At 63.9% G+C, this 56,581-nt stretch carries 54 protein-coding genes (2 of these 54 cut by a window edge); 24 read left to right on the top strand and 30 right to left on the bottom strand.

Translation table 11 applies throughout. The features are described 5' to 3' along the window. Both JOD97_RS25690 and JOD97_RS25695 read left to right on the top strand, forming a co-directional pair. Positions 1 to 471: the 3' portion of an ABC transporter ATP-binding protein gene (locus JOD97_RS25690; protein WP_209724883.1), read on the top strand. The gene continues 270 nt to the left of window position 1, outside the view; only the last 471 of its 741 coding nucleotides appear in the window; its start codon lies beyond the left edge, outside the window; the stop codon is at positions 469 to 471. A gap of 35 nt (positions 472 to 506) precedes the next feature. Continuing rightward, a complete protein-coding gene (locus JOD97_RS25695) occupies positions 507 to 2,840 on the top strand; it encodes a CPBP family intramembrane glutamic endopeptidase (RefSeq protein ID WP_229264725.1) in 2,334 nt (777 codons plus the stop codon). Between the two features lie 82 nt (positions 2,841 to 2,922). Here JOD97_RS25695 and JOD97_RS25700 read toward each other — a convergent pair whose 3' ends face one another. Both JOD97_RS25700 and garD read right to left on the bottom strand, forming a co-directional pair. After that, positions 2,923 to 3,732, bottom strand: a complete 810-nt coding sequence (locus JOD97_RS25700; RefSeq protein WP_209724886.1) for an NAD(P)-dependent oxidoreductase — start codon at positions 3,730 to 3,732, stop codon at positions 2,923 to 2,925. Positions 3,733 to 3,790: 58 nt separating this feature from the next. Continuing rightward, entirely contained in the window at positions 3,791 to 5,353 is a 1,563-nt protein-coding gene (gene garD, locus JOD97_RS25705) for a galactarate dehydratase (protein ID WP_209724888.1), read from the bottom strand. A gap of 322 nt (positions 5,354 to 5,675) precedes the next feature. On the opposite strand from garD, the gene JOD97_RS25710 reads away from it, so the two are divergent. The 6 genes from JOD97_RS25710 to JOD97_RS25735 all read left to right on the top strand — a co-directional run bounded on the left by JOD97_RS25710 (position 5,676) and on the right by JOD97_RS25735 (position 15,030). Further along, positions 5,676 to 6,374, top strand: coding sequence for a FadR/GntR family transcriptional regulator (locus tag JOD97_RS25710; RefSeq protein ID WP_209724890.1), 699 nt, complete (start codon positions 5,676 to 5,678; stop codon positions 6,372 to 6,374). 225 nt (positions 6,375 to 6,599) lie between these two features. Then, the gene (locus JOD97_RS25715; protein ID WP_209724892.1) at positions 6,600 to 9,329 is read left to right on the top strand and encodes a TonB-dependent siderophore receptor; all 2,730 of its coding nucleotides are present in this window, start codon (positions 6,600 to 6,602) and stop codon (positions 9,327 to 9,329) included. An 86-nt stretch (positions 9,330 to 9,415) separates the two neighbouring features. After that, positions 9,416 to 10,216 (top strand): rhamnogalacturonan acetylesterase, encoded by an 801-nt coding sequence (locus tag JOD97_RS25720; protein WP_209724894.1) that lies wholly within the window; start codon positions 9,416 to 9,418, stop codon positions 10,214 to 10,216. Then, positions 10,213 to 11,637, top strand: a complete 1,425-nt coding sequence (locus JOD97_RS25725; RefSeq protein ID WP_209724896.1) for a pectinesterase family protein — start codon at positions 10,213 to 10,215, stop codon at positions 11,635 to 11,637. The genes JOD97_RS25720 and JOD97_RS25725 overlap by 4 nt, the downstream gene beginning before the upstream one ends. A 10-nt stretch (positions 11,638 to 11,647) precedes the next feature. Continuing rightward, the gene (locus JOD97_RS25730; RefSeq protein ID WP_209724898.1) at positions 11,648 to 13,486 is read left to right on the top strand and encodes a glycoside hydrolase family 28 protein; all 1,839 of its coding nucleotides are present in this window, start codon (positions 11,648 to 11,650) and stop codon (positions 13,484 to 13,486) included. A gap of 8 nt (positions 13,487 to 13,494) precedes the next feature. Further along, complete coding sequence (locus JOD97_RS25735; protein WP_209724900.1) at positions 13,495 to 15,030, top strand: pectinesterase family protein; 1,536 nt, start codon at positions 13,495 to 13,497, stop codon at positions 15,028 to 15,030. Between the two features lie 238 nt (positions 15,031 to 15,268). Here the strand turns inward: JOD97_RS25735 and JOD97_RS25740 are convergent, their stop codons facing one another. The 10 genes from JOD97_RS25740 to JOD97_RS25785 all read right to left on the bottom strand — a co-directional run bounded on the left by JOD97_RS25740 (position 15,269) and on the right by JOD97_RS25785 (position 25,460). After that, the gene (locus JOD97_RS25740) at positions 15,269 to 16,147 is read right to left on the bottom strand and encodes an SMP-30/gluconolactonase/LRE family protein (protein WP_209724902.1); all 879 of its coding nucleotides are present in this window, start codon (positions 16,145 to 16,147) and stop codon (positions 15,269 to 15,271) included. Further along, on the bottom strand, positions 16,135 to 17,709 hold the full coding sequence (locus JOD97_RS25745; protein WP_209724904.1) for an aldehyde dehydrogenase (NADP(+)): 1,575 nt from the start codon (positions 17,707 to 17,709) through the stop codon (positions 16,135 to 16,137). Before JOD97_RS25745 ends, JOD97_RS25740 begins: the two co-directional genes overlap by 13 nt. Positions 17,710 to 17,789: 80 nt before the next feature. Then, positions 17,790 to 18,701, bottom strand: a complete 912-nt coding sequence (kdgD, locus tag JOD97_RS25750; protein WP_209724906.1) for a 5-dehydro-4-deoxyglucarate dehydratase — start codon at positions 18,699 to 18,701, stop codon at positions 17,790 to 17,792. Between the two features lie 198 nt (positions 18,702 to 18,899). Then, positions 18,900 to 19,664 (bottom strand): FadR/GntR family transcriptional regulator, encoded by a 765-nt coding sequence (locus tag JOD97_RS25755; RefSeq protein ID WP_209724908.1) that lies wholly within the window; start codon positions 19,662 to 19,664, stop codon positions 18,900 to 18,902. Between the two features lie 293 nt (positions 19,665 to 19,957). Beyond that, on the bottom strand, positions 19,958 to 20,776 hold the full coding sequence (locus JOD97_RS25760) for an HDOD domain-containing protein (protein WP_209724910.1): 819 nt from the start codon (positions 20,774 to 20,776) through the stop codon (positions 19,958 to 19,960). 15 nt (positions 20,777 to 20,791) lie between these two features. Then, positions 20,792 to 22,213 carry an MFS transporter gene (locus tag JOD97_RS25765; RefSeq protein ID WP_209724912.1) on the bottom strand — a complete coding sequence of 474 codons (1,422 nt, stop codon included), beginning with the start codon at positions 22,211 to 22,213 and terminating at the stop codon, positions 20,792 to 20,794. Positions 22,214 to 22,374: 161 nt separating this feature from the next. Next, on the bottom strand, positions 22,375 to 22,956 hold the full coding sequence (locus JOD97_RS25770) for a TerD family protein (RefSeq protein ID WP_209724914.1): 582 nt from the start codon (positions 22,954 to 22,956) through the stop codon (positions 22,375 to 22,377). A gap of 38 nt (positions 22,957 to 22,994) precedes the next feature. Next, complete coding sequence (locus JOD97_RS25775) at positions 22,995 to 23,693, bottom strand: TIGR00266 family protein (RefSeq protein ID WP_209724916.1); 699 nt, start codon at positions 23,691 to 23,693, stop codon at positions 22,995 to 22,997. 31 nt (positions 23,694 to 23,724) lie between these two features. After that, the gene (locus tag JOD97_RS25780) at positions 23,725 to 24,300 is read right to left on the bottom strand and encodes a TerD family protein (protein WP_209724918.1); all 576 of its coding nucleotides are present in this window, start codon (positions 24,298 to 24,300) and stop codon (positions 23,725 to 23,727) included. A 107-nt stretch (positions 24,301 to 24,407) separates the two neighbouring features. After that, the gene (locus JOD97_RS25785) at positions 24,408 to 25,460 is read right to left on the bottom strand and encodes a DUF475 domain-containing protein (protein ID WP_209724919.1); all 1,053 of its coding nucleotides are present in this window, start codon (positions 25,458 to 25,460) and stop codon (positions 24,408 to 24,410) included. Positions 25,461 to 25,570: 110 nt separating this feature from the next. On the opposite strand from JOD97_RS25785, the gene nhaR reads away from it, so the two are divergent. The 4 genes from nhaR to JOD97_RS25805 all read left to right on the top strand — a co-directional run bounded on the left by nhaR (position 25,571) and on the right by JOD97_RS25805 (position 27,974). After that, positions 25,571 to 26,482, top strand: coding sequence for a transcriptional activator NhaR (nhaR, locus tag JOD97_RS25790; protein ID WP_209724921.1), 912 nt, complete (start codon positions 25,571 to 25,573; stop codon positions 26,480 to 26,482). A gap of 56 nt (positions 26,483 to 26,538) precedes the next feature. Next, on the top strand, positions 26,539 to 26,922 hold the full coding sequence (locus JOD97_RS25795) for a GFA family protein (RefSeq protein WP_209724923.1): 384 nt from the start codon (positions 26,539 to 26,541) through the stop codon (positions 26,920 to 26,922). Further along, positions 26,915 to 27,415 carry a hypothetical protein gene (locus JOD97_RS25800; RefSeq protein ID WP_209724925.1) on the top strand — a complete coding sequence of 167 codons (501 nt, stop codon included), beginning with the start codon at positions 26,915 to 26,917 and terminating at the stop codon, positions 27,413 to 27,415. The genes JOD97_RS25795 and JOD97_RS25800 overlap by 8 nt, the downstream gene beginning before the upstream one ends. Positions 27,416 to 27,488: 73 nt before the next feature. Then, positions 27,489 to 27,974 (top strand): GNAT family N-acetyltransferase, encoded by a 486-nt coding sequence (locus JOD97_RS25805; RefSeq protein WP_373999941.1) that lies wholly within the window; start codon positions 27,489 to 27,491, stop codon positions 27,972 to 27,974. On the opposite strand, the gene JOD97_RS25810 is transcribed toward JOD97_RS25805, so the two are convergent. Both JOD97_RS25810 and JOD97_RS25815 read right to left on the bottom strand, forming a co-directional pair. Next, positions 27,940 to 28,416: a GNAT family N-acetyltransferase gene (locus tag JOD97_RS25810; RefSeq protein WP_209724927.1), complete on the bottom strand. Its 477-nt coding sequence runs from the start codon at positions 28,414 to 28,416 to the stop codon at positions 27,940 to 27,942. The two genes, JOD97_RS25805 and JOD97_RS25810, sit on opposite strands and share 35 nt — an antisense overlap. After that, complete coding sequence (locus JOD97_RS25815; protein WP_209724929.1) at positions 28,409 to 28,633, bottom strand: hypothetical protein; 225 nt, start codon at positions 28,631 to 28,633, stop codon at positions 28,409 to 28,411. Before JOD97_RS25815 ends, JOD97_RS25810 begins: the two co-directional genes overlap by 8 nt. A 441-nt stretch (positions 28,634 to 29,074) precedes the next feature. Between JOD97_RS25815 and JOD97_RS25820 the strand changes: the two genes are divergently transcribed. The 7 genes from JOD97_RS25820 (at position 29,075) to JOD97_RS25850 (ending at position 40,599) form a co-directional block, all read left to right on the top strand. Beyond that, complete coding sequence (locus JOD97_RS25820) at positions 29,075 to 30,832, top strand: M28 family metallopeptidase (RefSeq protein ID WP_229264726.1); 1,758 nt, start codon at positions 29,075 to 29,077, stop codon at positions 30,830 to 30,832. A 159-nt stretch (positions 30,833 to 30,991) separates the two neighbouring features. Continuing rightward, positions 30,992 to 31,909, top strand: coding sequence for a phytanoyl-CoA dioxygenase family protein (locus tag JOD97_RS25825; RefSeq protein WP_209724931.1), 918 nt, complete (start codon positions 30,992 to 30,994; stop codon positions 31,907 to 31,909). A 42-nt stretch (positions 31,910 to 31,951) separates the two neighbouring features. Further along, positions 31,952 to 37,093: a non-ribosomal peptide synthetase gene (locus JOD97_RS25830; protein ID WP_209724933.1), complete on the top strand. Its 5,142-nt coding sequence runs from the start codon at positions 31,952 to 31,954 to the stop codon at positions 37,091 to 37,093. Between the two features lie 91 nt (positions 37,094 to 37,184). Continuing rightward, positions 37,185 to 38,174 carry a radical SAM protein gene (locus JOD97_RS25835; protein WP_209724935.1) on the top strand — a complete coding sequence of 330 codons (990 nt, stop codon included), beginning with the start codon at positions 37,185 to 37,187 and terminating at the stop codon, positions 38,172 to 38,174. 12 nt (positions 38,175 to 38,186) lie between these two features. Next, positions 38,187 to 39,806 (top strand): MBL fold metallo-hydrolase, encoded by a 1,620-nt coding sequence (locus JOD97_RS25840; protein WP_209724937.1) that lies wholly within the window; start codon positions 38,187 to 38,189, stop codon positions 39,804 to 39,806. A 33-nt stretch (positions 39,807 to 39,839) separates the two neighbouring features. Beyond that, the gene (locus JOD97_RS25845) at positions 39,840 to 40,076 is read left to right on the top strand and encodes an MbtH family NRPS accessory protein (RefSeq protein ID WP_209724957.1); all 237 of its coding nucleotides are present in this window, start codon (positions 39,840 to 39,842) and stop codon (positions 40,074 to 40,076) included. 7 nt (positions 40,077 to 40,083) lie between these two features. Continuing rightward, complete coding sequence (locus JOD97_RS25850) at positions 40,084 to 40,599, top strand: GNAT family N-acetyltransferase (protein ID WP_209724959.1); 516 nt, start codon at positions 40,084 to 40,086, stop codon at positions 40,597 to 40,599. A 37-nt stretch (positions 40,600 to 40,636) separates the two neighbouring features. Here the strand turns inward: JOD97_RS25850 and JOD97_RS25855 are convergent, their stop codons facing one another. Then, a complete protein-coding gene (locus JOD97_RS25855) occupies positions 40,637 to 41,095 on the bottom strand; it encodes a hypothetical protein (protein ID WP_209724962.1) in 459 nt (152 codons plus the stop codon). Between the two features lie 283 nt (positions 41,096 to 41,378). Here JOD97_RS25855 and JOD97_RS25860 point away from each other — a divergent pair, with 283 nt between their 5' ends. Next, positions 41,379 to 42,716 (top strand): hemolysin family protein, encoded by a 1,338-nt coding sequence (locus JOD97_RS25860; protein WP_209724964.1) that lies wholly within the window; start codon positions 41,379 to 41,381, stop codon positions 42,714 to 42,716. Here JOD97_RS25860 and JOD97_RS25865 read toward each other — a convergent pair. Both JOD97_RS25865 and JOD97_RS25870 read right to left on the bottom strand, forming a co-directional pair. After that, on the bottom strand, positions 42,713 to 42,997 hold the full coding sequence (locus JOD97_RS25865; protein WP_209724966.1) for a hypothetical protein: 285 nt from the start codon (positions 42,995 to 42,997) through the stop codon (positions 42,713 to 42,715). The two genes, JOD97_RS25860 and JOD97_RS25865, sit on opposite strands and share 4 nt — an antisense overlap. Before the next feature lie 10 nt (positions 42,998 to 43,007). Then, complete coding sequence (locus JOD97_RS25870) at positions 43,008 to 43,217, bottom strand: hypothetical protein (protein ID WP_209724968.1); 210 nt, start codon at positions 43,215 to 43,217, stop codon at positions 43,008 to 43,010. A 188-nt stretch (positions 43,218 to 43,405) separates the two neighbouring features. On the opposite strand from JOD97_RS25870, the gene JOD97_RS25875 reads away from it, so the two are divergent. After that, entirely contained in the window at positions 43,406 to 43,804 is a 399-nt protein-coding gene (locus tag JOD97_RS25875; RefSeq protein WP_209724970.1) for a GFA family protein, read from the top strand. 12 nt (positions 43,805 to 43,816) lie between these two features. Here the strand turns inward: JOD97_RS25875 and JOD97_RS25880 are convergent, their stop codons facing one another. Genes JOD97_RS25880 through JOD97_RS25905 form a run of 6 tightly spaced genes read right to left on the bottom strand, consistent with a single transcriptional unit; the run spans position 43,817 to position 48,875 of the window. After that, positions 43,817 to 44,857 carry an AI-2E family transporter gene (locus JOD97_RS25880; protein ID WP_209724972.1) on the bottom strand — a complete coding sequence of 347 codons (1,041 nt, stop codon included), beginning with the start codon at positions 44,855 to 44,857 and terminating at the stop codon, positions 43,817 to 43,819. Positions 44,858 to 44,868: 11 nt separating this feature from the next. Next, the gene (locus tag JOD97_RS25885) at positions 44,869 to 45,459 is read right to left on the bottom strand and encodes an SCO family protein (RefSeq protein WP_209724974.1); all 591 of its coding nucleotides are present in this window, start codon (positions 45,457 to 45,459) and stop codon (positions 44,869 to 44,871) included. Beyond that, a complete protein-coding gene (gene cyoE / locus JOD97_RS25890; protein WP_209724976.1) occupies positions 45,456 to 46,349 on the bottom strand; it encodes a heme o synthase in 894 nt (297 codons plus the stop codon). Before cyoE ends, JOD97_RS25885 begins: the two co-directional genes overlap by 4 nt. Before the next feature lie 9 nt (positions 46,350 to 46,358). Beyond that, entirely contained in the window at positions 46,359 to 47,522 is a 1,164-nt protein-coding gene (locus JOD97_RS25895) for a heme A synthase (protein WP_229264727.1), read from the bottom strand. Between the two features lie 5 nt (positions 47,523 to 47,527). Next, positions 47,528 to 48,112: a cytochrome C oxidase subunit I gene (locus JOD97_RS25900; protein WP_229264745.1), complete on the bottom strand. Its 585-nt coding sequence runs from the start codon at positions 48,110 to 48,112 to the stop codon at positions 47,528 to 47,530. A 28-nt stretch (positions 48,113 to 48,140) separates the two neighbouring features. Further along, complete coding sequence (locus tag JOD97_RS25905) at positions 48,141 to 48,875, bottom strand: SURF1 family protein (RefSeq protein WP_209724979.1); 735 nt, start codon at positions 48,873 to 48,875, stop codon at positions 48,141 to 48,143. Positions 48,876 to 48,914: 39 nt separating this feature from the next. On the opposite strand from JOD97_RS25905, the gene JOD97_RS25910 reads away from it, so the two are divergent. Next, the gene (locus JOD97_RS25910) at positions 48,915 to 49,118 is read left to right on the top strand and encodes a twin transmembrane helix small protein (protein WP_090316716.1); all 204 of its coding nucleotides are present in this window, start codon (positions 48,915 to 48,917) and stop codon (positions 49,116 to 49,118) included. A gap of 206 nt (positions 49,119 to 49,324) precedes the next feature. Here the strand turns inward: JOD97_RS25910 and JOD97_RS25915 are convergent, their stop codons facing one another. The 7 genes from JOD97_RS25915 to JOD97_RS25945 form a co-directional block, all read right to left on the bottom strand. After that, a complete protein-coding gene (locus JOD97_RS25915; protein ID WP_373999943.1) occupies positions 49,325 to 50,203 on the bottom strand; it encodes a cytochrome c oxidase subunit 3 in 879 nt (292 codons plus the stop codon). Between the two features lie 32 nt (positions 50,204 to 50,235). After that, positions 50,236 to 50,436, bottom strand: coding sequence for a DUF2970 domain-containing protein (locus JOD97_RS25920; RefSeq protein ID WP_209724983.1), 201 nt, complete (start codon positions 50,434 to 50,436; stop codon positions 50,236 to 50,238). Then, the gene (locus JOD97_RS25925) at positions 50,423 to 51,004 is read right to left on the bottom strand and encodes a cytochrome c oxidase assembly protein (protein ID WP_209724985.1); all 582 of its coding nucleotides are present in this window, start codon (positions 51,002 to 51,004) and stop codon (positions 50,423 to 50,425) included. Before JOD97_RS25925 ends, JOD97_RS25920 begins: the two co-directional genes overlap by 14 nt. Before the next feature lie 15 nt (positions 51,005 to 51,019). Then, positions 51,020 to 51,127: a cytochrome oxidase small assembly protein gene (locus JOD97_RS25930; protein ID WP_209724987.1), complete on the bottom strand. Its 108-nt coding sequence runs from the start codon at positions 51,125 to 51,127 to the stop codon at positions 51,020 to 51,022. 2 nt (positions 51,128 to 51,129) lie between these two features. Continuing rightward, on the bottom strand, positions 51,130 to 52,716 hold the full coding sequence (gene ctaD, locus JOD97_RS25935; RefSeq protein WP_209724989.1) for a cytochrome c oxidase subunit I: 1,587 nt from the start codon (positions 52,714 to 52,716) through the stop codon (positions 51,130 to 51,132). A 15-nt stretch (positions 52,717 to 52,731) separates the two neighbouring features. Next, the gene (gene coxB, locus JOD97_RS25940; protein ID WP_209724991.1) at positions 52,732 to 53,946 is read right to left on the bottom strand and encodes a cytochrome c oxidase subunit II; all 1,215 of its coding nucleotides are present in this window, start codon (positions 53,944 to 53,946) and stop codon (positions 52,732 to 52,734) included. Between the two features lie 430 nt (positions 53,947 to 54,376). Then, positions 54,377 to 55,303, bottom strand: coding sequence for a methyltransferase domain-containing protein (locus tag JOD97_RS25945; RefSeq protein ID WP_209724993.1), 927 nt, complete (start codon positions 55,301 to 55,303; stop codon positions 54,377 to 54,379). 94 nt (positions 55,304 to 55,397) lie between these two features. Here JOD97_RS25945 and JOD97_RS25950 point away from each other — a divergent pair, with 94 nt between their 5' ends. Together JOD97_RS25950 and trmL are read left to right on the top strand one after the other, a co-directional pair. Beyond that, complete coding sequence (locus JOD97_RS25950) at positions 55,398 to 56,234, top strand: ComF family protein (protein ID WP_209724995.1); 837 nt, start codon at positions 55,398 to 55,400, stop codon at positions 56,232 to 56,234. Between the two features lie 20 nt (positions 56,235 to 56,254). Further along, positions 56,255 to 56,581, top strand: the 5' portion of a protein-coding gene (gene trmL, locus JOD97_RS25955) for a tRNA (uridine(34)/cytosine(34)/5-carboxymethylaminomethyluridine(34)-2'-O)-methyltransferase TrmL (protein WP_209724997.1). The gene runs 144 nt beyond the window's last position; 327 of the gene's 471 nt are visible here — the first part of the coding sequence; its start codon is at positions 56,255 to 56,257; its stop codon lies beyond the right edge, outside the window.

The raw sequence follows: 56,581 nt of genomic DNA on the forward strand, positions 1-56,581 counted from the left end.
GGACGCGAGATCCTGCAATTCGTCGGCGAGATGCACGGCTACTCGCGCGCCGAGGCGGCCGAACGGGGCGCGCGCCTGATCGACGAATTCGGCCTGCGGGAAGCCGGCGAGGACTACGCCGTCAACTACTCGCTGGGCATGAAGAAGCGCCTCGGCCTGGCCTGCGCGCTGATCCACGAGCCGGCGGTGCTGATCCTCGACGAACCGATCAACGGCCTCGATCCGCGTGCGTCGCGCGAAGTGCAGGAGCGCCTGCTGGCGGCGGCCGCGCAAGGCGTCACCATCTTCGTCTCCACCCACCTGCTGGACATGGCCGAGAAGCTGTGCGACCGGGTCGGCATCATCCATCGCGGCGAGCTGGCCGCCACCGGCACGCTTGACGAGATCCGCGCCAAGGCCGCCACCAGCGGCTCGCTCGAAGACGTGTTCCTGAAGATCACCGACGAAGCCGGCGCCGAGATTCCGCAATGATGCCCCAGGCGACACCGGCGCGCGCAATGTGGCTGATGGCGAAAATGCGCCTGACGCGCCAGGCCAACCAGATCATGGCCAACGGCCTGTTCAAACGCTTCAAAAAGAAGAAGCCGCGCGACGGCATCGCCGTCAAGCGCGGCAACAGCTGGATCATGACGCTGCTGGTCGCGACGGTGTTCGCATTCTCGTTCGGCAGCCTGGCGCGCACGGTGATCGTCAACCTGCAGTGCGGGCTGGTCGAAACCAGCACGTGCCGGAACGACGACCAGCACGGCGAGCGGCAAGTGAACCTCGAGCGGGCGGCGGTCGAACTGCACGCGGCGCCATTCGATCCGGCGCTGCTCAACGGGCTGACGATGGAGTTGAGTATCCTCTTCGTGCTGGCCGTGCTGCTGCCGCTGGGCGGCAAGGAACTGGCGCAACCCGACTGGGACCTGGAATGGCTGGTGACAATGCCGGTCAAGCGCTCGACCCTGATGTGGGGCAGGCTGCTGGAGCGCAGCGCCAGCAACATCAGCGGCATGTTCGCGCTGGTCGCGCCGCTCGCGATGGTCGCCTGGTATTCGGGCTTGCGCTGGATGGCGCCGCCGGTCGCGCTGCTGGCGGCGGCATTGCTGCTGCCGCTGGCGGCGCTGCTGCAGACGCTCGCCGACACCGGTCTGCGCATGTGGCTCCCGGCGTCGCAGCTGCGCAATCTGCAGGCGGTCATCTCGCTGTTCAACATGCCGCTGATGTACCTGGTCATGGCGCTCGGCATGCCGGCGGCCGACAGCTTCCCGATGGCGTGGGCGCGCGCCTTCCCGTCCTGGGCGCTGTGGGCGCCGCCGGGATTGGTGCTACAGGCGATACAGGCGCAAAGCCTGGCGCAGTTCGCGCCTGTCGCCGCGCTGCTGCTGGCGCAAATCGCCGCGCTGCTGTGGGGCGGCGTGGCGTTGATGCGCTACCAGCTGCGCAATGGCGTGGTCGGTTCCAGTTCGCGCGAAAGCACGCGCGGCAAGGATAGCGGCAAACACGATCGCAAAGACAGCAAGGCGGTGCCCTTCGCGCTGTTCGACAGGCTGCTGTCCACGCTGCAGCGGCGCGAATTGCGGCTGCTGGGGCGCGACCGCAACTTCCTGGTGCAAACGCTGCTGCTACCGGTCGTCATCGTCGGCAGCCAGCTGCTGTTCAACGGTAAGCTCGGCAGCATCGGCGAACTGGGCGCGCATCACACGGTGGCCGCCGCCGCGGCCTTCGGCATCGGCTCGTATGTGCTGATGCTGTCGGCCTTCCAGAACCTGAACACCGAAGGCCACGCTCTGTGGCTGCTGTACACCGTCCCGCGTTCGATCGAGAGCATCCTGCGCGAAAAGGCCAAGCTTTGGGGCACGCTGGCGCTGATCTATCCGTTGATGGTGCTGGCCTTCACCGCGATGCACACGGCGGTGCTGGACTGGCGGCTGCTGGTGCTGACGCTGACGGTGATCGCCGGCATTCCAATCTTCTCGATGATCGCCGTCTCGCTTGGCGTCTTCGCGTTCGACTCGACGGCGGTAGAGATGCGCACCGGCATACGGCCGACCTACGCCTACCTGTACCTGATGCTGGCGGGCTTTTACACCTGGTCGATCTACAACGAGCTATGGTCGCAGAAAGTGGTGGTCATGGTGTTGATCGCCGCGCTGGCGTTCGCGCTGTGGCAGAAGGCGCGCGACGCCCTGCCCTACCTGCTCGATCCCGCCGCCGCGCCGGCGCCGCGCGTATCGGCGTCGGACGGCTTGATGGCCGCCACGGCCTTCTTCATCCTGCAGACCGTCCTGGTGCTGATCCTCGCCGACGACATCAAGGCGCCCGGCCTGCACGTCATCACACTCGCCTTCGGCATCTCCGGCCTGGTGGTGTATGGCCTGATGCGTTTGATTTACTGGCGCAGCAAGACCACCAACGTGCCGGTGATACTGCGCGGCGTGCGGCTGGGGCCATCGCTGCGTGACGCCGCCATCGGCATCGCCGTCGCCTGCGTCGCCGGTTTCGGCTACCTGTACGCGGTCAAGCACTCCCCACTCGGGGCGCAGCTGCCGCCAGTGGCCACGGGGGAGCATGCGCGCCTGTGGCTGTTCGCGCTGGCGGTGCTGGCAGCGCCGCTGTGCGAAGAGTTCATCTTCCGTGGTTTGATCTTCGGCGGCCTGCGTCGTTCGATGCCGGCGTGGCAGGCGATCGCGGTCAGCGCCGCCATCTTCGCGGTGGTGCATCCGGCGCTGTCGATGCCGGCGGTATTCGTGGTGGGGGTGTGCACCGCGTGGATCTATGAGCGCAACAAGACGCTGCTGGCGCCGATGCTGGTGCACGCGGTGTACAATGCCGCGATCCTCTCCACGCAAGTATAAGAAACTACGAGAAACTACGAGAAACTACGGAAACACGTAGGGCGGATTAGGCGAAGCCGTAATCCGCCATCTACGCGCCGCCTCAGTCCTTGTAGCGCGGACCGACGGCGGCAAACCCGCCGCCCTGGTAGATCGTCGCCAGATCATCGGCCGGCGGATAAACGCCGGTGTCCGGGAACTTGTCTGCGAACTGCACCGAACTATCCTTCGGCACATAGCCCAGATGTGCGGCCTTGCTGTTGTCCCACCAGCTGGCCGGGTTGGCCGAAGCGCCGAACAAAATCGTATGGCCCACGCGCGGCGTGAACAGCGAGCAGCGCAGCGCCTCTTCCAGATCGTCGTAGCTCAACCAGGTCACCAGCATGCGCGGATTGGCCGGCTCCGGGAACGACGAACCGATACGCAGACAAACGGTTTCGAGGCCGGTGCGGTCGTAGTAGTAGCGCGACAGCGACTCGCCGAAGCACTTGCTCACGCCGTAGAAGCTGTCCGGGCGGGTCGGGCTGTCGGCGTCGATGTAGTCGGTCCACTTGTAGTAACCGATGGTGTGGTTGGAGCTGGCGAAGATGATCCGCCTGGTGCCGTGCTTGTGCGCCGCCTCGTACAGGTTGTAGGTGCCGAGGATGTTGGCCTGCATGATGTTTTCAAACGTGTTCTCGGTCGAGATGCCGCCGAAGTGCAGCACCGCCTCCACGCCCTCGAGCAGCTTCATGACCGCGGCCTTGTCGGCCAGGTCGCACTGGATGATCTCCTCGCCCTCGCGCGCCTCGCCCATGTCGGCGATATCGGACAACACCACCACGTCGGCCCAGGGCTTGATGCGGTCGCGCAGAACTTTACCCAGGCCGCCGGCGGCGCCGGTCAGCAGCAATCGTTTGAATGGCTTACTCATTATTATTTGTCTCTCGTTCGGTTTTTATTGAAGGATGATGGTAGCGCTGATCCGGATATCAGGTCACTGGCGCCGGGTTGAACAGCACCAGCGCGTTATGCAGCTTCCACTTCTCGGCCCAGGTCTCGCGGCCGCTGGCCACGTCCAGCACCAGCTGGAACATCTCCCAGCCGACATCGGCGATGGTAGCCTCGCCGCTGGCGATGCGGCCGGCGTTGATGTCCATCAGATCGTGCCAGCGGTTGGCCAGGTCGTTGCGGGTGGCGACCTTGATCACCGGGACTTCGGCCAGGCCGTACGGCGTGCCGCGGCCGGTGGTGAAGATGTGGACGTTCATGCCGGCGGCCAGCTGCAAGGTGCCGCAAATGAAATCGCTGGCCGGCGTGGCCGCGTAGATCAAGCCTTTTTGCGTCAGCTTCTCGCCCGGCGACAGCACGCCGGAAATGGCGCTGCTGCCGGATTTGACGATCGAGCCCATGGCCTTCTCGACGATGTTCGACAAGCCGCCCTTCTTGTTGCCGGGCGTGGTGTTGGCGCTGCGGTCGACGCCACCGCGTTGCAGGTAATTGTCGTACCAGGCCATCTCGCGGATCATGGCGTCGGCCACTTCCGGCGTCGCCGCGCGCGAGGTCAACTGGTCGATGCCGTCGCGCACTTCGGTCGTCTCGGAGAACATCACGGTGGCGCCGGCGCGCACCAGCAGATCGGTGGCGAAACCGACGGCCGGATTGGCCGTCACGCCGGAGAAGGCGTCGCTGCCGCCGCACTGCACGCCGACCACCAGCTCGGAGGCCGGCACGGTTTCGCGCTGGCGCTTGTTCAGGTTGACCAGGTTGGCCTCGGCCTGTTTCATGATCGAGGCGATCATCGACATGAAGCCGACATGCTGCGCGTCCTGCAGGCACACCAGCGACGGCTCGGCGCCGCCGCCGTTCTGGATCGGGATCGAACCCTTGGGGAACAGGCGGGTCGGCTGCAGCTTCTCGCAACCGAGGCTGACCACCATCGCCTGTCCGCCGAAGTTCGGGTTGAGCGTGATGTTGCGCAGCGTGCGGATCGGGATCATCGCGCCCGGCGCGTCGATCGCCACGCCGCAGCCGTAGGTGTGCTCCAGCCCCACCACGTCGTCGACGTTGGGATACTTCGGCAGCAGTTCTTCCTTGATGCGCTTGACCGCGAATTCGACCACGCCCGATACGCATTGCACGGTGGTGGTGATGGCCAGGATGTTGCGCGTGCCGACGCTGCCGTCCGGATTGCGGAAGCCCTGGAAGGTATAGCCTTCGAGCGGTTCGGCCGGCGGCTGCAGGCGGGTGGAGATCGGCAGGTTGACCAGCTCGCGCGCGTCCGGCATGCGCACATTCTGCTCGTTGAGCCAACTGCCGGCCGGCAGATCGTCGGCGGCGAAGCCGATGGTGACGTTGTAGCGGATCACCGCCTCGCCCTTGGCGACATCGCGCAGCGCGACCTTGTGGCCTTGCGGGACCGCTTCCAACAGGGTCAGGCCGTCGGCGAACACGGCGCCGGCGGGCAGGCCGCCATCGTTGACAACGATGGCGACGTTGTCGTTGTCGTGCATGAGGATGTAGCGCGGCGTCGCTGCGCTAGTCGGTGGCATCATTCTGGCTTCCTTTCCGGGCGTCTTAACCCGGCTAACGTTGTTTTTTGGCATCTTGAATTGGTCAGGCCACTTTGACTATTGGCCGGCCAGCGTTCTGTTTGTATCCGGGGCGCCACAACCCTACAGCCCTGATTCTACCGTGTTTTTTGAGCTTCTTCATCGGGAAAACACGGTTGGAAAGCGGTTACCTGGCGAATTTAGTATGACAGCTATAAATAAATTTGGCTAGTCCACGTTGCCCTTTTGGTCAGACCACCTTAGAATGGCCTGACCAGATGGCCATATCAAAAACGCCACGACCATAACACGACGAGACAAAAAGATGCTGAAGAGAACTTTAGCTGCCAATGACGGCACCACTCCGGAGACGCGCTTGTACCGCCTCGTGGCCGACCGCATCCAGGAGCTGATCCGCAACGAACACATCTCCCCCGGCGAGCGCCTGCCGTCCGAGCGCGATCTGGCCACCAAGCTCAGTGTCAGCCGCGCCTCGCTGCGCGAAGCGTTGATCGCGCTGGAGCTGGGCGGCGTGATCGAAGTGCGCGGCGGCTCCGGCGTCTACGTCAGCGAGCGGCCCACGCCGGCCGACCTGCCCGAAGCCGGCCCCGGTCCGTTCGAAGTGCTGTCCGCGCGCCGCCTGATCGAATCGGAGATCGCCGCCATCGCCGCGCGCGTGGCCACCGACAGCGCCATCGACGCCATCCTCAAGGCGGTGGTCGAGATGGAACAGAACCACTCCAACTATTCAAGCAACGAGCAGGCCGACCGCAACTTCCACATCGCCATCGCGCGCGCCACCGGCAACAGCGCGCTGGTGGGATCGCTGGACTACCTGTGGGACCAGCGCGGCCGCCTGTGGCACAAGCTCAAGGAGCACTTCCAGACCGAGGAACTGCGCCAGGAGACGCTCAAGGACCACCGCCGCATCCTGGAGGCGATCGCCGCCCACGATCCGGCGGCCGCGCGCAAGGCGATGCGCGCGCACCTGGAACGCGTGACCCGCACCTTCTCGCGCGGTTGACGGCATAAGGAATTGCGGTACCCGAAGTAGCAGTAGACGCACGCAGGAGCGGCCATGACGCCGCCCGCTAAAAAAGTAATCAAGTTATTGACCGTTTGCGACCCCGGACTGTGCCCGCACAGCGACCCTCGTCTCAACGGCACGGAGTACGCGAGGTGCTCCACTCACGCTCATGCTGTCGCGGCAGGACGTATAACTTTATTCAAAAAGACGAAGGAGACTAGAATGATCAAGCCCGAGCACCCGGTCCAAAACCGATCCGCACAACCACGGCTGCTGTTGTCGGCCATTACCCTGGCCGTGCTGACGCTCGCCAACCAGACCGCCGCGCAGGCACAGGAAGCGGAAGCGCCGATGCAGCGCGTCGAAGTGACCGGTTCGAGCATCAAGCGCCTGGCCACCGAAGCGTCGCTGCCGGTCAGCACCGTCAAGGCCGAGGACCTGGTCAAGAAGGGCATGACCACCCTGGCCGACCTGATGATGGCGCTGCCGCAATCGGCGTCGCTGGCGCCGTCCAACGCCGGCTCGGGCACCAATATCAATCTGCGCGGCCTGGGCGTGAACCGCACGCTGGTGCTGTTGAACGGCCGCCGCCTGGCCAACGAGGCGATCGCCGACGGCTACGCCAATCTGGATGTGATTCCGATGAGCGCGATCGCGCGCGTCGAGATCCTGCGCGACGGCGCCTCGTCGATCTACGGCTCCGACGCCATCGGCGGCGTGGTCAACTTCATCACCCGCACCTCGTACGAAGGCCTGGAAGCGACGCTGCAGCACGTCGAAGTGGCCCGCCGCGGCGGTGGCGAGGAGGAGCGCGGCACCCTCACCTGGGGCAAGGGCAACCTGGAACGCGACGGCTGGAGCCTGTGGGGCACGGTCGACGCGCACAAGCGCTCGGCGCTGGCCTCGCGCGACCGCGCCGGTCTGAGCTCGCCGGAACTGCTGACCAGCATCGGCCGCTCGCCGACGCTGGCCACCGGCGGCAACGCCACGCCGGCCAATTTCACCACCGCCACCAACCGCACCGCGCGCAACCCGTACGCCGCCACCGGCTGCGTGGCGCCATACTCGATCCCCGGCCGCGCCAACACCTGCGTGCTGGACGCCAACGAATACGGTAACGCGCTGTACGAAAACCAGCAGGTCACCTTCTACGCCCGCGCCGCCAAAAAGCTGGGCGAAGACCACGTGATCTCGATCGACTACTCGCGCGGCGAGGAGCACATCATCGGCACCCGCAATCCGACCAACGCGCTGGCGGTCAACGGCGTCCAGCCGCAGCTGCCGTCGACCAGCAAATGGTATCCGGGGAACAGCGGCGGCGTGCCGGCCATGTCCGGCCTGAACGGCGCCACCCTGATCCCCACCTGGGCCGTCGCCGACTACGGCGCCGCCGCCACCAAGGACGTGCAGCTGAACCAGCGCGTCGCCGTGGCGCTCGAAGGCACGCTGGCGGGCTGGGACTACAAGACCGGCCTGGTGGTCGGCATCTCCAACCGCGACAACTACTACGACAACGGCTACTTCACCGGCCAAGGCCTGCTCGATGGCCTGCGCAACGGCCAGCTCAATCCATTCGGCCTGCAGGACGCCGCCGGCCGCGCCTACCTGCAAAGCGTCAACGTCGACGGCCAGAAAAACCGCGAATCGAAGAGCACCTACACCGGCATCGACGTCACCGCCAGCCGTCCGCTGATGGACCTGGGCGGCGGCTCGCTGGCACTGGCGGTCGGCGCCGACTTCCACCGCGACACCACCGAGGACACGCGCCTCGACATCGTGCGCCAGGTTACCTACGCCAACGCCAGCCCGTCGCATGGCGAAGGTGGCCGCAACGTCGCCGCGCTGTTCGCCGAGCTGGATATGCCGTTCACCAAAAAGCTGAACGTCAACGTCGCCGTGCGCGACGACCATTTCAGCGACTTCGGCAACACCATCAATCCCAAGGTGAGCTTCCGCTACGAGGCGACCAAGCAGTTGATGTTCCGCGGCTCGGCCAACACCGGCTTCCGCGCGCCCACCTTGTTCGACCGCTACGGCTACCGCCTGCCCGGCGCCACCGGCCTGACCTCGGCGAAATGGGACGATCCGGTACTGTGCCCGAGCGACCGCCCTGGCGTGGCCGGCACCGGCAAGCCGCTGCCTGGCTATGTGGAGTCGACCGTCTGTAACACCACGCTGCCGAAGCAGACCGGCAGCAACGCCAACGTGCAGCCGGAAAAATCGAAGGGCTTCACCTTCGGTACCGTGTTCGAGCCGACCCGCACCTCGATGGTCTCGATCGACTACTGGAACATCAAGATGACCGACATGCTGGCGAACTTGCCGGAGCAGGTCTACTTCCTCGATCCGGTCAAGTACGCGTCGTACTTCGTGCGCAACGCCGACGGCACCATCAACTACATCCAGAACACCATCATGAATCTGGGTGGGCAGAAGGCGGCCGGTATCGACATCTCGGCGTCGTATGCCTTCCCGCGCAGCTCCTTTGGCGACTTCAAGGTGTCGATCGACGGTACGTATTTGACCCAGTTCGACAACCAGCTCGACAACGGCAGCCCTTACGTGTCGAACGTCGGCCGCTTCGGTATCGCGTCCAACGGCACCACCAGCAACTTCCCGATCATCACCTACCGCTGGAAGCACGTCGCCACGCTGAACTGGGCGCTGGGTAACTGGAACAGCACGCTGACCCAGAACTACAACTCGAAGTACGAAGATCAGAACCTGGTGGCGCAGCAGTACTGGCGCGACATCAACTCGTACAAGAACTGGCAGTGGACGACGACCTACACCGGCTTCAAAAACATGTCGATCACCGCCGGCATCACCAACCTGTTCGACGCCAAGCCGCCGGTCACCAACAGCAGCCTGTATAGCTCCGGCTATCTGAGCAGCGCCGCCAGCCCGATCGGCCGCGCCTTCAACGTCCGCGCCACCTACAAGTTCTACTAATAGAACGTGACGATGTCGATAGACGCTTGATCAACGGCGCCGGACCGCAGCAATGCGGCCGGCGCCTTTTTTTATCCGAGACGCCCATGAAATCCACGATCAGCTTTTTCATCGCCGCCGCATTGTCGATAAGCGCCCATGCCGCCGAGACCACATCGCCGCCGCCGGCCAAGCCGGTGCGCGTCATCCTCGTCGGCGACTCCACGATGGCCAGCAACAGCGGCTATGGCGACGCCTTCTGCGCCCGCGTCCAACGTTCGAACACCTGTATCAACCTGGCCCGCGGTGGCCGCAGCTCCGGCAGCTTCCGCGCCGAGGGCCGCTGGGACGAGGTCGAGGGACTGTTGAAAGGTTCGGCCGCCTACCGCGCCACCTATGTGCTGATCCAGTTCGGCCACAACGACCAGCCGGGAAAACCCGGCCGCTCGACCGACCTCAAAACCGAATTCCCGGTCAACATGACCCGCTACGCGCAGGAAGTGAAGGCGCTCGGCGGCGTCCCGGTGCTGGTCACGCCGCTGACCCGGCGCAGCTTCAAGGACAAGGTCCTGGAAAACAACCTGCAGCCGTGGGCCGACGTGATCCGCGCCACCGCCGCCGCCCAGCGCGTGCCGCTGCTGGACCTGAACGCCGACAGCTACGCCGCCGTGCAGGCGATGGGCGAGGACGAAGCCGACACGCTGGCGATGGCGCCGCGCCCTGAAAAGAGCACCGAGGCGGCAACGGCGGCCGGCAAGGTGGAAGTGGCCGGCGCGGCCAAATCGGCCTTCGACCGCACCCACGTTGGTGCCAAGGGCGCCGCCTACTTCTCGAACATGGTGGTGGAGGAGATGAAACGTGCCGTGCCGGAAAGCGCCGGCATGTTCAAACGGGAGGGCGAGCAATGAGGCTGGCGCCATCGGCCTTCGCCGCGACGCTGGCGATGGTTGTCGTCGGCCTTGGCATGGCGCAGGCCCAGGGCAATTCCGGCACCCGCCCGCAGCTCAGCGCCGCACAGGCCAGGCAATACGCGTACGGCGAGGTGCTCAAGTACGTCGGCGACGCCGGCAGGGAAGCCGTCGATCCGTGGGACCCGCTCACCGATCCGCTGGCCAAAGGCGCCGCGTTCACGCCCGACTATATCGTCGACCAGGGCGCGAAAGCGGACGGCGTCAAGACATTCAACACCGTGCAGCAAGCCGTCAACCGCGCGGTGCGCGACAGCCCGGCGCATCCGGCGAAGCGGCTGTATATGCTGGTCAAGCCCGGCACCTACCAGGGACTGGTCTACGTGCCCGCCGCCACCGCGCCGCTGACGATGTACGGCGACGGCAAGGACGCAGCGGCCACGCGGATCACCGCCAAGCTCGATGCGTCGGTGACCGGCGCCGCTTACGCCGCCCGCCACGGCGCGCAGTTCGCCCAGGCCGCGCCGGACGCGCAGGCGATGTACGCCACCATCAAGGACCGCGACGTGATCGGCACCTTCGGCACCGCCACCGTCTGGGTGCGCAACAACGGCTTCCAGGCGCGTAACATCACGTTTGAAAACGGCTATAACAAGGACACCGGCAACGCCCGCGCCGAGTCGCTCCCGAATATCAACAACGTGCACCACCAGGCGTTGGCGTTGCAGGTCGACGGCGCCGACAAGGCGCAGTTCGAGAACATCCGCCTGATCGGTTTCCAGGACACGCTGTACCTCAAGTCGCCGCGTATCGGCGCCACCTCGCGTAGCTTCTTCAATAAGTCCTACATCGAAGGCGACGTCGATTTCATCTTCGGCGACAGCACCGCCTACTTCCACCAGACCGAGATCAAATCGATCGGCGACCGTGGCCTGTCGTACGTCGCCGCGCCGGACACGCATTGGAAGACGCGTTACGGCTTCGTCTTCGACAACTGCCGCTTCACGCACGACGGCTCCGCCAACGCGCGGCAAGGCACCTTTTACCTGCTGCGCCAGTGGTTCCACAGCGCCCGCTGCACGCCGTACGCCGCGGTGCCGGTCGACGGCTACGCCTGCCTGCTGGGCGACGCCAACGGCTACCAGGCGCCCACCGGCACCATCGCCCGCGTTTCGCTGGAGGCGGTCGGCAAGATGGTGGTGCTCAATTCGCGCATCGGCGCCCATATCAACCGCAATCGCCCCTGGGCCGACTGGAACAAGAAAGGCGGCCTGCCCTACCGCCCGGTCCAATACAGCTCGGACGACTACTGGAACAATTTGATCAAGGCCGGCATCGACCCGGTCAAGGATCTCGGCTACGCCGCCAAACCTACTCCCGCCGATATCTTCATCGGTGAGTTCAACAATCAGGACGAATAAGGAACATAGCATGTCTATCAATACCCAGCGCCGCAGTCTGATGAAAGCCCTGCCGGCCGCCGGCCTGTCGCTCGGCCTCCCCGCCAGCGCCGCCACCGCGCCCGATCCGTGGCTGCAGGCGCAAGCCATCATCGACCACGTCTCCAAGCCGCTGAAGTTCCGCAAGCAGGATTTCGATGTCACCGCGTACGGCGCCAAGACCTGCAAGCTGTCGAAGGTCAAGGCCTGGATCTCGTTCGAGGAACAGGACACGATCGACACGCCGGCCGCCGGCTCGCCCGACTGCTACCCCGCGTTCCGCGACGCCATCAAGGCCTGCAGCGACGCCGGCGGCGGCCGCGTCGTCATCCCGGCCGGCGACTGGTATTGCGCCGGCCCGATCGTGCTGCTGTCGAACGTGAACGTCCACCTGAGCGCCAACGCCCACGTCTACTTCAGCCACAACCCGGCCGACTACGCCAAGTACGGCGACATCGATTGCGGCAAGCATGGCAAGCTGTCGATCTCGCGCTGGCAGAGCAACGACTGCCTGAACTACTCGTCGATGATCTACGCCTACAACCAGCACAACATCGCGCTCACCGGCGACGACTGGACCAGCACCCTGGACGGCCAGGGCGGCGTGCCGTTCAACGACGACGGCGACTGCTGGTGGACCTGGAAGGGCAAGCAGAAGACCATCAACTCCATCGGCCAGGGCACCACGCCTAATTTCAAGGCCGGCAAAATGTCGGAGAACACCGAGAACCCGCTCAACGCCGTATCGCTGGCGACCGTCGCGCCGAACCTGACCGAGGCCGAGCGCCTGCTGATCCAGGGCGAAGGCCAGCGCTGGCGCGCGGACGCCCAGTATCTGCCGGCGTTGTCGGAGGCGGGCGTGCCGCTGTCGAAGCGCGTGTTCGGCATCGGCCATTATCTGCGCGCGCCGATGATCCAGCTGATCGGCTGCACCAACGTGCTGCTGCAGGGCTATCACGTGATGCGCACGCCGTTCTGGATGCACCACCCGGTCCACTGCCGCAATCTCGTCATCCGCAAGGTGCACTGCGAAAGCCATGGCCCGAACAGCGACGGTTTCGATCCGGAGGCCTGCGACCACGTGCTGGTCGACGGCTGCACCTTCGACACCGGCGACGACTGCATCGCCATCAAGGCCGGCAAGGATCTGGATACGCAATTCGGCCCGTCGCAAAACATCGTGATCCAGAACTGCGTCATGCACAGCGGCCACGGTGGAGTGACCCTGGGCAGCGAAATGGCCGGCGGCATCCAGAACGTGTTCGCACAAAAGCTGGTGTTCGAAAACGCCAACTGGAAAACCAACCCGCTCAACACCGCGATCCGCATGAAAACCAATATGAACCGCGGCGGTTATCTGCGCAATTTCTACGTGCGCGACTGCACGGTGCCGAACGGCGTGCAGCTGTCGCCGTCGTTCTACGCGTCCCTGCCCGGATCGCCGATACAGTCGAAGACGGTGGCCACGGCGGCCGGCGCCATCGTCACCTTCGACTGCGACTACACGCCGATCAGCGACAATGTCCGTACCCGCCCGCCGGTGGTCTCGAACATCAATATCTCGAACATCAAGGTCGGCAACGTCACCAAGGACGGCAAGACGGCGTCGTGCTTCCAGGCGATCGTCATCCTCGGCCCGGTGGCGTCGGACTATAACGGCCCGGGACCGGTGCCGCCGGTGGTGCCGGTGACGGACGTGACGATCACCGACTGTGATTTCGGCATGCCGGTCAACACGGCGCAGCCCTGGTTCCTGTACAACGTCAAGGGGCTGCAGCTGAAGAACGTCAGCATCGGCGGCAAGGTGCACAACACCACGCTCAACGCCTGATGATGGCCATGGCGATCGGCCGGCGTACTTTGCCAAGGAGGTTGCCGACGCTGCTGGCGGCCGTCACGATGCTGGCCGCCGGGGTGCCCGCCCTGGCGGAGGAAGTGGCGCCGGCGGTGTCGCCCGCCAGCGGCGCGCGCGATGTCAATCCGGATACCCATCTGGTGCTGCGCTTTGCGCAGCCGCCGGTGGCCGGCAAGTCCGGCCAAATCCGCATTTACGATGCGCACGACGACCGGCTGGTCGATAAGCTGGACATGGCCATTCCCGCCGGGCCGACCGAGCGCGCCAAGCTGCCGGCCGCGCCGTATCTGGTGACGCCCTACCCTTATCCGGAAGGGCCGCGCCGCACCAACGCCAACACCAAGGCCGGCACGCCATCGGCCGGTGCCGAACCGGCGCCGGCCGGCTACCAGCTCACCATCATCGGCGGCTTTACCGATGGCTTTCACTTTCATCCCTTGATCGTGCGCGGAAATACGGCGACGGTCTACCCGCACCACAATCTGCTCGAATACGGGAAGCGCTATTACGTCCAGATCGACGCGGGTGTGATCGAAGGCTTCGCTGGCATTCGTGGAAAGACCGCGTGGCGGTTCGCCACCAAGGCGCGGCCGCCGGCCGCGAACGTCGAACGCGTAACCGTCAACGCCGACGGCACTGGCGATTTCAATACCGTGCAGGGCGCGCTTGATTTCGTTCCCGATCATCCGGCGCGGCGCACCACGGTCTTCGTACGCGCCGGCGACTACGAGGAGATCGTCTATTTCCGCAACAAGTCGAACCTGACCATCGAAGGCGAGCATCGCGACAAGGTGCGGGTCCACTACGCCAACAACGAGGTATTCAATCCGCATCCGGCCAATATCAGCACCAACGAGGCGCCCGGCACCTTTCCGTCGCGCCGCGCGGCTTTCGCCGCCGATAACGTCAAGGGTGTGCATCTGAAGAACATGACGCTGCAGACCACTTTGGAGGGGCAAGCGGAAGGCCTGCTGATCACCGGCGAGGAAAACGTCGTCAGCGATGTCACCGTCATCGGCTCCGGGGATGCCTTGCAGGTCAACGGCAGCACCTATCTTGAGGGTGTGAAGGTTGTCGGCCACGGCGATACCATACTCGGGCGCGGACCGGCGTTTTTCCGGCGCTGCGAGATCGAATCGCGCGGACCGTTCATGTGGGTACGCAATACGTCCGCCAACCATGGGAATGTGTTCGTCGATTGCCGCTTCAGCGCCATCGGCGACGGGCAGCCGCACCTCGCGCGCTCGCCGGTCAACAAGGGGAAGAGCTATCCGCATGCGGAGGCGGTGCTGATCAATGCCACGTTGAGCGGCGTCAGTCCCCAGGGATGGGGCGAGATAGGCGGCGACGCGTCGAATGTGCGCTTCTGGGAGTACAACAGCCGCCATGCCGACGGCACGCAGGTCGATGTGAGCAAGCGGCATCCGGCGTCGCGCCAGTTGACGATGGAGAGCGACGCGGAGTTGATCAAGAAGTACGGCACGCCGTCTTGGGTGTTGGGCGGCTGGGCGCCGCGTTGAGCCGTCGACGGAGCCTGGCGGATTACGCTACGCTAATCCGCCCAACGTGGATCACCGCGATGCATCCTTGCCGATGCCCTCGAACCTACGAAAAAACGCGGATACACGTAGGGCGGATTAGGCGGAACGCCGTAATCCGCCACGGAGCCGCCGACAACGCTCGAGCTCGTGTAGAAATGGTGGACCTGACCCCGGATGAAAAAAGGGCGGACACCCCCGGCGTCCGCCCTTTCATCCTTCATCCAACGAACGGCGTTTCCGCCAGCCCCTTGACGCCGGGCCGCAGCAGCAGCACCGCCCCGCCCCACTCCGCGTCCTCCGGCTTGCCGGACGGGATGGACGTGACGATCATCGTGTCCAGGTCCTTGCCGCCGAAGGAGCACATCGACGGCTTTTTCATCGGCACCTCGAGTCGCCGATCGAGCTTGCCGTCCGGCGTGAAGCGCAGCAGGCAGCCGCCGTCGTTGCCGGCGACCCAGTAGCAGCCGTCGGCATCGACCGCCGCGCCATCGGGACGTCCGACCTCTTTCGTCAAATCGGCGAACACGCGCTGGTTCGACGGCACGCCGTCGGCGATGTCGTAGTCGAACGCCCACACCAGGCGCCGCAGCGGATGCGAATCCGACAGGTACATGGTGCGGCCGTCCGCCGAGAAGGCCGTGCCGTTCTGCGTCAGCAGCCCCTCCACCAGCGGCGCCGAGATGCCGCGCGCCGTGTCGTAGCTGAACAACTTGCCGACCTGACGATTGGCCGACATGTCCATGAACATGGTGCCGGCGACAAAACGGCCCTGGCGATCGCAGCGCCCGTCGTTGAAGCGCATACCCTCTCCCAGCCCGACCGCCGGCGTGGCCAGCTTGCGCGCCACGGCCGCCGGACCGTCGCCCAGATCGAGATTGAACACGCCCGTCTCCATGCCGGCGATCAGGCCACCACCGGCCCTGGTCGCGACACAGCCGGCCATTTCATCGAGCGTCCAGAAACGCGTGGCGCCGGACGACAGGTCCAGACGCCAGACGCGCTTGGCGGGGATGTCGGTCCAGTAGAAGGCCGATTCCGCCGCGCTCCACGTTGGGCTTTCGCCCACCGCGCATCGGATGTCGCTTACGCGTTCCATGCCAGGTCGCCGTTGACGACACGCGGCAGCTTCTGCGGGTTTTCGTCGGTCAGCGATTCAGGCAGCAGGTACGATGGCACGTCCTGGTAGCAAACAGGGCGCAGGAAGCGGTCGATGGCCGAGGCGCCGACCGACGTCGAACGGCTGTCCGAGGTCGATGGGAACGGGCCGCCGTGCACCATCGCGTGCGACACTTCCACGCCGGTACCAAAGCCGTTGAACAGGATGCGACCCACTTTGCGTTCCAGCACAGGCATCAGGCGCGCGGCCAGTTGGCGGTCGTCGGCGGTGGCGTGGACGGCGGCGGTCAATTGACCTTCGACGTGTTCGGCCACGGCCAGCAACTCGGCTTCGTCATTGGCGACCACCAGCAGCGAGGTCGGTCCGAAGATCTCGCCTTCCAGCGCAGGGTTGCTCAGGAAGGTCTTGGCGTCGACCTGGTACAGGAACGCTTGCGCGGCGCACGGTGCTTCGGTGGTCTGGCCGGCGGCCAGCTGCGAAACACCGTCGATGCCGGCCAGGCCCTTGACGCCGTTGACGTAGGCCTTGTGGATGCCCGGGGTCAGCATGGTGGCGGCGGGCTTGGCGCCCAGCGAGCCGGCGGCGGCGGCGACGAACGCTTGCAGCTTGTCGCTTTTCAGGCCGATCAGCAGGCCGGGGTTGGTGCAGAACTGGCCGGCGCCCATCGTCAGCGAGTCGGCGAAGGCTTGTGGCAGTTTGGCGTTGTCCAATGCGCCCGGCAGCAGGAACACCGGATTGATCGAGCTCATTTCGGCGTACACAGGGATCGGTTCCTTGCGTTCGGCCGCCGTTTTCATCAGGGCGATGCCGCCGGCGCGCGAGCCGGTGAAGCCGACCGCCTTGATGGCCGGGTGGCTGACCAGGGCCTGGCCGATGGTCTGGCCGGAGCCGATCAGCATCGAGAACACGCCTTCAGGCATGCCGCATTCCTCGGCGGCCTTGGCGACGGCCTTGCCGACCAGTTCCGAGGTGCCCAGGTGGGCCGAGTGGGCCTTGACGATGACCGGGCAGCCGGCCGCCAGTGCCGACGCGGTGTCGCCGCCGGCCACCGAGAACGCCAGCGGGAAGTTCGAGGCGCCGAACACGGCGACCGGGCCCAGGCCGATTTTACGCAGACGCAGATCGCTGCGCGGCGGGGTGCGTTCCGGCAGCGCGCTGTCCAGCGTCGCCGACTGGAAGCGGCCGTCGCGCACGACTTTGGCGAACAGGCGCAGTTGATTGCAGGTGCGACCGCGCTCGCCTTCCAGGCGCGCTTGCGGCAGGCCGGTTTCCTGCATCGCGCGCTCGATCAGGGTCGGACCCAGGTCCATGATGCGGTCGGCGATGGTTTCGAGGAACTTGGCGCGCGCTTCCAGGCCGGTGGCGCGGTAGACGTCGAAGGCCGCATCGGCCAGTTCGCAGGCGCGCGCCAGGTCGGCGGCGCCGGCCAGGCCGAACGCCGGTTCGATTTCCACGTTGCGCGATGGGTCGACCGCCTTCATCGTGCCCTCTTTACCCACCACGGCGCTGCGGCCAATGATCATTTCGCCAGCTACTTGCATATCGACTCCTTAGATGTGTGAAAAGCGCGGACCAGCCGCGCTTTATGTTGTATGACGTTCTATGACGCTAGCTTACCGGATTATTGCGCGCCTTGCTTGCGAATCAGCTTGTCGAGCATGTCGCATTCCTCGGCGGTCAGGTCGGTCAGCGGTGCGCGCACCGGACCGCCGTCGTGGCCCACCAGGCGCGCGCCGGCCTTGACGATGCTGACCGCGTAGCCGGCCTTGCGGTTGCGGATCTCCAGGTACGGCAGGAAGAACTCGTCCAGCATGCGGTTTTGTTCGGCATGATTGTCCGACGCCACCGCGTGGTAGAAGTCCATCGCCAGCTTCGGCATGAAGTTGAACACCGCCGACGAGTATACCGGAGTGCCGAGCGCCTTGTAGGCCGCCGCGTACACTTCGGCCGTTGGCAGGCCGCCCAGGTAGCTGAAGCGGTCGCCCATCTTGCGCCAGATCGAGACCATCAGCTCGATGTCGCCGACGCCGTCCTTGAAGCCGATCAGGTTCGGGCAGCGGTCGGCCAGCTTGGCCAGCGAATCCGGCGTCAGGCGGCAATTGGCGCGGTTGTACACCACCACGCCCAGGTTGGTGGCCTTGCAGACCTCGGCCACGTGTTCGATCAGGCCGTCCTGCGACGCTTCGGTCAGGTAGTGCGGCAGCAGCAGCAGGCCCTGGGCGCCAACGCGCTCGGCTTCCTTGGCGTAGGCGGCGGCGACGCGGGTCGGACCGCCGACACCGGCCAGGATCGGCACTTGGCCGGCGCAGGTGTCGACGGCGGTCTTGATGATGTCGGTGTATTCGTTCGGCGTCAGCGAGAAGAACTCGCCCGTGCCGCCGGCGGCGAACAGCGCGCTCGCGCCGTACGGCGACAGCCATTCCAGGCGCTCGATGTAGCTCGATTTGCGGAAGTTGCCTTCGGCGTCAAAGTCGGTGATCGGGAACGACAGCAGGCCAGAGGAAAGGATTTTTTTCAGGTCATTCGGTTGCATAAGGTCTCCAATAATCGACGTCTAATCTGTGAAGGGGAAGTTCGACGGGCTTCCCGTCGCGTGTTGTATGACATCGTACAACCATATTCGGACGGGAGCAAGCGATTTAGCGAAAACTCGCCGATCGCCGCCCCTGGCGTTGCGGATTGGCTCCCGTCGTGGCGCCCGCGTCGACCGCGGCGGCGCCGCGCCCGCGTCTCAGCCATTGTTGGCGGCGATATCCTCTTGCGCGCGGCGCAGGCGTTCGCGGCTGTTGCTCAGGTGGGTGCGCATGGCGGCGCGCGCCGCCTCGGCGTCCTTGCGCAGGATGGCGTTGTAAATATCATCATGTTCGCGGTTGACGCGTTCCTGGTAGACGACCGGGTCGTCGTGCGCCAGCCGCGCCGAATCGACCCGCGTGCGCGGAATGATGGTGTTGCCCAGGTCGCTGAGGATATCGACGAAATAGCGGTTGCCGGTGGCCTGGGCGATCAGCAGGTGGAACTTGACGTCCGATTCCACCGAGCCGGGGCGGGCCTGCGACTCCTGGATGCGCTTGAGCACCACGCCCATTTCCCGCACCTGCTCCTCGCTGCGGCGGCTGGCCGCCAGCCACGCGGCCTCGGTTTCCAGGCTGATGCGCAGTTCGAGGATGGCCAGCACGTCGCCCAGCGTGCGGATGGTGTCGGACGAGATGCGCAGGTTGGCCGGCTGCGGCTCCAGCACGAAGGTGCCGATGCCGTGGCGCGTCTGCACCAGGCCGGCCGCCTGTAGGTGGGAGATGGCCTCGCGCACCACGGTGCGGCTGACGCCGTGCATTTCCATGATCACCGATTCGGTCGGCAGTTTCTCGCCCGGTTTCAGGGTGCCGGCCTGGATGCTGTTGGTGAAGCTCTCCACCACGCCCTGGGCGAGGTTGCGGTGCTTCTTCTTGGGCAAGGGGGCCGGCGGGACGGGCGACGGGACTGCTGCGGTTTGACTCATGGCTTCGGGCTTGTTGTATGACGACTATTTGGCATTATCGCCGATGACGCGTCGAACGATGTGCATATTGCCAGATTTTCGATGAAAATGATTGCGCGGACATCGTTTTCGCCACATAGGTGGCATCGGCTTGGCGTGGAGCCAGCGGCGGCTCATACATGGCGGATTACGGCGTTCCGCCTAATCCGCCCTACGTGGAAGCGTGGCCGTTCAAGGGCCGACCACCACTGTTCCACGTAGGGCGGATTAGCGAAGCGTAATCCGCCATCGACGAGCCGCCAACCACGCCCGCGTCAAACCAGCAACGCCGCGCTCATCGACGCGGCCTCCTCCGCCGATTCGACCAGCATCTGCTCCAACGCCGCGTTGTCGTCGACGAAACCGTCCAAACCGGCCTGCTCCTGCGCCGGCGCGAACGGCGACGCCACCGGCGCCAGCCGCTTGGCGATCAGCAGCGTGTCGCGCAAGCCCAGCGGCGGCGGCGTCAAGGTCGCCCCGCGCAGCGACACGATGGCCAGGCTCACCGGCTCCGGTATCATCATTTTCCGCATCATTTCGCGGGCGATGATCTCGTGCGCCGCGCCCATCCAGTCGTCCGGATCGTCCAGCAGGCCGGGAATCTCGTCGGCGCGCGACAGCAAATAAAAGCCCCCCGCCTCGTGCACGATGCCGGCGAACATCGCCGTATCGGCGTCGGTGGCGGTCAGCTTGCGGGCGATCACATGGGACAGCGCGGCCACGTGCGCCGTGTGGCTCCACAGCTGCTCGGCCTTGGCGCGCAGCCCGGGGTCGCGGATGCGGCTGCCGAACTGGCGCACCACCATCGCCGCCGCCATCGAATACAAATGCCGGTAGCCCACCCGCGCCACCGCCGAGCGCACGCTGGTGACGGGCACGCCGCCGCGGTTGAACACCGCCGAATTGGCCAGCGCCACCGTACGCGCCGCCAGCAGCGGCTCGCCGAGCACCTTGCGGATCACGTCGTCGGTGTCGCAATCGGGATCGGCCAGCGTCAACTGCAGCCGCAACGCGGCGTTGACGCTGGTGGGAAAGACCAACTCGCCGCGTGCAGCCTGCGTCACAATCTGCGAGATGTCTTTTAGTTTTTCCATAGCAAGATTATAGCGTCAAAGACCATTCCGCTTTGTAACAACTTGTGCGCCGGCGCCCGGCTTGAGAAACATCGCGTCCAGCATGGCCAGCAAACCGACCAGCGCCACCAGCAGGAACGCCAGCCGGTACTCGATGGCCGGCCAGTCGGCGATGCCCAGCCGCTGCGCGCTCCAGTGCCCCAGCCGCACGCCGCTGGCCCCCATCGCGATGCCCAGGCCGACCGACACCTGGAACGCGGTGCTGAACAAGGTGTTGGCCGCCGCCATGCGCGGCTGCGGCACGTCGGCGAAGGCCAGCGTGTTGAGGGCGCTGAACTGCATCGAGCGCGTCAGTCCGCCGACGAACAGCACCGCCGCGATCAGCCACACCGGCGTGGCCGGCGTCAGCAGCGCGCACGCCGCCAGCGAGGCGACGTTGGCCAGGCCGTTGACCAGCAACACCGGCTTGAAGCCGAAGCGCCGCAGGATGGGCGTGGTGGCCGGCTTCATCATCAGGTTGCCGGCGAAAACAGCGATCACCAGCAGGCCCGAGTGGAAGGCGTCCAGCCCGAACCCCAGCTGGAACATCAGCGGCAGCAGGAACGGCACGGCGCCGATCGCCATGCGGAACAACGAGCCGCCAATGATGGTGACGGTGAAGGTAGGGATCGCGAACGCGCCCAGGTCGATCAGCGGATGGGCGGCGCGGCGCAGGTGCCACACCATCGCGGCCAGCAGGACGGCGCCGGCGGCCATGCAGCCGAGCGCCTGGCCCCAGTCCGGATCGCGGGCGCCGACCAACTCGGCGCCCCAGGTCAACAGCAGCACCGCGCCCGCGCTCAGCACGAAGCCCGGCCAGTCGAACGGGCGGCGCGTCTGCGCCGGTTGCGCGGGGATCAGCCACAACGCCAGCGCCAGCGCGATCACGCCCAGCGGCAGATTCAGGTAAAAAATCCAGCGCCACGACAGGTAGCTGGCGATGAAGCCGCCCACCGGCGGCCCCAGCACCGGCGCCACCAGCGCCGGCCAGGTCAGCGTGGCGATCACGCCGATCAATTGTTCCTTGGGCGTGTTCTTGAGCACCAGCAGGCGCCCGACCGGCACCATCATCGCCCCGCCCACGCCCTGCAGCACGCGCAGCCAGACGAATTCGGTCAGGCCGCCGGCCATGCCGCACAGCACCGAGGCGAGCGTGAAAATCGTCAACGCCGCCGCGAACACGCGGCGGGCGCCGAAGCGCTCGGCCACCCAGCCGCTGGCGGGAATGAACACGCCCAAGGTCAGCAGATAGGCGCTGACGCCGATGTTGAGCGCCAGCGGCGCCACGCCGAACGACTTGGCGATGTCCGGCAGCGCCGTGGTGATGATGGTGCCGTCCAGGTTCTCCATGAAGAAGGCGCCCGCGACGAGCAGCGCGATCCATTTACTGGCGGCCGCCGGGGCCGCGTCGCCGCTCATGCGCCGGCCGTGCTGGTGTGGTGTGTGGTGCGCATGCTGTGTGCCCGGGGTTGTTTGTGCAAGTTTCGCGAATTATACCCAGCGGGCCGCCAGCGTTCCGCGCACAAAAAAAAGCGCGGCACCGCCGGTACGGTGCCGCGCTTCAACTGCGGGTAAAACTGTTACAGGTGTGCGGCGATCTGCGGCAGCAGGTCGTCGAAGGTACGGCCGTTGCCGTTTTCGCCGATCGCGTGCATCTTCCACTCGCCGTTGTGGCGGTACACCTTGGCCATGATCTGCGCCGAGTGCGGGCCCTGCACCGACAGGTTGAAACGCGCCACTTCCTTGCCGCTGGACGCGTCCAGCAGGCGGCAATACGCGTTCTCGACCTGGGCGAAGGTCTGGCCGGTGAAGCTGTTGACCGTGAACACCAGGCTCTTGATGTTGGCCGGCACGGCGTTCAGGTCGACGTTGATCTGCTCGTCGTCGCCGTCGCCGGCGCCGGTGCGGTTGTCGCCGGTGTGGACGATGCTGCCGTCCTTGCTCTTCAGCTGGCGGAACCAGATCACGTCGACCGGGCGCTGGCCCTCATCGAACATGACCACCGACGCGTCGAGGTCGACCGCCTCGGTCTTGGCGCCGAAGCCGAGGAAACCCTTGCTCTTGATCGCATCCCAGCCCAGGCCCATCGTGACCTTGCCGAGTGCGCCGCCGCTTTCTTTTTCCAGAGAAATCTTCTGGCCCTTGCTCAAATTGACTGACATAGTGTGCTCCTAATTGGTTTAATGGACAGCTTAAAGTGTTACTGCGACCCTGGGCGCTGGGCCCAAGCCCGGAACGCCGCGCCGTTGCGCGAGCACACCAGGATCTTTCCGGCTCCGGAAAAGCGCAGCACCATGCCTTCGCCGCTGGTCTGGCTGTTGACGAGATTGCTCAAAAAGCCGCTGTTGCCGCCGGTGGTGACGGAGATTTCATAGCGCAGCCGGTTATCCCACGCCACCACGTGCGAGTTATCGATGATCACATCGTTGCCGGGCGTCACGTCCAACGTCGACATCGAACCGAAGCCCGACACCGCCACCTGGCCGGTGCCGCTGGTCTCGGTGATGAAGAAGCCGCCGCTCTGGGCGAACAACGCATTGCCCAGGCTTTGCGTGCGCACCTTCAGTTCCACGCTGGAGGTGGCGGCGACAAAGGCGCCGTCGCTGAGCATGTACTGGTACTGGCCGACGTCGAGCACTTGCATCGCGCCGGGCAGCGTCGGCGCCAGCAGGCAATCGCCGCCGCCGCGCACCGCCTCGATGTGCTGCTGGAAGAAGGACTCGCCGTTGGCGAAGCGGCGCATGATGGCCGCGCCGATGCCGCCGGTCACCTTGCCCTTCAATTCGAGCGCCGCTTCCATCATCACCATCGCATCCGATTCGCAGTAGATCTTCTCTCCCTGCGCCAGCGAAACGTGCAGAAACGGGTCGACATCACCGGTGATCGAAAATTTTGGCATGACTGAGTCCTTTCTTTCCAGTTAAAGTGAATTAAACGCCGACGCCGAACGACGCGGCCAGAGGGCCCAGGCCGCCCTTGAAGCCCTGGCCGACGGCCTTGAACTTCCAATCGGAACCGTTACGATACACCTCGCCGAACACCATCGCCGATTCGGTCGAACCGTCTTCCGACAGGTCGTAGCGGGCGATCTCGGCGTTGCCGGTGGCGTTGACGCAGCGGATGTACGCCTTCTGCACCATGCCGAAGTTCTGCTTGCGGGCGTCGCCCTCGTGGATCGTCACGCACACGGCGATGCGCTCGACGTCGGCCGGCACCTTGGTCAGGTCGATGGTGACGGTTTCGTCGTCGCCGTCGCCGGCGCCGGTGCGGTTGTCGCCCGAGTGGGTGACGGCGCCGTCGGACGACTTCAGGTTGTTGTAGAAGATGAAGTCGTTGTCGGCGCGCACCTTGCCGTCGACCTTCAACAGGAAGGCCGAGCCGTCCAGGTCGAAGGCGCTGCCATCGGTGCTGCGAGCGTCCCAGCCGAGGCCGACGACGATTTGCGACAGGCCCGGGGCTTCCTTGCTCAGATTAACGTTACCGCCTTTTTGCAGACTGATTGCCATAATGTGATACTCCTTAAAGAAACCGGACTTGGGTACTGCATGCGGCGGGTCGTGTCCGTGATTAACGACCCGCCGTGTTCTTTACTGCTTGAATTACTGCCTGAACGTTACGCGGCGATCGCTTCGGTCGCCGCGTGCTTGCGGCGGTGGCGCACCGACGACCAGACCGAGGCGGCGATGAAGGCCACACCAATCAGACCGGTGAAGATCTCCGGCACGTGGTACTTCATACTTGCCAGCATGATCGCGGCCAGGATACCGATGGCGTAGTGCGCGCCGTGCTCCAGGTAGACGAACTCGTCGAGCGTGCCCTTCTTCACCAGATACACCGTCATCGAACGGACGAACATCGCGCCGATGGCCAGGCCCAGCATGATGATCACGACGTCGGTGGTGATGGCGAACGCGCCGATCACGCCGTCGAAGCTGAACGAAGCATCGAGCACTTCCAGGTACAGGAAACCACCGATACCGCCCTTCTTGACCAGGTCGCCGACATCGCTGCCGCCGGCTTCTTCCTTCTCCAGCAAGCCGCTGATGGCGTCGACGCCGACGTACACCAGGATGCCCCACAGGCCGGAGATGAGCACGATCAGTTTCTGCGCCTCGGTCACCAAGCCCATCGAGGCCATCAGCACGCCCAGCGAAATCATCACCGAGATCGACGAGACCTTGCCCAGCGAACCGAGCTTCTTCTCGAAGTTGCCCAGCCAGTGCACTTCCTTGTCCTCGTCCAGCAGGAAGTTCAGGAACACCAGCAGCAGGAACATGCCGCCGAAGGCCGCCACTTCCGCGTGGTGGTTAGTCAGGTGCATCGAATACGTCTTCGGATCGTTCAGCGCCAAGGTCCACACGTCCATGATGCCGATGTCGGCCGCGACCGCCACGATGACCAGCGGGAACAGCAAACGCATACCGAACACGGCGATGATGATGCCGAGGCCGAGGAACAGCTTTTGCCAAAACTCATCCCAGTTCTTCAGCACGGAGGCGTTGACCACCGCGTTATCGAACGACAGCGACACTTCCATCGCCGCCAGGATCAGCGCGACGCCGAACGCGGACAGCGCGCCGGGCCAGCCGTTGTGCGAGTACCCCCACCAGCCGGCCGCCGCAAGGCAGACGATGCTGACCAGGAAGGAAATTCTAAAGTGCTTCATTGATGTTTTCCCCAGTTATAAGTTGATGTAGCGCAGTGTATAGGCGCGCAGCCAATTTAAAAATAGAAGATAATTGAAGTATTACTTCGTAAAAACGGAAGATAGGCCCAATGAAGACCAGCGGACTGAATTTTCGGCACCTGTATTTTTTCTGGATGGTGGCCAAGGAAGGCGGCGTCACGCGCGCCGCCGAGCGGCTCGGGCTGGCGGTGCAAACGATCAGCATGCAGCTGGCGTCGCTGGAACAATCGATCGGCAAGCAATTGCTCGAGCCGCAGGGACGGCGCCTGGTGCCGACCGAGGCGGGCCGGCTCGCGCTGAGCTACTGCGACCAGATCTTCCTGCTGGGCGAGCAATTGCAGGACGCGCTAGACGAGGCCGAGGCGGGCAAGATGCGACTGACGGTGGGCATCTCCGACTCGCTGCCCAAGCTGATCGCGTTCCGCCTGCTGCAGGCCACCCAGGAGCTCGACAAGCAGGTGCGGCTGGTGTGCATGGAGGCCGAGTTCGAGGACCTGCTGGCCGACTTGGCGCTGGGCAAGCTCGATGTCGTATTGACCGACCGCACGGTGCGCGCCGGCGGCAGCCTCAAGGTGTACAGCCACCTGCTGGGCGAAAGCGACATGAAGCTGTTCGGCGTGCCGCGCCTGGCCGACAAGTACCGGCCCGGCTTTCCGGCCAGCCTGAACCACGCGCCGCTGCTCGTACCCACGCGCAACAACGCGCTGCGCGGTCGCATCGACGCCTGGCTGGTGGAGCACGAGGTGCGGCCGGAGATCGTCGGCGAATTCGAGGACAACGCCATGCTCAACACGTTCGGGCGCAACGGCATGGGCTTGTTCTTCGCCACGTCGGCGCTGGCGCAGGACATCAAGGATCAGTTCGGCGCGGTGCTGGTGGGCGACGCGCCGGAACTGCGCGAGCACTTCTACGCCATCTCCAGCGCCCGCAAGATCAAGCATCCGGCGGTCGAGGCGATCCTGTCGGCGGTGCACAGCGGACCGTTCGCGGTGGCAAGCTGACAGACCTTATCGAATCGGTTACAGTTTACCGATCACTAGACTGATGGGAGCGGGCGATGTTGAAAGGCACTTGTTTATGCGGCGGCGTCGCCTACCGGGCCGAGGGGCCGGTGTCCCACGCCAGCCACTGCTACTGCACCATGTGCCAGAAGCAGCACGGCGCGGCGTCCGGCACCTACGCCAACGTCGGCATGGCCGGCTTCGCCTTCGAGCGCGGCGCCGACCTGGTGACCGAATACGCCTCGTCCGACCACGGCCGGCGCGGCTTTTGCCGGGTGTGCGGCTCGACCTTGTTCTGGCGCAGCACGCAAAGCCCGGACCGCATCGCCCTCACGCTGGGCACGATGGAGCCCGAATACGACGGCCCGGTGCAGCGCGAACTGCACACCGACACCAAGCCGCGCTGGCTGCCGACCAGGCAGGCCGACGCCGGTGATTAGCCGGAAAAAGCTACGCCACGTCGCCGCTGGCCTGCTCGCCTCATTCATCAGCCGCAACAACGACCTGGCGGGCTACTGGGCGCCCGGCCTGCTGTACCGCGAGTGCGGGGCCGACCTGTGCGTGCGATTGAACTTGCTTGCACCGGGCCCGGCCCCCTCGCCCCGCATCGCCACGGCCGCCGCCCGCCAGTACGGCGAATTCCTGCAACGCGCGCTGAGCAGGCACGGCCTGCACCTGGAACAGCTCGCACACGCCGAGATCGCGCTGCGTTTCGACGCGGACATCGCGCTGAACGATGTCGGACGCGGATGGATAGGCGAGCCCTTCGTTTGCACCGTCACGCTCACGGCGCAGGACGGCCGGGCGGCCCGTGCGCAAGGCATCAGACGCTGCGCGCGCTATGATCCCGGCAGGTTCACGGGGCGGGCGCACAGCGGCGGCCCGGCATTTGAACCGCTGCTGAACGGAGCCATTGGAGGGGACGACGACTGACCCCGCCATGGCTGATAGTCCCGCGCGGGTTTGCTAAAATGGCACTTTCCACTTTCGTCTGCCGGGAACTTCTGTGCTCACTGCAATTCATCATCCCGCCACCGGCGTTTCTGACCTGGCACCGCTCCGGCAAGCGCGCGCCGACGACATTCCGGCGATGTCGGCTATTCGCCTTGCCGTCAAGGAAAACGTTCTATCCGATCCGAGCCGTGTCACCGAGCAAATGTATCGGGACTATCTGGACCTGTTGGGACGCGGCTGGGTGGTCGAGGTCGACGGCAAGGTGGTGGGATTTTCCTACGCCGATAAGACTGACGCGTCGATCTGGGCGCTGTTTGTGGCGCAGGACTACGAAGGCAGGGGAATCGCGAAGCGCTTGTTGAATGCGGCGGTGGACTGGCTGTTCGCCCTGGGCCACGAAAGCGTTCATCTGAGCACCTCCAAAGATACGCGGGCCGACAAATTCTATACCAGCCAAGGATGGACCCGCAGCGTGTTGAACGACCGCGATGCGGGATTTCGCCTTACACGGAAGGCGACAACATTTGAAGGTAGCTGACGTCAGTGCCGTTATAGTGCCGGGTCGACCGACCGGCAACGGTGAATCCGCTTCGCTGATAAAACTGTCGCGCATTGAGATTGGACTCCGCCACATGCAGCGACAATCCTCGCGGCGCGCGCGCCAGCGCAGCGTTGAGCAAGGCGTGGCCCACGCCTCGTCCGCGCGCCTCGCCGTGCACGAATAACGCCCGCAACTGCCCGTCGAACATGGCGGCGAATCCCACCACCCTGTCATCTTCATAGACGATGACATCGGATTCGCGAAACGCCGCCAGGATGACGGCGTCCTCTTCCAGCGGAATAATTTCAATGACTTGGGCTTCGTATGCCAGCTCGTCGCGCTTGGCATTGGCGTAAATTCGGCCGACTTCGGCAAGATCCGCCTCATTAAACTGCCTGACGCGCATTGGCAACGGCCCGCCGGCATCCAACTCAGACAACGTTTGCCCGCCTTTTTCGCAGCCGCGCCATGTAAACCACCGCGCATCCGATCATCGGAAGCAGCGCGAAGAGCGCACCGACGCCGATAAAAAGCCAGCCGGCGGCGGCACCGCCGAATACGCAGAACACAAATAAAAACAGCATCTCCGGACTGCCAAGAAAAAGCAGGCCCCAGTTGTCACAATGGGCTGCGGACTTCTCAGAAACTCTCTTCATGGGACTCTCGCAGGTTGGTCGTCAAACTGAACATCAATACTTCGCATGCTGGCGTCGAGATCGGCATTCAACGATGAAAAAAACTAGCTAGCGCTTCCCATCATATCTTGTTTAGATTTCTATGGGCCAATATGTCTTTTTCCTCAGCCGTTATATTTGGTTAGAATTTCCAATAATCAATGCACGATCAAATTACATGGTTCTATTTTGATAGAATCTGGACTTTTAAACAGTGGATGGCTCGCCGCAGTTATATTTGGAGAGAATTCCAGGTTGAATATCTTCCAATAAGCAAGTTATGAAATTTTTAATTATTAATTGACAGCGTATTTTTTTCGCAATATTCTTGAGCTGTTTCAAATACGCTGCTTTCGAAGTGAGGTTGCCACTGGCGGTAATGCCTGTTACCCACAATACCCCCCCAAGTAAAAGGATCTGGATATGTTTCAGAAGCCATACAGAGATCGTCAAAAAGAGATTTCCATTATCTCGATTCCAGGTCTCGGCTGTAACAAGCCCGGAACATATCTCATGAAACTTGTCTTCATCTGGCCCTTAATAGGATGTTTTGCCGCGGCAGGGGCTGCGCAGCCGTCGGCGCCTTGGTTGTCGCCATTGTTTGCCCCGGCCCGCCTCTCACAGGACGTGCGCATTCTGGCCTCCGACGAATTCGAGGGGCGGGCTCCGTACACCGCTGCGGAAACCAAAACCGTCGATTACCTCGTTACGCAAATGCGCCGCGCAGGGCTGCAGCCTGGCGGTGACATCGATAACGGAAAACGCAGCTGGATTCAGCCCGTTCGGCTCGTTCGTAGCGAACACGTCAGCCCGCCCTCGGCGTCCATAACGATCGGTGGCGTGCAGCAAACTCTTAGTCAAGGGCAAGAGGTCGTTATCCGTGCCACGTTAAACGGCTCCAGCTCGGTCGACATCGATTCGGCGCCAGTGGTATTCATTGGCTATGGGGTCAGCGCGCCGGAGCGCAACTGGGACGATTTCAAAGGCGTGGACCTGCACGGTAAAGTCGCATTGGTGTTGATAAACGATCCAGACTTCGAAACCGGCGAAGGCGATTTCGGCGGCCGCGAGATGACTTATTATGGCCGCTGGACATATAAGTTCGAGGAAGCTCTCCGGCGTGGTGCTAGCGCCGTATTCATCATCCACGAGACGGCACCAGCTTCTTATGGATGGGAACTGGTGCGGAACACGGACACTCTTCCTTTATTCGACATCGAGCGCGACGACCCGGCATCGATCCATCCGCAGCTGGAAGGATGGATGCATAGAGATTCCGCAGTGACGCTGTTTGAGCGGGCTGGGCTTGACTTCGAGGTGCTCAAGCAGGTGGCCCGGACCAGGGAATTCCATCCAGTTGAGCTTGCGGACGCTCGATTCTCGACTAGCTATCAAGTCAATCTCTCCACCGTCACATCAAAAAATGTGGTGGGTAGGATAAACGGCCGCGTGCACCCCGAAGAGAGCGTTGTTTATGTCGCGCACTGGGATCATTTGGGTATCGGCAGCGATGACGCGCAAGGCGATCATGTCTTCAATGGCGCCTTCGATAACGCAACCGGCGTGGCCGGGCTACTTGAGCTCGGGCGCCGTTTTGCAAACGGCCCTTCTCCGCAGCGTTCGCTGATATTTTTAGCGGTCACATCCGAGGAAAAAGGATTGCTGGGTTCAGAATATTATGTTTCCAACCCCAGCCAGCCGCTATCAAAAACAGCAGGCGTTATTAATATCGATATTCTCGACCCCCATGGTCCGGCACGAAACTTTACTTCGGCAGGCAATCCAAAGCTGGATCTGCTCGACGATTTAAAAGTTACTGCAAAACATTGGGGCCTTTACTTCGCGCCCGATAAAAATTTGGCAGCGGGCCGGTTTTTCCGCTCTGATCATTTCTCGTTTGCTAAACGCGGAGTTCCAGCAGTGTGGTTCCAGTCGGGGAACGACTGGTACCACGGTGGCGCCACGGCAGGCGATGCCGAAATGGCCGATTTCTATGCGAATAGATACCATCAACGCGGGGACGAATGGTCGCCGGCTTGGTCATTCACCGGCATGGCCCGTGATGTTTCGATCCTCTATCAATTCGGCCTCGACCTGGCGAACTCGCGGCGATGGCCCAACTGGGGCGCGGACTCGGAGTTTCGCGCGGTCCGCGACCAAACGGCCGCAGAGCGCCCCTGACCAGGCATCTTTCTCCACCAATACCTATTGAAGTCTGCGATGTGACAACTTCGCTGTTGGCACGCGCACGGCCGGGGATACGCACGCCGATGGGCGTCGCATACCGCCTGATTCCGATGAAAACGCCATGGTTGTAATAATCTGAAAGGAGCCCTCGAAGTGACGCAATTGACTATTGACGAGCGCCAAAGTGCCCTCGGCGCGTATGAACGCGATGGATACACCGTTTTTCGAAATGTGATCGACGCCGAACTTATCGAGGAGGCGCAGGCGCACGTCGCGTGGCTGGGGAAGCGCTACCCCAACCTGCGACCGGAGCACTATCACCACCCGCTGGTGCGGGACGACGCGTTCTGGGTACGCCTGATAGCCGATTCCCGCTTGCTCGACATCGCGGAGCTGTTCGTCGGTCCGGACATTTCATGTTTTACCTCGCACTACGTTTGCAAGCCGCCGCTCGACGGCCATGCGGTGCTATGGCACCAGGATGGCGCGTATTGGGACCTGCGGCCGATGCGTGCTGTGACGCTTTGGCTGGCCATCGATCACAGCAACCCTGACAACGGCTGCGTCAGGATGCTGCCCGGGACGCATCGCGAAGCTATTCTGCCCCTTGAGGCGCGTCTCGAAAAGCCGAACATGCTCGCCTCGTCGCTGAACTTCGAGCGGTTCAAGGACATCACCCCGATCGACGTGGTGCTCAATCCGGGAGACGTGTCCGTCCATCATCCGCACATCGTACATGGCTCCGAGCCCAATCGATCGGCACACCGCCGCTGCGGCCTCGACATCGGCTACATGCCGGCCAGCGTCGGCATCCATAACGAAGCCCTTTACCAGACCCCGATCCTGGTGCGGGGAGACGCGCCGCGCGATCGTCAATACCAGCCGTGGCCCGAGGTTCGGCTTGGCGAGACGATCCATTTCCGCGGAGATGCGCAATGGAACAGGACGGCGGCCGAGAAGAATGCCCGATTCCAGCATCTGCAAAATTCAGAAGACGATCCCCTGACGGTCACTTCACGCATGATGGAGCGGCTGAATTCGGGAACGGTCAAGCCCGGCGCCAAGGTATAGGCGGGACCCGGGCAATCAACGCACCTATAGAGGTAACTGAATATGTCAGCACAGATCGAAGCCTCCAACACCGACCACCTCTGCGTTCATGAGTTGTTTGAGTTGCACGCCGCCAGGGCTCCGGAAGCAGATGCGGTAATCGAGGAAGCGCAGCACTGGAGTTACAAAGTGGTCAACGAGCGGGCCAACCGGCTTGCCCGCCACCTGCGCCAGCAGGGCGTCGGCCCCGACGTGCGGGTCGGTATTCTCATGTATCGCAGTGTCGACCTGGTGGTCGCCATCCTGGCCACCTGGAAGGCCGGCGGCGCCTATGTGCCGCTCGATCCGGGCTTGCCCGCCCAACGCCTGCGCACGATGCTGGAAACGTCGGTTCCGCCCGTGATATTGACACACGCCCCCGTGGTGGCCGAGGGCTTGCCCACGCCGGCGCGCGGCTTTCTTGACGAGCGCAAGACGGCGCTGATCGACATCGATGCCGGCGCCACCGCGTGGGCGGACGCGTCGCAGGACAATTTGCCGCGCGCCGAGAGCGGACTGATCGATCAGCATCTGGCCTATGTGATTTATACCTCCGGTTCCACCGGCCGGCCCAAGGGCGTGATGGTCGAACACCGCGGCCTGGTCAATCTGGTGCGCAATCAACTCCAAGGGTTCCGTATCGATCCGCAAAGCCGGGTTCTGCAGTTCGCGCCGTTCGGATTCGATGCGAGCGTGTCGGAACTCGGTATGGCGCTGGGTGGAGGCGCCGCGCTTTGTATCGCGCACCACGAGACCGTGCTGGTCGGCGTTTCACTGATCGAGGCGATCCGGCGCTTCGGGGTTACCCATCTGACCGCGCCCCCTTCGGTGTTGGGCGAGCTGCCGCGCGAAACACGATTCGATTCCCTGGTGACGCTGTCGCTGGCGGGCGAGGCGCCGGGCGACGCACTGGTGCGCCACTGGGCCAAACACCACCGGCTGTTGAATGGTTACGGACCGACCGAAGCCACGGTCTGTTCGTCCGTCCATGAGTACACCGTCGAGGGCGAACGCGCTGCGACCATCGGGCGCCCGCTGCAAAACACCCACATTTATATTCTCGACGAGCACGGACAGCCGGTGCCGACCGGGGGCACGGGCGAGATCCATATCGGTGGCAGGGGCGTGGCGCGCGGGTACGAGAACCGCCCGGACCTTACCGCGGAGCGCTTCGTGCCGAATCCGTTCACCTGCCTGCGCGGCGCGCGCATGTACAAGACCGGCGACCTGGCCCGTTATCAGGCCGACGGCAGCATCGAGTACATTGGACGCAACGATCGCCAGATCAAGTTGCGCGGCTTCCGCATTGAACTCGCGGAGATCGAAGCGGCCCTGCTGGAACATCCGAGGGTGCTGCAGGCCGCCGTGCTGGTGCGCCAACTGCGGCAAGGCGAGCAAGGACTGGTCGCGTACGTGGTCGAACACCGCGCAGGCGACGCGGTCGACCAGGACGGCACCTCGCTGGCGAAGCAACTGCGCCGGGATCTGGCCGAGGTTTTGCCCGATTACATGGTGCCGACGGCATACGTACAGCTCGAACGCATGCCGGTGAACGCGAACGGCAAGATCGACCGCGCCGGGCTGCCGGACCAGCTGCCGGCGAACGCTGCCTCGCACCGATACGAAACGCCCCAAGGCGCGGCCGAAGCCACGTTGGCGCAGATATGGGGGGACGTGCTCGGCATCGCGGACGTGGGGCGGCACGACAATTTCTTCGAGCTTGGTGGGAACTCGCTGCTGGCGGTAAGAGTCATCTATCGCATGCTGCAACATGGCTTGCACACGGACGTGAGAGGAATATATTTGCGGCCGACGATTGCCGCGCTCGCCCCGGCCATCGGTCATATGGCGGACGCGGTCCATGTTCCCGAGAATCGGATCGACCCGCGGGCGGACCGCATCACGCCGGAGATGTTGACGCTCGTCACGCTGACCGCCGCCGAGATCGAACGGCTAGTCTCCAGCGTCGCCGGCGGCGCCCGCAACGTCCAGGACATCTATCCGCTGGCGCCGCTGCAGCAGGGGCTGCTGTACCAGCATCGCATCTCCACCGCCGGTGATTCCTATCGTCTGTGGACCATGTACCGCTTTCAGAGCCGGGCGCAGGTGGCGTCTTACGTGGCGGCGCTGCAAGCCGTCGTCGACCGCCACGACATACTGCGCACAGCGGTGATGTGGGAACAGGTGCGGGAACCTGTGCAAGTGGTCTGGCGCAGCGCGCCCTTGTCGGTCGTCGAGCTCGAAATCGGCGCCGCCGGCGGTTCGGTGGCACAAGCGTTGGTGGAGCGCTTCAACCGCGGCGAGTTTCCCCTCAGCTTGCAGCATGCGCCACTGGTGCGTTTGATCGTCGCAGCGGAGCCCCTCACCGGCAGCGTTATCGTCATGGAGATCAGCCATCACATGATTATGGATCACGTCAGCCAGGGCCTGGTCCAGAACGAGTTGCGCGCGCGCTTGTTGAATCTTGACGAGCCGGCGCCTGCCGTGCCGTTCCGCGACTTCATCGTGCGCGCGCGGCATGGCGCTGCACGCGTCGAGCAGGAAGCCTTTTTCACCGCGCTACTCGGCGCCGTCAAAGAGCCGACGGCGCCTTTCGACATCTTGAACGTCCGTGACGATGGCGCCGCGATCGCGGAAGCGGAGCAAGAAATTGAGCCGCATTTCGCGGCAAGGCTGCGGCGCGCGGCGCAGGGAGCCGGCGTTAGCCCCGCAGCCCTGCACCACTTGGCCTGGGGATTGGTGCTGTCGCGGTTGACCGGTCGTGGCGAAGTGGTGTTCGGCACCGTGCTCGCGGGGCGTTCGCACGGCGGGGCCAAGGCCCAGCGGGTGATCGGCCTGTGCGCAAATACCTTGCCCATCCGTCTCACCGTGGATGGTCGATCCTGCCGCGACGCGGTCGGCTCCACGCACCAATTGCTGACCGAACTGATGGCGCATGAACAAGCGTCGCTGGCGCTGGCGCAGCGCTGCAGCGGCGTGGCGGCGCCGGCCCCTCTATTCACGACGATCCTCAACTATCGCTATAGAGAACCCGAGTTGGCCGGCCTTGGCGTGGCGCGGCAGCATGCCGTCACCGACGTTCTGCCTGGGGCGCAATGGCTCGGCGCTGTCGAGCGCACCAATTTTCCGTTCGCGGTCTCCGTCGACGACTGGGGCAGCCAGTTGCGGCTGAAAGTCCAGGTGGACGACCGGGTGGACCCGGCGAGAATGTGTACCTGGATGGCGGCGGCGCTGCAACGCCTGGTCGAAGCGCTCGAGACGGGTTCCGACACGTCCCTGCGGGGCGTGGACGTTATGCCCGAGGCGGAACGGCAGCTCTTGCTGACGACGTGGAACAAAACCAGCTCCCAGTTTGAGCGGGATGTCTGCCTCCACGAGCTGTTTGAGGCCAGCGCGGCCCGCAGCCCCGAGGCCCAGGCGCTGGTGCACAATGGCGAATCGCTTAGCTTCGGGCGGCTCAACGAACGCGCCAACCAACTTGCGGGCCACCTGCGCGAGCAGGGCGTCGGGCCGGAACGCCGAGTGGCCTTGTGTATGGAACGCGGCTTCGACATGGTGGTTGGCATGCTTGCCATCCTCAAGGCCGGCGGCTGCTACGTTCCGCTGGATCCGGCTTATCCGGCCGACCGCCTGGAATACATGTTGCGCGACGCCGAGCCCGCCGTGGTCATTACGCACCAGAAGGTACAAGACCGTGTCAGCACGCGCTTGTACAAAGTCGCCAAAGAACGCGCGTTGCCGCTGATCGATCTGGACACCGACAAAGCGCTCTGGGCTGACCGCGCCGGCGGGAATCATGCGCGCGGCACGACCGGCCTCGACGCCACGCACCTCGCCTACGTGATCTACACCTCGGGTTCGACCGGAGCGCCGAAGGGCATCGAGGTGGAACACCGCGGCGCGGCCCACTTCGTCCAGTGGGGCATGACCGAATTCGGCCCGGAGGACTTGCGGCAGACGCTCTTCTCCACCTCGGTCAACTTCGATCCGTCCGTGCTGGAGTGCTTCTCGGCGCTGGCGACAGGCGGCACCGCGATTATCGTCGGCGATGTGCTGTCGGGCGCCGGCGCCGGGCAGAAAGCCACGCTGCTCAATGCGGTGCCGTCGGCCATGCGGGCGCTGTTCGACGCCGGCGGCATTCCCGCGACGACCCGTACGGTCGTGCTTGGCGGCGAGGCTTTGCATCCGCCGCTGGTGGAGCGCGTCTTCCGAGAGAGCAATGCGGAACGGGTCTTCAATGCCTACGGGCCGACCGAGACGGGCTATTCCACCTATGCCGTGACGAAACGCGGCGAGGCGTTCACCGGGCATATCGGCCGGCCGCTCGGCCACACCCGACTCTATATTCTTGATGGCAATGGCAACCCGACGCCGATCGGCATCCCCGGAGAAATTTTCATCGGCGGGCACGGCGTGGCGCGAGGCTATCATCAGCGGCCGGCGTTGACCGCCGAGCGATTCGTGCCGGATATCTTCTCCGCCGAAGCCGGCGCCCGGATGTATAAAACCGGCGACTTGGCGCGCTATCGCGACGATGGCACGATCGAGTTCATCGGCCGCAGCGACTTCCAGGTCAAGCACCGCGGGTTCCGCATCGAGCTCGGCGAGATCGAGGCGAAGATACTCGAGCACCCGGCGATCGATCAGGCGGTAGTGCTCTTGCGCGAGGACCAGCCCGGCGACAACCGGCTCGTCGCCTACGTGGTAGGCAAGGCTGGCGCGGCGGCGGCGGACGGCGCATGGCCGGCCGATGTGCTGCGGTCGCACCTGTCCCACTTCCTGACCAACCACATGGTTCCGGCCGTGTACGTGGCGCTCGACAGCATGCCGACCACGCCGAACGGCAAACTCGACCGCGCCGCCCTGCCGCAGCCCGACGCCTTCGCGCGCAACCTGGAAACCTACGAGGCGCCCGTCGGCGGCACTGAGGCGCAGATCGCCGGTATCTGGATGGATTTGCTCAGCGTCGGCCGGGTCGGACGGCGTGACAACTTCTTCGAGCTCGGCGGCCACTCGCTGCTTGCCATGGTGGTCGCCGCAAGGCTGCGCAGCGGCATGGGGGTGGAAATCCCGCTCAGCGATCTGCTGGCGCACCCGGTCCTTTGCGACCTGGCGGCGGAGGTGGGAAGGGTCGCCCGATCTTTGCAGACGGCAAACGTTGCTTGATTTCAGCGCGCCGCGTCGCTTAAAAAAGTGCCCCCTCCTCCTGTTTTGGTGAGCGGGGCGGTTCTACAGACTGCCTCTCGAGAGAACACTTATGAAGACAATTATCTGGGATACCTCCTACTTTTGCCCGCTGCAGTGTGTGTATTGCTATTCCTCGTCAGGACCACATCGCCCGCAAACCGAAGCCGAGCAGACCCTCGCCGTCGCGCGGGCGATTGCCCGCGAACGCCCCGGTGCGGTGATGATCAGCGGCGGCGAGCCCACCTTCGCCAAAGGGATCCTCGAGGCAGGCAAGTTGCTGAAGGACGCTGGCATCGTCGCCTCGATATTCACCTCGGGCTGGGCGATGAACCCGACCCGGATCCGCTCGCTGTGCGAGGTGTTCGATCGGGTGCACGTCAGCATCGACGCCAGCGACCCGGAGGTCAATGACCGGGTGCGCAACCGGAAGGGCGCGCACGCCAACGCGATGGAAACGTTGCGTTTGCTCGGCGAGGAGCAGTCGCACAACAAGCGGCTGCGCTTCGGGGTCGAATGCACGGTGATCCGCGACAACCTCGATGGCATCGCCAGCTTTGTACGCGCCATGTCCACGGTACCGGGTCTGAGCTTCATCAACATCGTGGCCGCCGTCCCGAGCGGTCGCGGGGCGGACGCGCTACGGTGTGAAACGCAGTTGCTTAGCAGCGAGGAAGTGCGGCAACTATCGCAGTCGGTCAAAGGCGTGCAGAAGGAGGTTCCCCCCACGGTGATCCTGACGTTGAACGATACGGATTTCCTGCAAAGCGATGGCGAATCTTGTGTTCAGCTTGATCCAAAGGGCAATCTGCGCGCCATCAAGATTTGTGACAAGACCGTCGGCAATCTTATCGACGAGCCGCTCGATGTGCTCATCGCCCGCGCTCTGGAGTGGCGACAGAATTCAGGACTGGCGAAACAGTTGACGCAGGCGTCCAACTTCGTGGCTTGGGGCGACGTCGTGCGTCGGATCGATCAAGAGGCCGCGGCAATCGGCGGCGCGGCCATACCGGGCCATCACGGCGGCGATGCTGGACAGCCGCGGCTGCACGACTCTCACTAAGGACAAGCCAATATGGGATATTATCTGCACGATGATGTGAAGATCGAGCCGCTGGTCGGCCGTTGGTATGCGCATCCTTTTCTGATCGCGCCGGCCTCCGCCGCGTTCATGACCCGGCATCACATCCAGATCATGGAGTCGTTTGTGCAGCATCCGGAGTTGCACGCCGCCGCACTTCAGCAACCGTCCATGCGCGGCGGTCCATTTCTCGAAAGCTCCAACGGCGCGGATGATGTGGGCGAGATCCGCCGCCTGCTGGAATTCACGCGGCTGAGCCGCGCTGAATTGCTGCGCCTGGCCGCTGAAATCGACGACTTGCAGGGGATGTTGCGCGCAACCACCGGAGCTAGCCTGGACGGCACCTATCCCAAACTCGGGGCGGGCCTGGGCGGACGGGTGGAGCTTGCCTACGAGACGTCGGGCTTGCGCGGGCGCGCGCGGCTGATCGAGGCGTTGCTGTATGCGGCCTTTCCGCCGGAAACGCATCAGGAGTTCGCGCTGGCCAGGGTGGATTCCGACGCGCGCCCGTACGTGCTGAGCACTCCCCGCCTGGCCAGCGAGGGAGACCTGATCCTTCGTATGCCATTTGGCTCATCAGAAAGCGCGGCGCTGCTCGCCTCCCGCCAGCGGCCGTTGTCGGACGAGGATCTGGAGCGCTTTTTCCACATGCAGGGAACCGGCTCAAGCTGGACACGGGCGCAGATCAACGATCTGTTCCGCGCCAGTCCCGACCTGCCCAGCCGGCCCGCGGCGGACGATGGCCCGCGCATCGACTACTTCGGCCATGCCTGCGTGCTGATCCGCACCGGCCGGGCGAGCGTGCTGATCGATCCACTGGTCGGCTATAACGTCGCCGAGGGACCGGCGCGGAGCACTTGGCGCGATTTGCCGGCGCAGATCGATTGCGCACTGATCACGCACGCCCATCACGATCATTACGTGATCGAAACTTTGCTGCAGATCCGCGAGCGGACCAAGACGCTGGTTGTGCCGCGCAGCACCCCGGGAGCCATCCACGATCCCTCCCTCGAACTGGTATCCAGGCATCTGGGCTTCGGCGATGTGCTGGCGCCCAACCCGTTCGACGCGCTGGAGTTCGACGGGGTAAAGATCCAGACACTGCCGTTCCTGGGCGAACACGGCGAGCTGGACATCACCAGCAAGCTCGGATACCGTCTTGAGTTCGCGGGGCAATCGGTGGTCTTTCTTGCCGACAGCAACAATTTGGACACCCGGATGTACCAGCAGATCCGCGATCTCTACGGCCCGACCGATATCGCCTTTATCGGCCTGGAATGCCAGGGGGCGCCCATTTCGTGGACGTATGGACCTCTGCTGTTCGGCTCGGTGTCGCGCGAAATGGAGCCGGGACGAAGGACCGGCGGCTCCAACGCCGAGCGGGCCTTGCAGCTGGTGCGCGCGCTCGGGTGCAAGCGCGTGTTCATCTACGCCATGGCAATCGAGCCGTGGGCCGGACCGCTGGGCGGTTCTCCCATCGAAAAAGACTCGTATCAGGACATGGAGAACCAGGCGTTCATCCGCGATTGCCGGGCACTGGGCATCGAGGTGGAATTGTTGGATGGGTCAAAATCAATCGCGCTCGATGGCGAGCGGCGCATGCCGGCGGTCTAGCGCTGATAGAACAGTTAATAGGAGGAAGTTCAAATGAACATGAACGACGAAAAAGACGCCGTATCCTACGTTGTGGTGAAGAATGAGGAAGAGCAGTACGCCATCCTGCCGGAGCACCAGAGTGTGCCCGCGGGCTGGAAGGTTGCCGGGCCGAAGGGAGAGAAGCGCCACTGCCTCGACTACATCCAGGATAACTGGACGGACATGCGTCCCCTCAGTGTTCGCGCGCAAGGCGCTCAGCGCAGCGGATCTGCGCATCCACGCCAATGAGTAATAGATGAGCCACTCTTACACCATTCCCGTCATTCAAACAGATCGCCTCACGCTTCGCGAGTACCGGCCTGCCGACTTCGATGCATTTGCCGGGCACCTCGCAGACCCCGAAAGCGCGGCCCACATCGCTCTGGCCGATCGTGACACGGCGTGGCGGATCTTCAGCGGCCACGCCGGGCTATGGGTCTTGCATGGCGCGGGATGGTGGGCGGTCGAGATGCGGCAGACTGGCGAGCTGATTGGTAACGTGGGGGCATTCTTCCGCGAGACGTCGCCCGTGATGGAGGTCGGCTGGAACACCTATCGCGCGTTCTGGGGCCACGGATACGCAAGCGAGGCGGCGGCGGCGGCCTTGGACTTCGCGTTTGAGGTCAGGCGCGAACCGAAGATTCAAGCGCTCATCGATTCGGGCAATGAATCCTCGCTTCGTGTTGCTCAGCGCCTTGGTTTTGCTTACGAGTCCGAAACCGAAATCCACGGTAAAACGGTGGGCAGGTACTCCCGGCAGCGGGGGCGTTGAAGGCACCTGGCCGGGATTAAGCTGGTCACGGCGGCGGTTACGGGTTGATCACCAGATAATCGGCGTAAAGCAGGATCGGCGCCGGCCACTCGATGCTGACCCAGATGTCGACGGCGTTGGCCCTCGGCGCGACGTTGCGCACCGTGAAGCGGGCCGCCCCGATGAACTTGCCGTTGTCCGGTCCGCCGGCAACGCCCTCGCTTACCGCCACGAAGATCCGCGAACGGGGAGTGATCAGCGGCAGCCTGGGCGAGATGAGGGTCAGTATCACCTCGCCGTTGCGGGCGCCCCAGTTCTGCCGATACGTGTAACCGTATCCTTCCAGCACCTGTTGCCGCACCGTCCCCCCGGACAGCGGCACCACCGCCGCTTCGTCCAGCTCCTGCACGACCGTCGTGACGCCGGCCAGTATCGCCGAGGAAGCGGCCGCCGCCTGGTCCTGCGCGGACCGGGGCGCAGTGATCACTTCAGGTCCATTGCTATGAATAATCGACATCGTAGTTCTCCTTGGTACACCGTGGGTCGGGGTCGCCGCGCTCGACAGGCAAGACCGGCGACTTGGCCGGTCACAACGACCGGCGCCGTGAGCGCCGCCAACAAAGTCGGCCACTCACTCTCCTTATGCTAGCTGGTGCATATGGACGGTGTTTGTGGCGCCTCAATGTCGCAAGGGGCCTCAGGCGATATGGATTTTCGGTAATAAACAGCAATTTGCGCCCCATCCCCCCGCAGTCGTTTAAGATGCGTGTTTTAACTACGTAAACCGCCGCTCGGCCCCTATGCAAAACGTTATGCTTGTCGTGCTCGCCCTGTTCCTGGTCGCGCTCAATGGATTCTTTGTGGCGGCCGAATTCGGCATCGTCACGCTGCGCAAGACGCGCGTTCGCGCCATCGCCAAGACCCAGGGACTACGCGGACGCATCCTCGGCAAAGTGCACGGCCAGCTCGACGCCTACCTGTCGGCCTGCCAACTGGGCATCACGCTCGCCTCGCTGGGCCTGGGCTGGGTCGGCGAACCGGCCTTCGCCAGCCTGCTCGAGCCCTTCCTGGCCGCCATCGGCGTCGACTCGCCCAAACTGGTCCACAGCATCGCCTTCATCTTCGCGTTCGGCGTGATCTCGTTCCTGCACATCGTCGTCGGCGAACTGGCGCCGAAGTCGCTGGCGATCCGCATGCCGGAGGCGATCGGCCTGTGGTGCGCGCCGCTGTTGTACGCCTTCTACTGGGCCATGTATCCGTTCATCTGGGTGCTCAACGGCAGCGCCAACATGGTGCTGCGCCTGGCCGGCCTGTCCGGCAAGGGCGGCCACGAGAGCCACTATTCGGTCGAGGAATTGAAGATGATCCTGCGCACCAGCCAGCCTGGTGAGAAATACAACAAGGACGAACGCAACATCCTGGCCCATTCGCTCGATTTCAGCGATCTGGCCGTGTCGGACCTGATGCGCCCGATCAACGAGGTGATCAGCCTGCACGCGAGCCGCTCGCTGGCCGACAACCTGCAAACCATGCTGCGCAACCGCTTCAGCCGCTATCCGTACTACGACAAGGACGGCGAGACGGTGCTGGGCGTGGTGCACCTGAAGGATTTGTTCTTCGCCCAGCAGTCGGGCAAGCCGATCACCGACCTGGCGCCGTTCCTGCGGCCGGTGGAGACGATCTCGGCGCGCACGCCGGCGCTCGAGCAGTTCCGCCGCTTCCGCGACGGCGCGCCGCACTTCGCGCTGATCGGCGAGAAAGGCAAGCGTCCGCTGGGCTTCATCACGCTCGACAACCTGCTTGGCGCGATGGTCGGCGAGATCCACGACGAGTTCCGCCTCAACGAGAACGACTGGCTCAAGCAGCCCGACGGCACGCTGATCGGCAAGGCCAGCCTGCCGATCTTCTCGCTCGAGCGCACCCTGGGCATCGATATCGAGAACGAGGAACTGGGCATGGACGAGGTCGAGTCGGTCGGCGGCCTGATCATGCTGAAACTGGGCGACATTCCGAAGCAGGGGCAGCGCATCAGCTTCCGCCACTTCGATATCGTCGCCAAGAAGATGAACGGCCCGCGCATCCTGCTGGTCAAGGTCATTCCGAAGGATGACACCGAGGACAATGCCGACCTGGATTAAGGGATGGTTGGGTTGGGCGCAGTTGACGAGTCAGTGGGCCGCGCAGGTTCGGTTCTTATCGGACTCTGGCTGATGGTCGAACCGCCTACGCCAGCCTTCTTCTCGGCGTTCTGCTGAAGCTGCACGCTGAACCTGTAGCCAAGTAAAACAGCGCCAGGCTGCCGATCGCCGAACGTTTTACAAAACTCAACCTTTTGCCGTTTGTAGGCGATGTACGCGAATGCGCCGGCCGCATCATTCGGATCGGCAGTCAAGCGCTGAAAAACCGAGGCGTCAGTCACTGCGGAGGCCCTATTTTCCTGAACGGACAGTCATCTGCGCGATGCGATATGCCTCGTTCATCTTCTCGCGGGAAACTCCTTTTTCACGCATAAGCTTCGCGACAATCGGCGATGTCGGCGTGTATGAAGAATTAGTAGAGGCCGGCGAAGCTGAATAACGGGCCATTCGCGCGCTAATGGCGGCCAGGTCGTCAGACGAAAAGAAATTTTTCCCGCTCATATCTTCCCCCTGTGTACTATAGCTTTACGCGGTTAGCGAGCAGCGACGAACAAAATTATATACCCGGGATTTTGAGCACACCCGCCAAACGCGCGAGCGGGGATTGAGGCAAAACAAATAGCTTTCAATTTGCCAGAGAGGCTAGCGACTGCTAGTCTTGCCCTGTTGTCGAACCATTTGGAGAGGCCGTGAAGACTTACCATGGAAGCTGCCATTGCGGTACCGTGCGCTTTGAAGCGGACATCGATTTGAGCCAGGGTACCTTGCGCTGCAACTGCTCGATCTGCACCAAGGTACGGTTCTGGCCGGCCATCGTCCAACCGGCGGCGTTCCGGCTCATCTCGGGCGAGGCTGACCTTACCAACTACCAGTTCCTGACCAAGCGGGACAAGCACCTGTTTTGCCGCCATTGCGGCGTGCGCTCGTTTGGTATCGGCAATTCGCCGCGCTGGGGCGAGTTCTATGCCGTCAACGTGACCTGCCTCGACGACGTCACCAGCGAGGAGCTGATCGACGCGCCTATCACCTATCTGGACGGCCGCAACGATAATTGGGAAACCCCGCCGGACGAGGTGAGGCACTTGTAGCCCAACGCCGCATCAAACCGGCTGACCGGTCCAGTTGCGCAGCAGCCCCAGCCCCACCGCCAGCAACGTCGGTCCGATGAACAGGCCGACGAAGCCGAACGCCAGCACCCCGCCCATCACGCCCAGCAGCACCAGGATGAACGGCAGGCTGCTGCCGCGGCTGATCAGCAAAGGCTTGACGACGTTGTCGACGCCGCTGATCAGGAACACGCCCCAGACCAGCATGAACACGCCCCACGCGACGCGGCCCTCGTTGAACAGCCACAGCGCGGCGCCGCCCCAGATCAGCGGCGGTCCCACGGGAATCAGCGAGAACAGGAAGGTCGCCACCGACAGCAGCGCCACGGCCGGCACGCCGGCGATCAAAAAGCCGATCGCCGCCACCACCGACTGCGCCAGCGCCGTGCCCAGCAGGCCGTACATGACGCCGCGCACGGTGCGGCTGACGGTGTCGGCGACGGACAGGCTTTGCTCCGCCCCGATCAATTTGTTCAGGGCGTTCGACAGCGCCACGACGATGTACTGGCCGTCGCGGTACAGGAAGAAGCTGACGAACACGGCCAGGCTGACCTGCGCCACGCCGCTGCCCAGCACCATGCCGCTGCCGAGCAGGAAGTGGCGCGCCGGCTCCAGCATGCCCTTGGCGGTGTTGACCAGCTCCTCGCGGCTGCCCAGCAGCTTGCGCAGATAGGTGTCGATGATCTCGCCGACCACCGGGATATCCTTGAGCCAGACGGGCGGCGACAAGCTCCCGGTGTCGAGGTCGCCCTTGACGTGGTCGTAGAATTCGGAGGCGTTGTCGGCGATGTTCCAGGTGACCAGGGTCAGCGGCACAACGATCAGCAAGGTCAGGCCGACGCTCATGATGATGGCGGCCAGCCAGCGCCGCCCCTTCACGCGCTCAAGCAGGCGCAGATACAGCGGCCAGCTGGAGATGGCGATGGCGCAGGCGAACAGGATCGCGGCCAGGAACGGCCGCAGCACGAACAGGCAGCCGATCACCAGCAGGATGATGGCGGCGAGGCGGGTAAAAGGCTGAAAGCGCTGTCCCATGCCGTCCCCGCTCAGGACAGCAATTGTTTGATGTCGTGGACGATCGGCGCCGGGCCCTGGCCGTGGCGCACCAGCAGGCGCACCTTGCCGTTGCGGTCGAAGATATAGCTGGCGGCGGTGTGGTCGATCGAATAGCTGCCCGGCGTCTTGCCCTCCACCTTGGAGTAGAACACCTTGAATTCCTTGGCGACGGCGGCGGTCTGCGCGGGCGTGCCGTACAGGCCGAGGAAGCGCTGGTCGAACGCCGGCACATACTGCGACAGCAGCTCTTTCGTGTCGCGCTCGGGATCGACGGTGACGAACAGCACCTGCACCTGGTCGGCCTGCGGCCCCAGTTCCTTCATCACGGCCGACATTTCGGCCATCGTCGTCGGGCACACGTCCGGGCACTGGGTGAAGCCGAAGAACATCACCACCACCTTGCCCTTGAAGTCGGCCAGCGTGCGCGGCTTGCCGGTGTGGTCGGTCAGCGCGAAGTCGCGCGCGAAGGTGGCGCCGGTGATGTCGACGCTCTGGAACGTCGGCGCCGCCGCGGGTTTCTCGCCGCAGCCGGCCAACAGCATGGAGACGGCCAGCAGGCCCAGGGCGAGGATTTTTTTCATAGTTTGAGGTAGTGATCCACCAGCAGCGCCGCGAACAGCAGCGACAGATAAATGATCGACCACGTGAACGCCTTGCGGGCCACCAGGTCGGTGTAATGACGGTAGATTTTCCACGCGTGGCGCAGGAACACGGCGTTGAGGATCACCGCGCTGACCAGGTAAATCAGCCCGCTCATCTGCACCGCGAACGGCAGCAAGGTGGTGGCCGCCAGCGCGATCGAATACAGCCAGACGTGGAACTGCGTGAATTGCATGCCGTGCGTGACGGGCAGCATCGGCAGGCCGGACTTGGCGTAGTCGTCGCGGCGGTACAGCGCCAGCGCCCAGAAGTGCGGCGGCGTCCAGACGAAGATGATCAATACCAGCAGCCACGCCTCCATCGGCACCTCGTTGGCGATCGCGGCCCAGCCCAGCGCCGGCGGCATGGCGCCGGACAGGCCGCCGATGACGATGTTCTGCGGCGTCGACGGCTTCAGGATCATCGTGTAGATGATGGCGTAGCCGATGAAGGTGACAAAGGTCAGCCACATCGTCAGCGGATTGACCATGGTGTACAGGATCCACATGCCGGCGCCGCCGATGACGGCGGCGAACACCACGGTCTGCATGACGGTGATGTCGCCCAGCGCCATCGGCCGGCGCGCGGTGCGGGCCATGCGGGCGTCGATTTCGCGCTCGGCCAGGCAGTTGACGGCGAAGGCGGCGCCGGTCAGCAGCCAGATGCCGATGGTGGCGGCGACCACGACGCGCCAATCCGGCAAGCCCTCGGTGGCGAGGAACATGCCGATGACGGCGCAGAACACCGCCATCTGGGTGACGCGCGGCTTGGTCAGCGCCCAATATTGCGAGGCGCGGCTGGGTGGTTTGGCGATTGCGGTGTGAGTGGTCATTAGGGCTGCTTATCGTTGCCTGACCGGCAAGATCTGCGGAAAAGCCGAGCCTGAAGCTGCTTTTTTGGCAAGATCGTACTGGTACTTAGCCTTGTAGTTTAACATGGTAAGCAGCAGGACCAGCATGGCCGCCCCGGCGTTGTGCAGCACCGCGATGGTCAGCGGGAAGCTTAGATAGATGGTAGCGATGCCGCTGGCGATCTGCGCCGCCAGCACGATGGCGATGCCGCGCGCCGTCTTGTGCAGCGCCGGATGCTCCCACGCGCGCCAGGCCGTGTAGCCGGCCACCAGCGCGACGATCAAGCCCATGTTACGGTGCACCCAATGGATCGCCGTCAACGCCGAAAACGGCAGGTAGTGGCCGGCGGCGGTCTTGCCCAGCTCGCGCCACAGGGTGAAACCGTGCTCGAAATCCATCTCCGGCACCAGCTTGCCGCCGCACAGCGGGAAATCGGTGCAGGCCAGGGTCGCGTAGTTGGTGCTGACCCAGCCACCGAGCGCGATCTGCACCAGCAGAATGAGCGCCGAGGCGGCGGCCAGCAGGCGGATGTTGCGCATCGCCGGCGGCGACGCCGTCACCGTGCGCACAGGCGAAATCAACTGGTCCTGGCGGCCGCCGTACCACACCAGCAGCGACAGCAGCCCCATGCCCAGCAGCAAATGGGTGGTGACGATCACCGGCTGCAGCTTCAAGGTGACGGTCCACGCGCCGAACGCGCCCTGCAGGCAAACGAAGAAGAACAGCAAGGTCGGCATGCCGGGCGCGTACTCGGGCCGCGTGCCCTTCGACTTGCGCCACTGGTACCACGCCTGCCCCATCATCGCCACGATCAGCACGCCGATCGCCATCGCCAGGTAGCGGTGGATCATCTCGATCCAGGCCTTGACCACGGTCACCGGGCCGGTCGGGCGCAGCGCCTCCTCGGCCACGATCTGGGCGTGCGCCAGGAAGGGATTGGCGGCGCCGTAGCAGCCCGGCCAGTCCGGGCAGCCCAGGCCGGAATCGGTCAGGCGCGTGAAGGCGCCGAACACGATCAGGTCGAACGTCAGGAACACGCTGACCCACACCAGCTTGCGGTACTTGCTGGCGTCGGACGAGGTATAGACCAGCGACAGCGGCAGCAGCGCCACCAGTAGCGCCGTGACGGCCATTTGGGCGAGGGTGAGATGCATGGCGTTTATCCGATCCCCGAGGCTTTGAGCAGTTTGGCCAGATCCTTGTGCACCTTGCGCACTTTTTCGGTGTCGCTGGAGACCGCGCCTTTCGGGAAGCGCATCATCAGGTTGCCCAGCGGATCGATCAGATAGACGTGGTCGGACACCTTGTCGGCGCCGGCACCTGCGCCCTGCTCCAGCGGCAGCCATTTGTCGATGACGGCGGCCGGCGCGCGCAGCATGCGGGTGCCGTCGTTGACGCGCATCAGCACCGTATCGAGCGGCTCGTTATCGGTGATCATCCACACGCGCTCGACGCGCTCCATCTCCTTGCCCTGCATCTTGCGCAGCTGGCGCATCGCGAACAGCTGGTCCTGGCACTCCTGCAGGCACTCGGACGGGCCGACCTTGAGCATGATCCACTTGCCCTTGTAGTTGTCCAAGGTGGCCGGTTTGCCGTCGAGCGTGGTGCTGGCCATCGGCGGAATCGGGTACAGGCGCGGATCGATCAAGGTGCCGTAGTTGGTCACGCCGCCCTTGGGCTTGACGACGTAGTACATGAAATACGAAGCGATCAGCGGCGCGGCGCACACGGCCAGCACGGCCATCAGCTTCCAGCGGCCACGGGAGTTGGGACTATTTACCTGGTTTTGCACGTCTGAATCCGTTCACAACAAAGAAGACAACGGCCATCGCCGCCAGCGCGTACCACTGGAAGGCATAGCCCTGATGTTTTTCGACGCTCATCGCCGGCAGCGTCCAATCGCGCGCCATGCGGGCATCGTCGCCGCCCGGCCTGGCCGGCGCGGTCTGCTGCAGCACGAACGGCTGCATCGTCAGCCCGCTCTGGGCGGCCACCTGCAGCGGGTCGGCGTTCTGCACGATGGCGTTCGGCGCCAGCGGCGGCGCCGTGCCCAGTTGCATCACATGGCCGAGATTGAGGCGCGCCACGCCCTCGAGCGTGACCTCGCCGGGCGGCGTCGCATAGGCCGGCAACTTGTCGTGCTGGGCCGAATCGCGCGGCAGCCAGCCGCGCTGCACCAGCACATGCATGTTCGATCCGGCGATTTTAAACGGCATCAGCACATAAAACCCGGAGCGGCCCTGGTAGGGGCGGTTATCCAAGTACAACGGCCAGTTGGCGACGAACTGGCCGGTGGCGGTCACGCGGCGAAACTCGACGGCGCCGGCGTCGAGCGGCGCGCCGGTCAAGGTCAGCGGCCCGGCGGCGTTACCTTGAGCAAGTTTATCCTGAGCGGAGATTTTTTGCGCGGCGCGGCGCTCCTGCCAGTTGCCCAGCTGAATGCCGAGCGTCACCACCAGCACGGTGGCCACGAACGGGATCAATTTAAAACGGAAGCTAATAGGCATTACAATGGAGCCTCAATCATTACACCGCCCGGTCCTGTCATGAAAATTGCTGTCGCCATCGCGTTCATCCTGATACTGGGCAGCCTGGGATCGGCATTATTCTTCCTGATGCGCGACAAAGGCAAAAGCAACAACACGGTCAACGCGCTCGCGCTGCGGGTGGGCCTATCGATCGCGCTGTTCCTGCTGATACTACTCTTCTACAAGCTCGGCTACATCCACCCCACCGGCATCCGCACCTAAGCCGAGAGGCAACTCCGGCAACTCCGGGGTCAGGTCCACCATTTCTACACGAGCCCAGCCTTAACAGCACTTTTTTACCGATTACAGCCCCGTCCGTGTAGAAATGGTGGACCTGACCCCGGATGAAAAATAGCCGCATCGAGTGACCTCGTCTGCGGCTTTTTTCCGCCGCGACAGGCTCGTCGCGGCATTATAACGCTGCGCCTTTATAGCCAGTACACGACAACGTACAAACCGAGCCAGACCACGTCGACAAAGTGCCAGTACCAGGCCGCGCCTTCGAACGCGAAGTGGTGGTCCGGCGTGAAATGCCCCCTCAGCACGCGGTACAGCACCACCGACAGCATGATCGCGCCCATCGTCACGTGGAAGCCGTGGAAACCGGTCAGCATGAAGAACGTCGAGCCGTAGATGCCCGAGGTCAGCTTCAGGTTCAGTTCCGAGTAGGCGTGCATGTATTCGTAGGCCTGGAAGCCCATGAAGGTCGCGCCCAGCAGGATCGTGGCGAACAGCCAGATCGCCGTCTGCGCCCGGTGCCCGGCGCGCAACGCGTGGTGCGAAATCGTCAACGTCAGGCCCGACGTCAGCAGCAACGCGGTGTTGATCGTCGGAATCGGGAACGGGCCCATCGTCTTGAACGTTTCGACCGTGCCGGCCGGGCCGATGTTGCCCCAGTGCGCGGCGAAGTCCGGCCAGATGAACTTGTGGTCGAGGTCGCCCAGCCACGGCATCGTGATCGTGCGCGCGTAGAACAGCGCACCGAAGAAGGCGCCGAAGAACATCACTTCCGAGAAGATGAACCAGGCCATCGACCAGCGGTACGAGTAGTCGATGCGCTGGCTGTACTGGCCGCTTTCGGATTCCTTGATGGCGTCGCCGAACCAGAAATACAGCACGCTGATGATCGCGGCGATGCCGAGCAGGTTGAGCGGCATGCCCCAGGACACGTCGTTCACCCAGCCCGAGGCGCCCACCATCGTCACCAGCAGCGAGATGCCGGCCAGCAGCGGCCACCTGGACGGACCCGGCACGAAGTAATACGGTGCCGTGGTGTTATGCGAACCTACCTGTGAACTCATCTTCATCTCCCTAATTCATTTATTCGAGGATGCTACGTTTACTTTGATACGACTAATTTAACGATCGTGATCAGCAAGCCGATAAAGACGGCCACGCCGATCAGCGCGGCGATGACGATGTGCAGCGGATTCAGCTTGGCCGAATCGGTATCGAAATCGCTTTTCCTGCGCAGGCCGAAAAACGACCAGAACACCGCCTTCAACGAGTACAGGAACGAGGCCTTTTTATCGGACTGCATGCTTGCTGCCCTCGTTGACCGCGGTCTTGTCCATGCCGCCCACCTCGAAGAAGGTGTACGACAAGGTGATCGTCTTGACTTCCTTCGGCAGCGCCGGGTCGATGAAGAACACCACCGGCATCTGGCGCGCCTCGTTCGGCTTGAGCGTCTGTTGCTTGAAGCAGAAGCATTCGACCTTTTTAAAGTGCTGCATCGCGTTTTGCGGCGCGTAGCTTGGAATCGCCTGCGCCGCGACGTCGCGCTTCTGGGTGTTGACCACCTCGTACATCACCGTGGCCAGTTCGCCCGGGTGCACCGTCATGTTGGTCACCGTCGGGCGGAAGCGGTACGGCCCCTGCGCGTTGGCGTCGAACTCGATGACGATGTTGCGCGTCTTGTCGACCTGCGTGTTCTTGTCCAACTCGACCGTGCCGTCCTTCTGCGTCAGCACGTTCAGCCCCAGCGCTTCGCAGATCTGGCGGTAGAACGGGTTGAGCGCGTAGGCGAAGCCGAACATCACCACCGCGATGACGATCAGCTTGCGCAACAGCGTGCGGTTCAAACCGCTGGTTTCGTTGTCTCGACTCACATCACCCCGCACGCATCAGCTCAGCCATATCCGTTTGACGAACACGGACAGGAAAAAAAACAGCGCCAGGCCGGCCAAGATCAGGCCGGTCCTCAGATTGTTCGGCTTCTTTTGCCCGGACATGGTCACTTGAACTGCGGCGGGGTTTCAAAGGTGTGGAACGGCGCCGGCGACGGCACGGTCCACTCCAGGCCCTCGGCGCCATCCCATGGCTTGGCTTCGGCCTTCTTGCCGCCGCGAATGGTCGGCAGCACCACGCCGAACAGGAAGAACACCTGCGACAGCCCGAAACCGAAGGCGCCGATGGTGGCGATCATGTTGTAGTCGGTGAACTGCGCCGAGTAGTCGACATAGCGGCGCGGCATGCCGGCCAGTCCCAGGAAGTGCATCGGGAAGAAGGTGATGTTGAAGGTGATCAGCGACAGCCAGAAGTGCGCCTTGCCCATCGTCTCGTTGTACATGTGGCCGGTCCACTTCGGCGACCAGTAGTAGAAGCCGGCGAACAGCGCGAACAGCGAGCCGGCCACCAGCACGTAGTGGAAGTGCGCCACCACGTAATAGGTGTCCTGCAGCTGGATGTCGATCGGCGTCACGGCCAGGATCAGGCCGGTGAAGCCGCCGATCGTGAACACGAAGATGAAGCCGACCGCGAACAGCATCGGCGTCTCGAAGGTCATCGAACCCTTCCACATGGTGGCGATCCAGTTGAACACTTTCACGCCGGTCGGCACCGCGATCAGCATGGTGGCGTACATGAAGAACAGCTGCGACGTCACCGGCATGCCGGTGGTGAACATGTGGTGGGCCCAGACGATGAACGACAGGATGGCGATCGACGCGGTGGCGTACACCATCGACGCGTAGCCGAACAGCTGCTTGCGGGCGAACGCCGGCAGGATCTGCGAGACGATGCCGAACGCCGGCAAGATCATGATGTACACCTCGGGGTGGCCGAAGAACCAGAAGATGTGCTGGTACATGACCGGGTCGCCGCCGGCGGCCGCGTTGAAGAAGGTGGTGCCGAAGTGGCGGTCGGTCAGCGTCATGGTGATGGCGCCGGCCAGCACGGGCATGACGGCGATCAGCAGGTAGGCGGTGATCAGCCAGGTCCAGCAGAACATCGGCATCTTCATCAGGGTCATGCCGGGCGCGCGCATGTTGAGGATGGTGACGATGATGTTAATCGAGCCCATGATCGACGACGCGCCCATCAGGTGCATCGCGAAGATGGCCATGTCCATGCCCGGCCCCATCTGGGTCGACAGCGGCGCGTACAGGGTCCAGCCGGCGGCGGTGGCGCCACCGGGCACCAGGAACGACGTCGCCAGCAGCAGCGCGGCCGGCGGCAGCAGCCAGAACGAGAAGTTGTTCATGCGCGCGAAGGCCATGTCGGAGGCGCCGATCTGCAGCGGGATCATCCAGTTGGCGAAGCCGACGAAGGCCGGCATGATGGCGCCGAACACCATCACCAGGCCGTGCATTGTGGTCAGCTGGTTGAAGAACTCGGGCTGGAAGAATTGCAGGCCGGGCTTGAACAGCTCGCTGCGTATCATCAGCGCCAGCACGCCGCCCGACAGCAGCATGACAAACGAGAACCACAGGTACAGGGTACCGATGTCCTTGTGGTTGGTGGCGAACAACCAGCGCGACAGCCCGTGCGGGTGGTCGTGAGCGTGATCGTGGTGTGCGTGATCCAAGGTGCTTGTGCTCATTTCTAACGCTCCTGATTACTTACGTGCAGCCAAGACTTCGGCCGGTTGAACGATGTTTTCGGCGGCCTTGTTCGACCAGCTGTTACGCGTATAGGTGATGACGGCGGCGATATCGGTGTCGGACAGCTGTTTCCACGACGGCATCTCGGCCGGGAACCTGCCGCTCTTCTGGCCGTTGAGCAGCACGTGGATCTGGTCCGCTTTCGGGCCGTTGACCACGGCCGAGCCGTCGAGCGCGGCGAACGCGCCCGGCACGCCCTTGCCGGTGGCCTGGTGGCACACCACGCAATTGGTCGTGTAGACCTTCTCGCCCTTGGTTTTCAGTTCGTCGATGGTCCAGGTCTTGTTCGGATCGTCGGCCAGCGCCGCCATTTCCTTTTTCTTGCCGTCGACCCAGGTCTTGTACTCGGCGTCGGTGACGACCTTGACGACGATCGGCATGAACGCGTGCTCCTTGCCGCACAGCTCGGAGCAATAGCCGCGGTAGGTGCCGGTGTGGTCGGCCTTGAACCAGGTGTCGCGCACGAAGCCGGGGATGGCGTCCTGCTTGACGCCGAAGGCCGGGATCGACCACGAGTGGATCACGTCGTTGGCGGTGGTGACCATGCGGATCTTTTTATTGACCGGCACCACCACCTCGTTGTCGACTTCCATCAGGTAGTTGTCGCCGCGCTGCTCGGTCGGCTCGAAGCCGGGCGCGCCCACCTGCGAGCGCGGGGTCGACAGGTTCGACAGGAAGGAGATGCCCTCGCCCTCGCCCTTGAGGTAGTCGTAGCCCCATTTCCACTGCATGCCGGTGACCTTGATGGTGATGTCGGCGTTGGAGGTGTCCTTCATGCCGACCACGGTGCGGGTGGCGGGCAGCGCCATGCCGATGACGATCAGGAACGGCACCACCGTCCAGGCGATCTCGACTGCGGTCGACTCGTGGAAGGTGGCCGGCTTGTGGCCCAGCGATTTGCGGTGCTTGAAGATGGAGTAGAACATCACGCCGAACACGGCGACGAAGATGACCAGGCACACCACCATCATCCAGGTGTGCAGGTCGTAGATTTGGGAAGCGATCTGGGTCGCGGGGGGCTGCAGGTTCATTTCCCCCTTGACGGGGCCGCCGGTGCCGCCGGTGGCCGCGGTGTAGGTGCCCGCCGTCTCCGCCGCCCACGCTGGGATACTGGCTGCCGTCATCGTCAGCCCGAGCATCAACGATTGAAGTCGCTTCGCATGTGTCATGTTTTCCCCAACCACCCAAGAAATTAAAAAGTATTTTTTTAACGACTCCGGATTTCGGTGAACTGAACCGGCGCCGCTCCTTAAACAACTTCAGGCCCCATGCCAGCCACGTTTGAAAACTTCTTCAACGCGGCCCCGGCGGGACCTTGAGACTTTCAACGCCGTCCCTACATACTGCTTAGGGACAACATAAAAGCCTGATTCTGCTTAATTCAACTGCTTGTTCTTGTTCGTTCTGACTGCTTTCACCCCACGTCGACGAGTTATAGCTGGCGACGTGACATGCTGGCAAAATTAGTCAATGATTATATATAACAACAACGGCGCACATCAACAAATAATCCATTTTGCAACTCTTCCGTCCCTCTCAGCGCACTCAGCTTTACCACAGTGCGAAACGCCAGACGACGGCCAAAACGCCGCAAACCCGCTACTGGCGCGGCTTGCGGGGCAGATCGAAGCGAATGATGGCTTCACCTTTGGAAGTCACTTTCGGCGCCGGCCGGAACGCGTGGCCGTAGATCACCTCGAAGGTTAGCCCCAGCTTGCCGTCCGGACGGCGCGTCTTTTCCAGCGCGTCCAGCATGCGCCGCCAAGCCTGTTTGCCCATCAGTCCCCTGCTCACCGTACCCAGCGGATTGCCGCCCAGCGCGCGCACATCGGCCAGCAGCGCCTTTGGCGTGTCGTAGGTGACGGTGATCACTTCCATGTCCAGCACCGGCGTCGAAAAGCCGACCTCCACCAATTGGTCGCCGAAGTCGTGCATGTCGACGAAGGGCAGCGCGTGCGCGGCCAGGTCGGCCTCGGCGAAGGCCGCCCGCAACTCGCGGAAGGTATCGGGGCCGAAGCACGAAAACATCAGCAAACTATCGACGCGCAGCACGCGGCGCCACTCGGCGAACACGCGGTCCGGCTGGGGGTGCCAATGCAAGGCCAGATTAGACCACACCAGATCGACGGAGTTCGGTCCCATCGGCAACTCGGCGAAATCGCCGCACAACAGATCGACGCCGGTCTTGGCCGGCAACAATTTGCTCAGCAGCAGGTTCAGCGACGACGGTTTGGACGCCTGGCCGCGCGCGGCGCGCAGTTGCGCCTCGGCGGCATCGAGGCCCAGGATCTGGGCGGCGGGGTAGGATTTTTGCAACAGCGGCAGGTCGGCGCCCGCGCCGCAACCGGCGTCGAGCACGCGCTGCGGCGCGATTTTGATCAATTCCAGGCGGTCGAACATGCGCGAGGACACTTCGCGGCGCAGGAAATCGGCCGGCGCGACGCGTTCAGGGCGGGAAAACAGCGCGCGCACGCGCTCCAGGTCGATAGGCGCACTCAGTTTGGGTGGATTTGCGGGCACATGCATCGTGGGTCGGTCTGTAATGCGATAATGTCGGCAGTGTACATGGTTGAACGCGAATGCGACGCCTACGGCCCGCGTTTTTTGCCGGGAGCGTGGCATGAATGGCAAGTTGACCGACCAAACAACAGGCCCGCGCGATGGCGGCAAGCCCGGCCCCGCGGGCGCGCTGTGGCGGCGCCATGGCGCCAGAATATTGCGCGCCCTGCTGCCGACCTCCTGCGCCCTGTGCGGCACCGGCTGCGACGAAACACTGTGTCCGGACTGCGCGGCGCAATTTTTCGGCGCCGGCGCCGCCGTCGCCCGCTGCCGTTGCTGCGCCAACCCGCTGCCTGGCGCCGCCGTGGGCGCCGACCAGCCACCATCGGGAAAGCCGCCCGGCCGCTCGGCAGAACGACTGTGCGGCCAGTGCGCCACGCAGCCGCCGGCCTTCGACGTCACGCTGACGGCGGCCGATTACGCGATGCCGGTCGACCAACTGGTGCTGCAACTGAAATTCGGCCACCGGCTCGCGCTGGCGGCGCTGTTCGCGCGCCTGCTGCGCGACGCCGTGCTGCAACAGCCGGACTTCGTCCTGCCTGCGCTGATCTGCCCGGTTCCGCTGGGACCGCGGCGGCTGGCCGAGCGCGGCTACAACCAGGCGCTGGAAATCGCCCGGCCGCTGGCGCGCAGCCTCGGCGTCGCGCTGCATCCGCGCCTGGCGGCGCGGGTGCGCGAGACGACGGCGCAAAGCAGCGTCGCACCCGAACAGCGCCAGCGCAACATCGCCGGCGCCTTCGCGGTGCCGGACGCCGCGCTGGTGCGCGGCCGGCACATCGGCATCGTCGACGACGTCATGACCAGCGGCGGCACGCTGGACGAACTGGCGGCCACGCTCAAGCGCCACGGCGCCGCGCGCGTGAGCAACCTGGTGTTCGCCCGCACGCCGCCGCATTGAACTGTATTGAGGAGAACATCTTGTTTCACGTAGTGCTGGTCCACCCCGAAATTCCGCCGAACACCGGCAACGTCATCCGCCTGTGCGCCAACACCGGCGCGCAGCTGCACCTGATCGAACCGCTGGGCTTCCCGCTGGAGGATTCGAAGATGAAGCGCGCCGGGCTGGATTACCACGAGTACGCGAAAATGAAGGTGCACGCCGACTGGCAAGCGTTTTTGACGGACCTGCAGCCGGACCCGGCGCGCATGTTCGCCATGACCACGCACGGCTCGTCGCCGTTCGCGCAGGCCAGCTTCCAGCCGGGGGACGTGTTCGTGTTCGGCTCCGAGACCAGCGGCCTGCCG

This window comes from Duganella sp. 1411, from assembly GCF_017833525.1.
GTDB lineage: Bacteria > Pseudomonadota > Gammaproteobacteria > Burkholderiales > Burkholderiaceae_D > Rugamonas.

Excerpts from the sequence above, each read along its gene's own strand:
- JOD97_RS25695 (WP_229264725.1), top strand. The coding sequence starts at position 507 with ATGGCGAAAATGCGCCTGACGCGCCAGGCCAACCAGATCATGGCCAAC.
- JOD97_RS25700 (WP_209724886.1), bottom strand. The coding sequence starts at position 3,732 with ATGAGTAAGCCATTCAAACGATTGCTGCTGACCGGCGCCGCCGGCGGC.
- garD (WP_209724888.1), bottom strand. The coding sequence starts at position 5,353 with ATGATGCCACCGACTAGCGCAGCGACGCCGCGCTACATCCTCATGCAC.
- JOD97_RS25710 (WP_209724890.1), top strand. The coding sequence starts at position 5,676 with ATGCTGAAGAGAACTTTAGCTGCCAATGACGGCACCACTCCGGAGACG.
- JOD97_RS25715 (WP_209724892.1), top strand. The coding sequence starts at position 6,600 with ATGATCAAGCCCGAGCACCCGGTCCAAAACCGATCCGCACAACCACGG.
- JOD97_RS25720 (WP_209724894.1), top strand. The coding sequence starts at position 9,416 with ATGAAATCCACGATCAGCTTTTTCATCGCCGCCGCATTGTCGATAAGC.
- JOD97_RS25725 (WP_209724896.1), top strand. The coding sequence starts at position 10,213 with ATGAGGCTGGCGCCATCGGCCTTCGCCGCGACGCTGGCGATGGTTGTC.
- JOD97_RS25730 (WP_209724898.1), top strand. The coding sequence starts at position 11,648 with ATGTCTATCAATACCCAGCGCCGCAGTCTGATGAAAGCCCTGCCGGCC.
- JOD97_RS25735 (WP_209724900.1), top strand. The coding sequence starts at position 13,495 with ATGGCGATCGGCCGGCGTACTTTGCCAAGGAGGTTGCCGACGCTGCTG.
- JOD97_RS25740 (WP_209724902.1), bottom strand. The coding sequence starts at position 16,147 with ATGGAACGCGTAAGCGACATCCGATGCGCGGTGGGCGAAAGCCCAACG.
- JOD97_RS25745 (WP_209724904.1), bottom strand. The coding sequence starts at position 17,709 with ATGCAAGTAGCTGGCGAAATGATCATTGGCCGCAGCGCCGTGGTGGGT.
- kdgD (WP_209724906.1), bottom strand. The coding sequence starts at position 18,701 with ATGCAACCGAATGACCTGAAAAAAATCCTTTCCTCTGGCCTGCTGTCG.
- JOD97_RS25755 (WP_209724908.1), bottom strand. The coding sequence starts at position 19,664 with ATGAGTCAAACCGCAGCAGTCCCGTCGCCCGTCCCGCCGGCCCCCTTG.
- JOD97_RS25760 (WP_209724910.1), bottom strand. The coding sequence starts at position 20,776 with ATGGAAAAACTAAAAGACATCTCGCAGATTGTGACGCAGGCTGCACGC.
- JOD97_RS25765 (WP_209724912.1), bottom strand. The coding sequence starts at position 22,213 with ATGAGCGGCGACGCGGCCCCGGCGGCCGCCAGTAAATGGATCGCGCTG.
- JOD97_RS25770 (WP_209724914.1), bottom strand. The coding sequence starts at position 22,956 with ATGTCAGTCAATTTGAGCAAGGGCCAGAAGATTTCTCTGGAAAAAGAA.
- JOD97_RS25775 (WP_209724916.1), bottom strand. The coding sequence starts at position 23,693 with ATGCCAAAATTTTCGATCACCGGTGATGTCGACCCGTTTCTGCACGTT.
- JOD97_RS25780 (WP_209724918.1), bottom strand. The coding sequence starts at position 24,300 with ATGGCAATCAGTCTGCAAAAAGGCGGTAACGTTAATCTGAGCAAGGAA.
- JOD97_RS25785 (WP_209724919.1), bottom strand. The coding sequence starts at position 25,460 with ATGAAGCACTTTAGAATTTCCTTCCTGGTCAGCATCGTCTGCCTTGCG.
- nhaR (WP_209724921.1), top strand. The coding sequence starts at position 25,571 with ATGAAGACCAGCGGACTGAATTTTCGGCACCTGTATTTTTTCTGGATG.
- JOD97_RS25795 (WP_209724923.1), top strand. The coding sequence starts at position 26,539 with ATGTTGAAAGGCACTTGTTTATGCGGCGGCGTCGCCTACCGGGCCGAG.
- JOD97_RS25815 (WP_209724929.1), bottom strand. The coding sequence starts at position 28,633 with ATGAAGAGAGTTTCTGAGAAGTCCGCAGCCCATTGTGACAACTGGGGC.
- JOD97_RS25820 (WP_229264726.1), top strand. The coding sequence starts at position 29,075 with ATGTTTCAGAAGCCATACAGAGATCGTCAAAAAGAGATTTCCATTATC.
- JOD97_RS25830 (WP_209724933.1), top strand. The coding sequence starts at position 31,952 with ATGTCAGCACAGATCGAAGCCTCCAACACCGACCACCTCTGCGTTCAT.
- JOD97_RS25835 (WP_209724935.1), top strand. The coding sequence starts at position 37,185 with ATGAAGACAATTATCTGGGATACCTCCTACTTTTGCCCGCTGCAGTGT.
- JOD97_RS25840 (WP_209724937.1), top strand. The coding sequence starts at position 38,187 with ATGGGATATTATCTGCACGATGATGTGAAGATCGAGCCGCTGGTCGGC.
- JOD97_RS25845 (WP_209724957.1), top strand. The coding sequence starts at position 39,840 with ATGAACATGAACGACGAAAAAGACGCCGTATCCTACGTTGTGGTGAAG.
- JOD97_RS25850 (WP_209724959.1), top strand. The coding sequence starts at position 40,084 with ATGAGCCACTCTTACACCATTCCCGTCATTCAAACAGATCGCCTCACG.
- JOD97_RS25855 (WP_209724962.1), bottom strand. The coding sequence starts at position 41,095 with ATGTCGATTATTCATAGCAATGGACCTGAAGTGATCACTGCGCCCCGG.
- JOD97_RS25860 (WP_209724964.1), top strand. The coding sequence starts at position 41,379 with ATGCAAAACGTTATGCTTGTCGTGCTCGCCCTGTTCCTGGTCGCGCTC.
- JOD97_RS25870 (WP_209724968.1), bottom strand. The coding sequence starts at position 43,217 with ATGAGCGGGAAAAATTTCTTTTCGTCTGACGACCTGGCCGCCATTAGC.
- JOD97_RS25880 (WP_209724972.1), bottom strand. The coding sequence starts at position 44,857 with ATGGGACAGCGCTTTCAGCCTTTTACCCGCCTCGCCGCCATCATCCTG.
- JOD97_RS25885 (WP_209724974.1), bottom strand. The coding sequence starts at position 45,459 with ATGAAAAAAATCCTCGCCCTGGGCCTGCTGGCCGTCTCCATGCTGTTG.
- cyoE (WP_209724976.1), bottom strand. The coding sequence starts at position 46,349 with ATGACCACTCACACCGCAATCGCCAAACCACCCAGCCGCGCCTCGCAA.
- JOD97_RS25895 (WP_229264727.1), bottom strand. The coding sequence starts at position 47,522 with ATGCATCTCACCCTCGCCCAAATGGCCGTCACGGCGCTACTGGTGGCG.
- JOD97_RS25900 (WP_229264745.1), bottom strand. The coding sequence starts at position 48,112 with ATGGCCGTGCTGGCCGTGTGCGCCGCGCCGCTGATCGCTTCGTATTTC.
- JOD97_RS25905 (WP_209724979.1), bottom strand. The coding sequence starts at position 48,875 with ATGCCTATTAGCTTCCGTTTTAAATTGATCCCGTTCGTGGCCACCGTG.
- JOD97_RS25910 (WP_090316716.1), top strand. The coding sequence starts at position 48,915 with ATGAAAATTGCTGTCGCCATCGCGTTCATCCTGATACTGGGCAGCCTG.
- JOD97_RS25915 (WP_373999943.1), bottom strand. The coding sequence starts at position 50,203 with ATGAAGATGAGTTCACAGGTAGGTTCGCATAACACCACGGCACCGTAT.
- JOD97_RS25920 (WP_209724983.1), bottom strand. The coding sequence starts at position 50,436 with ATGCAGTCCGATAAAAAGGCCTCGTTCCTGTACTCGTTGAAGGCGGTG.
- JOD97_RS25930 (WP_209724987.1), bottom strand. The coding sequence starts at position 51,127 with ATGTCCGGGCAAAAGAAGCCGAACAATCTGAGGACCGGCCTGATCTTG.
- ctaD (WP_209724989.1), bottom strand. The coding sequence starts at position 52,716 with ATGAGCACAAGCACCTTGGATCACGCACACCACGATCACGCTCACGAC.
- coxB (WP_209724991.1), bottom strand. The coding sequence starts at position 53,946 with ATGACACATGCGAAGCGACTTCAATCGTTGATGCTCGGGCTGACGATG.
- JOD97_RS25945 (WP_209724993.1), bottom strand. The coding sequence starts at position 55,303 with ATGCATGTGCCCGCAAATCCACCCAAACTGAGTGCGCCTATCGACCTG.
- JOD97_RS25950 (WP_209724995.1), top strand. The coding sequence starts at position 55,398 with ATGAATGGCAAGTTGACCGACCAAACAACAGGCCCGCGCGATGGCGGC.